The sequence below is a fragment of the Streptomyces gilvus genome (genome assembly GCF_022513565.1).
GTDB classification, from domain to species: domain Bacteria; phylum Actinomycetota; class Actinomycetes; order Streptomycetales; family Streptomycetaceae; genus Streptomyces; species Streptomyces gilvus.
On record NZ_JAKWBE010000014.1, the window covers coordinates 56,295 to 111,294 of the forward strand.

Below are 55,000 nucleotides of genomic sequence, written 5' to 3' on the forward strand. Positions count from 1 at the left end.
GCGCAGCAGCCCGCCTGAGCTGCCGTACACCTGTCCTCAAGCCCGCCTTCACCAGCCCGTCTGACGATGACTCCGCACAGGTGAGCGGGGCCGTCCAGCAGGCGGACGGACCGTACGGCCCCGCCCCCTCCTGCCGCTAGGGTGGCGGGGATCAAACCGGACGACGTGGTCCGGTCCCGGCCCACGTTTACACGGTGAGAAGGTCTTTCGGGCTATGCGTATTGGTGTCCTCACGTCCGGCGGCGACTGCCCCGGCCTGAACGCGGTCATCCGATCCGTCGTGCACCGTGCCGTGGCCGACCACGGCGACGAGGTCATCGGCTTCCGGGACGGCTGGAAGGGCCTCCTGGAGTGCGACTACCTGAAGCTCGACCTCGACGCGGTGGGCGGCATCCTGGCGCGCGGCGGCACGATCCTCGGCTCCTCCCGCGTCCAGCCCTCGCATCTGCGCGACGGCGTGGAGCGGGCGAAGGGGCATGTCGAGGAACTGGGCCTCGACGCGATCATCCCCATCGGCGGCGAGGGCACGCTCAAGGCCGCCCGGCTGATGTACGACAGCGGGCTGCCGATCGTCGGCGTGCCCAAGACCATCGACAACGACATCGCCGTCACGGACGTCACCTTCGGCTTCGACACGGCCGTGGGGGTGGCGACCGAGGCGCTGGACCGGCTCAAGACGACCGCCGAGTCCCACCAGCGGGTGCTGGTCGTGGAGGTCATGGGACGGCACACCGGCTGGATCGCGCTGCACTCCGGCATGGCGGCCGGCGCGCACGCCATCGTCGTGCCCGAGCGGCCCTTCGACATCGAGGAGCTGGCCAGGCGGGTCGGCGAGCGGTTCAAGGCGGGCAAGCGCTTCGCGATCGTCGTCGCGGCGGAGGGCGCCAAGCCCGAGGCCGGCACGATGGACTTCGACGAGGGCGGCAAGGACGTCTACGGCCACGAGCGTTTCGCCGGGATCGCCCGCCAGCTGTCCATCGAGCTGGAGGAGCGGTTGGGGAAGGAAGCCCGGCCGGTCATCCTGGGGCACGTCCAGCGGGGCGGCACGCCGACGGCGTACGACCGCGTGCTCGCCACCCGCTTCGGCTGGCACGCCGTGGAGGCGGTGCACCGCGGCGAGTTCGGCGCGATGACCGCGCTGCGCGGCACCGACATCGTGATGGTGCCGCTGGCGGAGGCGGTGGAGACCCTCAAGACGGTGCCCGCCGAGCGCTACGACGAGGCCGAGTGCGTTCTCTAGCGCCCCGTTCCCCAGCGCCCCACTGAGCCCGTACGGGCCCGAGCAGTCGCCCCCGGTCGCAAGCGCGGTCGGGGGCGGTTCTAGTCTGTGGGGGACACACATGCACAACCCCCACGAATCAGGAGCCGTCCGATGGATCACAGCGGGCACGGCATGACGATGGATCTGCCGCCGTTCACGCTGGGGCGGGGGCTCGAGTGGTCCGCCGATCCTTTCTTCCTCGTCGCCTGCCTGGCGGGACTCGCGCTGTACGGGTGGGGGGTCGTACGGCTGCGGCGGCGCGGGGACAAGTGGTCGCCGGGACGGACGGTGTCGTTCGTCCTCGGTGTGCTGACCGTCGGTCTGGTGATGTGCACCAGGCTGAACGACTACGGCATGGTCATGTTCAGCGTGCACATGGTGCAGCACATGATCATCAGCATGCTGTCGCCCATCCTGATCCTGCTCGGCGCCCCCGTCACCCTCGCCCTGCGCGCGCTGCCGACCGCCGGCAAGGGCCACAAGGGGCCGCGTGAGCTGCTGCTGATGCTGCTGCACAGCCGGTACATGCGGATCATCACGCACCCGGTGTTCACCATTCCGCTGTTCGTCGCGAGCCTGTACGGGCTGTACTTCACGCCGCTGTTCGACTTCCTGATGGGGTCGAAGGCGGGGCACGTCGCGATGATGGTGCACTTCCTGGCCGTGGGCGTCGTGTTCTTCTGGCCGATCATCGGCGTGGACCCCGGGCCGCAGCGGCCGGGCCACCTCATGCGGATGCTGGAACTGTTCGCCGGCATGCCGTTCCACGCGTTCTTCGGCATCGCGCTGATGATGGCGTCGACGCCGATGGTGGAGACGTTCAAGAACCCGCCCGCCTCCCTCGGCATCGACGCGCTCTCCGACCAGACCGCGGCCGGCGGCATCGCCTGGGCGTTCAGCGAGGTCCCCTCGGTGCTGGTACTCCTTGCCCTGCTGTTCCAGTGGTACAGCTCGGAGCAGCGGCAGGCCAAGCGCAAGGACCGGGCCGCCGACCGCGACGGCGACAAGGAACTCGAGGCCTACAACGCCTATCTGGCCTCATTGAACGCACGCGGCCAGTGAAAGGGTTCGCCGTTCGGCGCCTTTCAGTAGCATGATGCGCAGGGGGAAAACCGCCGGGGGGAGCGGTGATGACACTTCGCGCATTTATGCACAGGGCCGGGAAATCGGCGCTTCGCCGGACTGCCGTCCTGCTCGTATTCGTACTGGCGCTCAGTGGATGTGACCGAAGTACGCCGCTGACCCTTGTACGGGCGGTGGCCGCGGGAGTTCCGTCTCTCGCGCCGTTCTTCGACGAGAGCGGCGGCCTGGGGCACGACGAGGCGCTACGGCCGCGGGCCGTGCGCGGCAGCCTGCAGCAGGGGGACACGCCCGGGCTGTACGGAGGCACACGCCGGCCGACCATCTGTGACGTCCGGAAGCTCAAGGCGTTCCTCACGGCTCCCCGGAATCACCGGAAGGCGCAGGCGTGGGCGACGGCGCTGGGTATTTCCACGGACCGGATTCCGGGATATCTGGACCGGCTCACTCCTGTTCTCCTGCGTCACGACACACTCGTACGGAACCACGACTACAGGAAGGGAAAGGCTGTTCCCTTCGACTCCTTGCTGCAGGCGGGAATCGCCATTCTCGTCGATCAGCAGGGTGCGCCCGCCGTGAAATGTTCGTGCGGAAATCCGCTGCGCCCCTTCACGCATGACACGAATCGCATATCGGTCACGTTCGAGAACTGCAACCGGAAGTGGAAGGGGTTCACGCGTTCCTCCGTGGTGGCCGTACGGCCCGCGCCGAGGAAAATGGAGCGGCTCGCCCTGGTCGACGTCGGCGATCCGGACCGGGGCCTCGACCGGCCGGTCGGCACGACGGGGGCGCGCGACGAGACCTTCGATGCGGGCCGCCGTCGAGCGGTGCCGGATCTCACCGGGACGGCCTTCGGGCGGGCGAGCCGTGAGCTGGCCGCCAGAGGACTCGCGGTCGGGTACGCCGGCGAGGCGCTGCCCGCCGACGACGCCCGCGTCACGGCTTCCGATCCGCCGGCGGGGACCGAGCTGCGGTTCGGGCAGTACGTGACGCTGAGCACGGCCGGGGGAAGCTCGTCGGGGAGCACGTCCGTGGGACCGAGCACTCCCCAGGTGCCTCCACCGTCCGGCTCGTCGGGGTCGGACAGGCCCCATCCGTCAGCTCCGTCGCCTCCGTCGTCCGGATCGAGCAGCGGGCCCGGCTCGTCCTCCGCCCCACCGCCGCCGTCGAGCCCACCGCCCAGCTCCCAACCGCCGCCGTCGAGCGCACCGCCGTCGACGGCCGGCGCGGGGCGGACGACCAGCAAGCCGGCGACGACCAGCGCCGGGCCGCCGAGCAGCAAGCCCGCGACGACCCTCGCGCCGCCTCCGCCCAGCGCGCCGCCACCGCCGGGCAAACCGGTCACCACCAGCGCACCGCCGCCGCCCGGCAGACCGGTCACCAGCAGCGCACCGCCGCCCGCGACCGTCAGCGCCCCGGCGGCCAGTGGGCCGGCGAGTGGCCCGCCCGGCCCGAGTCGGCCCGGGTCCTCCGGGTCCGCCTCGGGCGCGATCACATAGCGCCTCCGCAGAACCCGGGAGTCACCGGATGCATTCAGGATCACCGACGTCGGGAGTGGGCCGGGTCATCGCCGGCCGTTATCTGCTGCTGAACCGGCTCGGCAGCGGCGGCATGGGCCATGTGTGGCTCGCCCACGACCGGAGACTGGCCTGCGAGGTCGCGCTCAAGGAGATCGTGTTCCGCGAGCCGGACCCCGTGGGCGAGGAGCGGGAGGCGCGGGTGGCCCGCGCCCGCTCGGAGGCCCGGCACGCGGCCGGACTGCGCGGCCACCCGCACGTGGTGACCGTGCACGACGTGCTGGAGCACGAGGGGCTGCCGTGGATCGTCATGGAGTACGTGACGGGTGCCCTCGACCTCAGGGAACTGGTCGAGACGCGCGGCCCGCTCGCCCCGGCGGAGTGCGCCCGGATCGGTCTCGCCGTGCTCGACGCGCTGACCGCCGGACACGAGCGGGGTGTGATGCACCGGGACGTGAAACCGGCGAACATCCTGCTGGCGCCGGACCGCGCCGGGGCGCCGTACGGCCGCGTCCTGCTGACGGACTACGGCATCTCGGTGCGGCCGGACGGCGGCGAGACGCGGTACACACTGGCGTCCGTGCTGGTGGGGACGTCGGGCTATCTGGCGCCCGAGCGGGCCAAGGGCGGTCCGCCGACCCCCGCGGCCGATCTGTTCTCGCTGGGCTGCACGCTCTACTACGGCGTCGAGGGCCGGGCTCCCTTCGAGCGGGCGTCGCATCTCGCCGAAGTGACCGCGGTGGTCATGGAGGAGCCGCGGCCCGCCGTGCGGGCCGGCGCGCTGGGGCCCGTCCTGCGGGGTCTGCTGGAGAAGGACCCGGGGCGGCGGGCGTCGGCGGCCGAGACGGAGGCGGCGCTGTCGGGGATCGTGACACCGCGGGCCGAGCCGCACGCCCGGACCCGGACCGACTTCGGCTCGCAGCCGCCGTGGGCCGGGGCCACCGCTCCCCCACCCGGCCCCGCCCCGGCCGGCTTCGGGCCGGTCGCCGCGCCGACGCCCGCGCACCGGCGCCGCGAACTGCCCCGCGCCCTGCGCGCCCTGCTCGCCGCCTTCCTGGGGCTGGTGCTGGCCCTGGGCGGTGTCTGGTACGCCACGGCCCACCAGACACGGGACGACGGCGGGAAGGCGGCCCCGTACGGCACTGCGGTCGGGCTCACCCGGCCGCTGAAGGACGGCGACTGCGTGCTCGCCGACTGGCCCGACGCGGTGCGCTTCCGGGGCACGCCCCGGCTGACGCTCGATCCCGGCTGCCGGGACCAGGCGCCGGACGGACAGGTGATGGCGTTCGTGCCGGCCGTCTCGGCGGACGAGGCGCGCACGCTGGGACCGGCGCGGTGCGAGGAGCGGACGCAGCAGATCCGGGGAGGGCTGGCCGACGTCCGTGCGGTCGCCGTCGTGCCGACCGGCGCCGGTTTCGAGGCGGCCGGGCGCCGGACCGCCTGTCTGGTGCTGGGCGCGCACGGGCCGGTCTACGGGCCGCTCGGGGCACACCGGAGGCCGGGCCTCGCCTTCGCGGACACGGCGACCATGCAGCGCCGGGACTGCCTCCTGACCCGCTCCAACCGGGACGCCCGGCTGGTCTCCTGCAAGGACCCGCACGACGAACAGGTGCTCGGCTTCACCCGGCTGGGCAGGGATGTCACCTACGCCGAGGCGCGTACGGAGTCGGACGCGGTGTGCGCGAAGGACGTGCCGCCGCGCGACTACGGCTTCGACCCGTCGGTGTACGCCTCGGGGTCCTGGACCAGTGAGGGGCCCTGGAAGTCGGGCACGCATTTCGTCGTGTGCACCGTCCGCAGGCAGAACGGGGGCACCATGGAGGGGGACGAATCCTGAGGAGGGTGTCGCGATGCCCGGTTCCACGGACGGTTCGACGAAGACGATGGGGGTGCTCACCGTCGGCGGTCTGGTCGTGGTGACCGCCTACACGGTGGCGCTCGGCAGCAACGGCTGGCTGTGGTTCGGCTGGGTCGTGCTGGGGCTGCTCACCCTCGGAATGATCGCCACCCGCAGCGGGACCTAGGCTCAGTCCCCGGAGAAGTCTCCCGAGAACTCCTGGGTGATCCGGCCCGCGGGGTGGACCCCCGGCTGGTACTTCGGCAGCCGGGCGGTGACCTTCATGCCCGCGCCGACGGCGGTCTCGATCACGAGGCCGTAGTCGTCGCCGTAGACCTGGCGGAGCCGGTCGTCGACGTTGGACAGCCCGATGCCGCCCGAGGGACTGACCTCGCCGGCGAGGATGCGGCGCAGCAGGTCCGGGTCCATGCCGACGCCGTCGTCCTCGATGACGACCAGCGCCTCGGCGCCGGCGTCCTGGGCGGTGATGCTGATGTGGCTCTTGTCCGCCTTGCCCTCCAGGCCGTGTTTGACGGCGTTCTCGACGAGCGGCTGCAGACACAGGAACGGCAGGGTGACCGGCAGGACTTCCGGGGCGATCTGCAGGGTGACGGAGAGTCGGTCACCGAAGCGGGCCCGTACCAGCGCCAAGTAGTGGTCGATGGCGTGGAGTTCGTCGGCGAGGGTGGTGAAGTCGCCGTGCCTGCGGAACGAGTAGCGGGTGAAGTCGGCGAACTCGAGGAGGAGTTCGCGGGCGCGCTCGGGGTCGGTGCGCACGAAGGACGCGATCACCGCTAGCGAGTTGAAGATGAAGTGCGGGGAGATCTGGGCCCGAAGTGCCTTGATCTCGGCCTCGATCAGGCGGGTTCGGGACTGGTCCAGGTCCGCCAGCTCCAGTTGGACGCTCACCCAGCGGGCGACCTCGCCGGCGGCCCGGACGAGGACGGCGGACTCGCGCGGGGCGCAGGCGACGAGCGCGCCGTGCACCCGGTCGTCGACGGTGAAGGGCGCCACGACCGCCCAGCGCACCGGGCAGTCCGGCGTCTCGCACCTCAGCCGGAAGGCCTCGCCGCGGCCGGTCTCCAGGACGCCGGAGAGGCGTTCCATGATCTCGCCGCGGTGGTGGGCGCCGACGCCGTCCCAGACCAGGACCCGCTCGCGGTCGGTCAGACACAGCGCGTCCGTGCCGAGCAGGGTGCGCAGCCTGCGGGCCGACTTGCGCGCCGTCTCCTCGGTCAGCCCGGCCCGCAGCGGCGGCGCGGCGAGCGAGGCGGTGTGCAGGGTCTGGAAGGTGGCGTGCTCGACCGGGGTGCCGAGATCGCCGAGGCTGTCGGGCCGCGCGGTACGCCGCCCGATCCAGAACCCGGCGGCCAGCAGCGGCAGAACTGCCACGCACAGACCGGCCAGGAAGCCGCTCACGTCTTCACCTCCGTGCGGAGTTCCTCCGGGAGATGGAACCGGGCCAGGATCGCCTCCGTGCCGGCCGGTACGCGGCTCGGGGTGGCCAGGGACACCAGGACCATGGTGAGGAAGCCCAGCGGGACCGACCAGAGTGCGGGCCAGGCCAGTAAAGCGTGTACGGGGCCCGTGCCGGGCACGTCCGCCATCGTCGCCGCCACCGCCACGAACGCCGAGCCGCCCCCGGTCAGCATTCCGGCCGCCGCGCCCGGCGGGGTGAGCCGTCGCCACCAGATGCCGAGCACCAGCAGCGGGCAGAAGGAGGAGGCGGACACCGCGAAGGCCAGCCCCACCGCGTCCGCCACCGGCAGCCCGGCCACCAGGACGCTGCCGGCCAGCGGCACGGCCATGGCGAGCACCGTGCCGAGCCGGAAGTGCCGTACCCCGCGCGAGGGCAGGACGTCCTGGGTGAGGACGCCCGCGACGGCCATGGTCAGCCCGGACGCCGTGGACAGGAACGCGGCGAAGGCCCCGCCCGCCACCAGCGCGCCGAGCAGATCGCCGCCGACGCCGCCGATCATGCGGTCCGGCAGCAGCAGTACGGCCGCGTCCGCGTCGCCGGTGAGGACGAGTTCGGGGGTGTAGAGCCGGCCGAGGGCGCCGTACAGGGGCGGCAGCAGGTAGAACGCGCCGATCAGCCCGAGGACGGCCACCGTGGTGCGGCGGGCGGCGACGCCGTGCGGGCTGGTGTAGAAGCGGACGACCACATGGGGCAGGCCCATGGTGCCGAGGAAGGTGGCGAGGATCAGTCCGTAGGTGGCGTACAGCGGCAGTTCCTGGCGGCCCGTGGCGAGGGAGGTGGAGATGCCGTCGGTGGTGCCGGGGTCGGCGCTCGGGACGGCGGTGCCCTTGGCGAAGCTCAGCCGTGTGCCCTTCGCGATGTGGTGGGTCCCGGCGGGGAGTCGGAGGCGCTGGTCGTCGTGGGCGCGGCCGTCGACGGTGCCGGTCACGGTGACCGTCAGGGGGCCGGCCAGCTTCAGGTCGAGGCTGTCGTCGACGCGTACGACGCGCTGTTCGCGGAAGGTCGCCGGTTCCTCGAAGGCGTGGCTGGGGGATCCGTCGCCCTGCCAGGCGACCGCCAGGAACAGCGCGGGGACGAGCAGCGCGGTGAGCTTCAGCCAGTACTGGAAGGCCTGTACGAAGGTGATGCTGCGCATACCGCCGGCGGCGACGGTGGCGACCACGACGACGGCCACGATCAGTCCGCCGAGCGAGTCGGGGGCTCCGGTGAGGACCGTCAACGTCAGTCCGGCGCCCTGGAGTTGGGGAAGCAGATACAGCCAGCCCACCCCGACGACGAACGCCCCCGCCAGCCGCCGCACGCCGGGCGAGCCGAGCCGCGCCTCGGCGAAGTCGGGCAGGGTGTAGGCGCCGGAGCGGCGCAGCGGGGCGGCGACGAACAGCAGCAGGACCAGGTAGCCGGCGGTGTAGCCGACCGGGTACCAGAGCATGTCGGGGCCCTGGACGAGGACCAGTCCCGCGATGCCCAGGAAGGAGGCGGCGGACAGGTACTCGCCGCTGATGGCGGCCGCGTTGAGGCGGGGGCCGACGGTGCGGGAGGCGACGTAGAAGTCGGAGGTGGTGCGGGAGATGCGCAGGCCGAAGGCGCCGACGAGGACGGTCGCCACGACGACGAGGGCGACGGCCGGGACGGCGTAGCTGGAGTTCATGGGGCTGCCGTTCAGCGGTCCTCGACGAGCCGCACGAAGTCCCGTTCGTTGCGTTCGGCGCGGCGGACGTACCAGAGGGCGAGCAGGACCAGCGGGGCGTACAGGCAGAAGCCGAGGACGGCCCATTCGAGGCGGTGGGCGTCCGGCATGGCTTCGAACAGCAGCGGCAGCGGGCCGATCAGCAGGCCGAGCACCGCGAACACCGCGAGGCCGGCGCGGAGTTGGGAGCGCATGAGGGAGCGGACGTAGGTGTGGCCGAGGGTGGTCTGCTCGTCGATCTCGGTGCGCGGGCGGTAGTAGCCGGAGGCATGGAGGTACCGCCCGCGCGAGCGAAGCCGAGCGTGGGGGAGGGTGCGCCGGGGCGGTCCGGTGACGACGACGCGCCGCTCGGCGGGATCCTGGTGGGGCATGCTCAGGGCCTCCTCATCAGCAGGTCCCGCAGCTCACGCGCGTGACGCCGACTGACCTGCAGCTCTTCGCCGCCGACCAGGACGCTCACCGTGCCCGCGTCCAGGCGGAGTTCGCCGACGTGGCGCAGGGCGACCAGATGGCGGCGGTGGATGCGGACGAAGCCGCGGGCGCGCCAGCGGTCCTCCAGCGTGGACAGCGGGATCCGTACGAGGTGGCTGCCCTTGTCGGTGTGCAGGCGGGCGTAGTCGCCCTGGGCCTCGACATGGGTGATGTCGTCGACCGCCACGAAGCGGGTGACGCCGCCGAGTTCGACCGGTATGTGGTCGGGGTCGGGCTCGTGGACGCGGATGCGCGGGGTGTTGCCGGTGAGTTCGGCGACCCGGCGTATCGCCTCGGCGAGGCGTTCCTTGCGCACGGGCTTGAGGACGTAGTCGACGGCCTCGAGGTCGAAGGCCTGCACCGCGAAGTCCTCGTGGGCGGTGACGAACACGATGTGCGGCGGCTCGGCGAACCCGCTGAGCAGCCGTGCCAGGTCCAGGCCGTCCAGGCCGGGCATCTGGATGTCGAGGAAGACCACGTCGATCGCCTCGGGCCCGCCCGGCCCCGACTCCAGCGCCCGGTTGATGCGGCGCAGCGCCTCGGTCGCGTCACCCGCGCCCTCGGCGCTGCCGATGCGGGGATCCGCGTTCAGCAGGTACAGCAGCTCCTCCAGCGAGGGGCGTTCGTCGTCGACGGCGAGGGCACGCAGCATGAACCCGGAGTGTAGGTGGAATCCCGACGCCTGGACATGTCCCGGGAAGTGGACGTTCGCGCTGGATACAGTGCCGACATGAACAGCGGTCCGGCCCCCTTCGACGACACCGACCGGAAGATCGTCACGGCCCTGATGGCGAACGCCAGGACGTCCTTCGCCGAGATCGGCGCGGCGGTCGGGCTGTCGTCCACGGCCGTGAAGCGGCGCGTGGACCGGCTGCGCGAGACGGGCGTGATCACCGGGTTCACCGCCACCGTCCAGCCCTCGGCGCTGGGCTGGACCACGGAGGCGTACGTCGAGGTCTACTGCGAGGGCGCGGCGCCGCCGCGGCGGCTGGCGGAGGTGGTCCGCAACCATCCGGAGATCACCGCGGCCATGACGGTGACCGGCGGCGCGGACGCCCTGCTGCATGTCCGGGCCCGGGACGTGGACCACTTCGAGGAGGTGCTGGAGCGCATCCGCACGGAGCCCTTCATCCGCAAGACGATCAGCGTGATGGTGCTGTCCCATCTCCTCCCGGAATCCCCCGAGGCCGGCGCCACGCAGCCCGCGCCCGAATAGACACCCGAACAACACCCGAATAAACATCCGAGTGCGCAGCAAGACTGCGTGATGTCGGTCGAAGACGCAGCATTCCTGCGCGGACACGCAATTCTCGTTGCTTGTCGCCCGTCTCCGTCACTTCCTACCTTGGTGTCAACCCTCAGTCGACACCCCAGGAAGCGGAGGAACCCCTCTGTGTCCGACTCCCGTGTGCCGCGCCGGCGGCGGTACCTCGTCTGCGAACCCAGACACTTCGCCGTGCAGTACGCGATCAACCCCTGGATGCACCCCGACGTCCGCGTCGACGTGGACCTGGCCCGGGCCCAGTGGCAGGCGCTGATCAGCGCCTACCGGACCCACGGCCACACCGTCGACTCCGTGGAGCCGGCCCCCGGCCTGCCGGACATGGTCTTCGCCGCGAACTCGGCGGTCGTCGTGGACGGCCGCGTCTTCGGCTCCCTCTTCCACGCGCCGCAGCGGCGCCCGGAGTCCACCTACTACGACACCTGGTTCAAGGCGGCCGGCTTCGCCGTCCACCGCCCCGAGTCCGTCTGCGAGGGCGAGGGCGACCTGGTGTGGACGGGCCGGTACATGCTGGCCGGCACCGGCTTCCGTACGACCCGCGAGGCGCACCGCGAGGTGCAGGAGTTCTTCGGCCACCCGGTGATCAGCCTGACGCTGGTGGACCCGCGCTTCTACCACCTGGACACGGCGCTGTTCGTGCTGGACGACTCCGCCGAGGGCAACAACGTGGCGTACTACCCGGAGGCGTTCTCGCCGGGCAGCCGCGAGGTGCTGGCGCGGCTGTACCCGAACGCCGTGCACGCCACCCTCGACGACGCGCTGCACTTCGGCCTCAACTCCGTCTCCGACGGCAGGAACGTCTTCATCGCGCCCCAGGCCGAGTCCCTGGCCGCCTCCCTCGCCGACCGCGGCTATGTCCCCGTGCCCGTCGACCTGTCCGAGTTCCGCAAGGCAGGCGGCGGCATCAAGTGCTGCACCCAGGAGATCCGTTCATGACCGCTCCCGTGACCACGCGTTCGTCCGCCGACCTCATCCGCGCCGAGGAACCGGTCCTGGCGCACAACTACCACCCCCTGCCCGTGGTCGTCGCCCGTGCCGAGGGCACCTGGGTCGAGGACGTCGAGGGCCGCCGCTACCTGGACATGCTGGCCGGCTATTCGGCCCTCAACTTCGGCCACCGCCACCCGGCGCTGATCGAGGCCGCACACCGCCAGCTGGACCGTCTGACCCTCACCTCGCGCGCCTTCCACAACGACAGGCTGGCCGAATTCGCCGAGCGGCTGGCCGAGTTGACCGGCCTGGACATGGTGCTGCCGATGAACACCGGCGCCGAGGCCGTCGAGTCCGGCATCAAGGTGGCCCGCAAGTGGGCGTACGAGGTCAAGGGCGTCCCCGCCGACCGGGCGACGATCGTGGTGGCCGCGGAGAACTTCCACGGCCGTACGACGACGATCGTCAGCTTCTCCACGGACGAGACGGCACGGGCGGGCTTCGGCCCCTTCACGCCCGGCTTCCGGATCGTGCCGTACAACGACCTGGCCGCGCTTGAGGCGGCGGTCGACGACACGACGGCCGCCGTGCTCCTGGAGCCCATCCAGGGCGAGGCGGGCGTGGTCATTCCGGACGACGGCTATCTCACCGGTGTGCGCGAGCTGACCCGGCGCAGGGGCTGCCTGTTCGTCGCGGACGAGATCCAGTCGGGCCTGGGCCGCACCGGCCGCACCCTCGCCGTGGAGCACGAGTCGGTCGTGCCGGACGTGCTGCTGCTGGGCAAGGCGCTGGGCGGCGGCATCGTGCCGGTGTCCGCGGTGGTCGCCCGCCGGGACGTGCTCGGCGTGCTGCGGCCGGGCGAACACGGCTCGACGTTCGGCGGCAACCCGCTCGCGGCGGCGGTCGGCACGGCCGTGGTCGAGCTGCTGGAGACCGGCGAGTTCCAGCGCCGGGCGGCCGAGCTGGGCGTGGTCCTTCGCGGCGGGCTGACCGGCCTCGTCGGCAAGGGCGTCACCGGCTTCCGGGCCCGGGGTCTGTGGGCGGGCGTCGACATCGACCCGGCCATCGGCACCGGCCGCGCGATCAGCGAACGCCTGCAGCGCGAGGGGGTCCTGGTCAAGGACACCCACGGCTCGACGATCCGGCTGGCGCCGCCGCTGACGATCACGGCGGAGGAGCTGACGGGCGCGCTCGGCGCCCTGGAGCGGGTGCTGGGTTCCTGACCCCGGTGGGGGCGGTCCGGCCGCCCCCGCCCTTTGCGCGTCCCTGATGCCCGAAGGGTGAAGATTGAGTCAAGAGGTGGTAGACCACTCTCAGCGACAGAGAGGTCGGCCGTGGGCACTCACGAGGAGCAGGACGTCGCCGGTCAGCGGTTCGACGTGGCCGATGCCGCGCCCCTGCTGATCGACGCGGACGGCGTGGTGCGCAGCTGGACCCGGGACGCCCAGCGGCTGCTGGCGTACTCGGCCGCCGAGGTGGTGGGCACCGGCGTCGGCGGTCTGCTGGCCACGGAGGACGCCGAGCGGATGCCCGAGCTGGCCGAGCGCTGCCGGCGTGACGGCGGGTGGGCCGGGCTGCTGACGGCCCGGCGCAAGGGCGGCGGGCCGGTGCGGGTGATGGTGCGCATCACCCCCGCGGTGGAACCCGGGGGCGCGGCCCGCTGGCTGGTCCTGATCTCCGACGTGGCCGCGGGGGCGCGCGGCTGGGACATGAGCCGTACGGTGCTCGAGCAGATGGTGACCGGCTCCCCCGTCGGCATAGCGATCGTCGACGTGAACCTGCGCTGCGTCTGGTCGAACGCGGCGCTGGAGCAGTTCGGCGGCGGTTCGGCCCGGGACCGGCTGGGCCGGCGACTGGCGGAGATCCAGCCGGGCATCGACTCCGAGGCCATCGAGGCGCAGATGCGGCGCGTGCTGGAGACCGGCCGGCCGGTGGTCGGGTACGAGCACGTCGGCCAGGTGCGCTCGGCGCCGCACCGGGAGACGGCGCACATGATGTCGTTCACCCGTCTCGAGGACGACGGCGGCCATCCGATGGGCGTCTACTACACGGTCGTCGACATCACCGACAAACACCGCGCCCGGCAGCGGCTCGCCCTGCTGGACCGGGCCGGCGAGCACATCGGCCGCACCCTGGACATCACAAGGACCGCCCAGGAGCTGGCCGACGTGGCCGTGCCGGAACTCGCCGACTACGTCTGCGTGGACCTGCTGGAGTGGGTGCTGCGCGGCGCGGAACGCGCTCCGGGGCCGCTCGGCGGCCAGCAGTGGGTGGCCTTGCGCAGGGCCGGTCAGCAGTCGGTGAACCCGGGCGTCCCGGAGGCCGTCGTCGCGATCGGGGAGGTCGCCAGCTACCTCGCCGGCTCGCCGCCGGTCCGCTCGCTGGCCACGGGCGTCTCCTGGCGCGAGGAACGGCTGGACCCGCTGGCCAGGGAGTGGGCCACCGACATACCGGGGGGCCGCGCGGCCACCTTCCTCGACCTGGGGCTGCACAGCGTGATGATCGTGCCGGTCCGGGCGCGGGGGGTCACCCTCGGCGTCACCAGCTTCTTCCGGCGGGGCCGGCAGGAGCCGTTCGACGAGGACGACCTGAGCCTGGCCGAGGACCTGGTGTCGCGGGCGGCCGTCTGCGTGGACAACGCCCGCCGCTACACCCGGGAGCGGGACGCGGCCCTGGTACTGCAGCGCAGCCTGCTGCCGCACCGGCTGCCCGAGCAGGACGCGGTGGAGGTGGCCGCCTGCTACCGACCGGCCGACGAACTGACCGGGCTCGGCGGCGACTGGTACGACCTCATCCAGCTCTCCGGCGCCCGGGTCGCCCTGGTCGTGGGCGAGGTGCCGGGCCACGGCATCGACGCCGCCGCCGCGATGGGGCGGCTGCGGACCGCCGTACGGACCCTGGCGGCACTGGACCTGCCGCCGGAGGAGGTCCTCGCGCACCTCGACGACCTGGTGGCGAGCACCGCGCGGGAGGAGGGGGGCGAGCCGGAGGCGGCCGGCCTCCAGGCCGTGGGCGCCGGGTGCGTGTACGTCGTCTACGACCCCGTCGACGGGCAGTGCACCATGGCCGCGGCGGGCCATCCCGCGCCCGCCGTCGTGCTGCCCGACGGCTCCGTCACGTTCGTGGACCTGCCGCAGGGATCGCCGCTCGGCGCGGCCGGGCCGCCCTTCGAGGCCGTCGAGCTGGCGCTGGCCGAGGGCAGTGTCCTCGCCCTGCACACCGACGGGCTGCTGGCCCGTGAGGAGCGCGACTGGGCGGTGGATCCCGACCGTGACCGGCTGCGTCTGGCGCTCGCCCGGCGTGCCGGCTCGCTCGACCTGACCTGCCGGGCCGTGGTCGACGCGCTGGTCCCCGTCCGGCCGCACGACGACGTGGCCCTGCTGATGGCGCACACCCGCCTGCTGGGCGCCGACCAGGTCGCCGACTGGGACCTGCCCGGCGACCCGGCGATCGTGGCCGACGCCCGCAAGGAGGCGGCCCGGCAGCTGGCCGAGTGGGGCCTGGACGACCTGGTCTTCACCACGGAACTCGTGGTGAGCGAGCTGGTCACCAACGCCATCCGGCACGCGGAGGGACCGATCCGGCTGCGGCTGATCCGCGAGCGCGCCCTGATCTGCGAGGTCTCCGACGGCGGGGCCACGGCCCCGCATCTGCGGCATCCGCGCACCACTGACGAGGGCGGCCGGGGACTGCTGCTGGTCTCCCAGTTCTCCCAGCGCTGGGGCACCCGCTTCGTGCCCGAGGGGAAGGTCATCTGGGCCGAGCAGCCCCTGCCGCAAACGCCACCGGACGTGTGAAAATAGCTCAAACCCGGCAGTGAGGCGGAAGCCATGAACCAGGCCGAGATCGACTATGCGGCGGTGTTCCAGTGCCTGCCGGGGATGGTCGCGCTGCTGACACCCGACCTGGTCTACGCCGACGCCAACGAGGAGTTCCTGCGCAACGCCGGGCGCACCCGTGAGCAGGTCGTCGGCCGCTATCTGTTCGATGTCTTCCCGGACAACCCCAACGACGAGGGCGCGAGCGGCATGCGCAACCTGGCCGCCTCGCTGCAGCGCGTGCTCGACGCCTGCGAGCGGGACACCATGGCGCTCCAGCGCTACGACGTCGAGGATCCCGAACACCCCGGGCAGTGGGAGGAGCGCTACTGGAGCCCGGTCAACGCTCCGGTGATCGGCCCCGACGGCAAGGTGGTGCTGGTGGTGCACCGGGTCGAGGAGGTCACCGAGCTGATCAAGGCCCGTGGCGGTCCGAGCGGCACCAGGGCCCGCGTCCTGGAGGCGGAGCTGTACACACGCGCCCGGGAACTGCAGGAGCTCAACGAACGGCTGCGCCAGGCACACGCCCGTGAGCGCGAGGTCGCCCTCGCCCTGCAGGAGGCGATGCTGCCCGCCCGCCGGCAGGTCGGCCACCACGCCGCCGCCGTGCGCTACCGGCCCGCGGTCGGCGCGCTGAACGTGTGCGGGGACTGGTACGACCTCGTCGATCTCGTCGGCGGCGACCGCATCGGTGTGGCGGTGGGCGACGTGGTCGGGCACGGGCTCGCGGCGGCCGGGGTGATGGGACAGCTGCGCAGCGCGCTGAGCGCCGCGTCCCGGGTGGCCGCCGGGCCCGGTGAGGCCCTGAACGTGCTGGGCCGGTACGCGCACGTGGTCGACGGCGCCGAATCGGCGACCGCCGTCACGACGTTCATCGACTTCGACACCCACACGATCGCCTACAGCAGCGCGGGCCATCCGCCGCCGGTGCTCGTCCACGCCGACGGCCGCGTGGAGTTCCTCGACCAGGCCACCGACCCCCCGCTGGACGCCCGCCCCGACCCGTTCCCCCGGCCGGAGGCCCGCACGAGCTACGAGCCCGGCGCCACCCTCGTCCTCTACACCGACGGCCTCGTCGAACGCAGACACGAGGACATCGACACCGGCCTGGCCCGCCTCGCCGACTCCCTCCGCAGCCACCGCGGGGAGGCCCCGGAACGCCTGGCGGACTCGGTCCTGCTGGAGCTGCTGCCGCCGGGGGGCGCGACGGACGACACGGCGCTGGTGATCGTGCGGCTGTGACGGACGCTCCAACTGGCGGGCGATCCGGGGACGTTGGGCGGACCGATCCTTGCCAATCACTCGGAGGCCCGGTTCCCGCACCTGGGGTCCGGATTCCGCGCGCCCGACCTGCGGTTCCGCCGGGACAGGACGGTGGCGTCGCACCGTGCGCGATTCCCCCGATTCCGGCCACCCCGGTCCCGAAGATCCCGAACGTGTCACGGACGTCCTCCACGGCCTGCCCCCGCGGCCCCCCGGCTCCTCTACACTGGCAGCCCCACAACACGCCGGTTGACCTGCCAGAACTCGGCGGCCGAGGCGATCCGCCGGAGTGAGGAGCGACCCCTTGTTCTACTACGTGCTCAAATACGTGTTGCTGGGACCTCTGCTGCGACTGGTCTTCCGGCCTCGCATAGAAGGACTCGAACACGTCCCGGGCTCGGGCCCGGCCATCGTCGCCGGCAACCACCTGTCCTTCTCGGACCACTTCCTGATGCCGGCCATACTCAAGCGCCGCATCACCTTCCTGGCGAAGAAGGAGTACTTCACCGGCCCCGGCATCAAGGGCCGGCTGACGGCGGCCTTCTTCCGCAGCGCGGGTCAGATCCCGGTCGACCGCACCGGCAAGGAGGCGGGCCAGGCGGCCATCCGCGAGGGCCTGGGAGTGCTGAGCAAGGGCGAGTTGCTCGGCATCTACCCGGAGGGCACCCGCTCGCACGACGGTCGCCTCTACAAGGGCAAGGTGGGCGTCGCGGCGATGGCTCTGAAGGCCCAGGTGCCCGTGATCCCCTGCGCGATGATCGGCACCTTCGAGGCCCAGCCGCCCGGCAAGGTCGTCCCCAACCTCCACCCCGTCGTCATCCGCTTCGGCAAGCCCCTGGACTTCTCCCGCTACGCCGGCATGGAGAACGAGAAGGCGATCCTGCGGGCCGTCACCGACGAGATCATGTACGCGATCCTGACGCTCTCCGAGCAGGAGTACGTCGACGAGTACGCGGCCGTCGTGAAGGCGCAGCAGGCCGAGGCCGACGGGGCTGTGGACAAGGAGCGCCGTTTCCCGCGCATGCCGCTGGGGTGAGACGGGCCGAGCACGGGTGAGGGGCGGCCGGAGTGTTCCGGCCGCCCCTCACGTCGTACGGCCGGTGGTTACGGCTTGGGCGTCGCGTGCGGGGTGCACGTGACGTCCGCGGCGTCCAGCTTGCCGCTCAGCAGGTAGGCGTCCACCCGCTGGTTGATGCAGGGGTTGACCAGGCCGGTCACACCGTGCGAGCCCGCGTCCTTCTCGGTGATCAGGCGGGAGCCCTTGAACCGCTGGTGCAGTTCGACGGCGCCGTCGTACGGGGTGGCGGCGTCCCGCGTGGACTGCACGATCATGACCTGCGGGAGATCCTTGTGGGTCTTGACGTTCACCGGGGTCTGCTGCTTGACCGGCCAGGTGGCGCACGGCAGGTTCAGCCAGGCGTTGGCCCAGGTCATGAACGGGTAGTTCTTGTTGAGCGCGGTGTTGTCGCGGTCCCACTTCTTCCAGCTGGTGGGCCACTTGGCGTCGGTGCACTCGACGGCCGTGTAGACGGCGTTGCCGTTCTCCGAGGAGATGTTGCCCGCGGTGTCGGACATGTCCGGGGCGGCCGCGTCGACGAGCGCCTGGGTGTCACCGGCGACGTACTTGCTGAACACCGTCGCGACCGGCACCCACGAGGAGTCGTAGTACGGGGCGTTCTGGAAGAAGGAGATCAGCTCGGCCGGGCCGACGACCCCGCCGATGGGGTTCTTCTTCGCGGTGGCGCGCAGCTGGAGCCACTTCGCCTGGACGGCGGCACGGGTGGTGCCGAGGTGGAAGGCGGCGTCGTTGGCGGCGACCCAGTCCTCCCAGTCCTTCCAGCGGCCCTCGAAGGCGACGTCCTGGTCCAGGTTGGCCTGGTACCAGATCTTCTCCCGCGAGGGGTTGACGACGCTGTCCACGACCATACGGCGCAGGTGGCCCGGGAAGAGCGTGCCGTAGACGGCGCCGATGTAGGTGCCGTAGGAGACGCCCAGGTAGTTGAGCTTCTTCTCGCCGAGCGCGGCGCGGATGACGTCCAGGTCGCGCACGGTGTTCGGCGTGGTCATCTGCGCCAGCATCGCCTTGCCGGTGCGCTCGGCGCAGCCCTTGGCGTACTCGGCGGCCAGCTTGCGCTGGGCCAGCTTGTCGGCCTCGCTGTCCGGCACCGGGTCGGCCTTGGGCGCCTTCACGAACTCCTGCGGGTCCTCGCAGGAGATGGGCGCGGAGTGGCCGACGCCGCGCGGGTCGAAACCCACGAAGTCGTACGCCTTGGCCACGTTGGCCCACACCGGGTTCTTGTTGGTGACGCGGGTCGGGAAGCGCAGTCCGGAGCCGCCGGGACCGCCGGGGTTGTAGACGAGCGCGCCCTGACGGTCCGCCTTCGTCCCGGTGTTGCCGATGCGGTCGACGGCGAGCTTGATCTGCTTGCCGTTCGGCTTGGCGTAGTCGAGCGGCACGCTGACCCAGCCGCACTGGATGGGCTTGACGAGCCCCCAGTCGGCGGGGCAGTCCTGCCAGTCGATGCCGGTCTTGGCGGCCCGCGCGGCGGCGACGGCGGCGCCCTTGGCCTCACGGTCCTGGCCCTGCTGGGCACTTGCGCTCGCGCTGGGTGCCACGACCGCGCCGGCTATGAGCGTCGCCGTGACGAGCGCTCCGGCCGAACCGAGCACCGTCGTCCGCCTGTTCGGTCTGATATCCCTCAAGTGAGGTCCTCCCCCTGCATCTATTCGATTGACAGGGGGATCCTCGCGGCTGTGAGCTGCCTGAGAACAGGGGTCGTTGACCTTCTTTACCATTCCGATAACCGGGGATGGGTGTCCCGCTCAGCGGATACTCAGGCCATCAGAGCCAGCGCCTCGTCCAGCACCCGCCGCAACCGCAGCGCGTCCCCGGCCACGGCACTCACCAGTACGGCGGGCCCGGCGAGCGGTGCCACGACGGCCCCCTCCCCCAGCACCCGCGCCGGTACCGGCCGCGACCCGAACTCCGGTCGTACGACGACCAGTTGCCCCACGGCCCGATGACCGCCCAGCACGGCCGGTCCGTCCCATCCTCCCAGCGCCCCGGGTCCGCAGGCGAGTTCCTGATCTAGCACCACCCGCCCCCCGACGCGCACTGTGAGACGGCTGGTCAACCGCCCGGGTTCCTCCCCCACCCGCCCGAGCACCTGCTCCTCCCGCAGCACGAGCCGCCCCCCGGCCCCGACCTCGACGTGTGTCGCGACCCGCAGATCGCTCCCGCCCGCGGAGATCAACTGCTCGGGCAGCCACTGGAGTTCGGCCCCGTCGGCCACCCTGAGCCAGACGTCGTACCGCGCCTCGCCCTTCGCCTGCCCCGGCAGGGCGATGGTGGCCGCGGCCGACCCGACGCGAAGCCGCGTGCCTTCCTCCACGTCCGCCTCCACGGTGAAGTGGTCTCCCCCGAGCGGTCCGCTCATCGCCCCGACGAGCATGACGCGCGCCTCGCCGCCACTCGCCCGGGTCCGCCGCAACGCCAGCGGCCCCTCCCCCTCCAGCACCGGCAAGGACGTACCGCCCCTGCCGTCCGACCGCGCGACGATCCGCGCGGTGGCCCGTACCCCGCTCACGCTCACGCCGACCACGCGGCGAACTGCCCCCGCACCCAGGCGGCGACGTCCCCGACGCCAGCCTCGTTTCTCAACGACTGGAACACCACCGGTAGTTCGGCCCGCTGCGCCTTGGCGTCCGCGGCCATCCGCTCCAGATCGGAGCCCACGTACGGCGCGAGGTCGGTCTTGTTGACGACGAGCAGGTCGGCGGTGGTGACACCCGGGCCGCCCTTGCGCGGGATGTCGTCCCCGCCCGCGACGTCGATCACGAAGATCTGCGCGTCCACGAGCCCCTTGGAAAACGTCGCCGTGAGGTTGTCCCCACCGGACTCGACCAGGATGAGATCGAGCGGACCCACCTCGTCCTCCAGGTCCTCCACGGCCTCCAGGTTGGCGGAGATGTCGTCCCGGATGGCGGTGTGCGGGCAGGCGCCGGTTTCCACGGCGGTGATCCGCTCGGGCGGCAGCACGGCCTCCCGGAGCAGGAACTCGGCGTCCTCGCGGGTGTAGATGTCGTTGGTGACGACGGCGAGGGACAGTTCGTCGCGCAGCGCGCGGCAGAGGGCGGCCACGGTGGCGGTCTTCCCGGATCCGACGGGCCCGCCGAGCCCGATCCGCAGGGCACGGCGCGACCCGTCGGGCCGGCGGGCGTCGGCGCTGACGGCGGAGGGACCGTCGTGGGAGTGGTCGAGGTGCATGGGTACGGCTCCAGGGGGCTGCGAGGAGAAACGGGTTACGAAGCGAATGCGGGGGTCACGACGCGAACAGGCGCACAGCCCAGGCCGCGTGCGTCTCGGCGCCGACTTCCAGCAGGGGCGCGGAGCTCGCGGGCAGGGCGTCGACCCCGTCGTCGGCCACCCGCCGAGCGGCCTCCACCGCCCGGTCGACGACCAGGTCGACCTCGGGCGCCAGTCGGGCGAGGACCCCGGTCGCGTCGAAGGGGTCCAGGCTCAGCAACCGCACCGTCGCGCTCGCCGGCCCGCTCACGCTCTCGTAGGCCGCGCAGTAGGCGGCGTCGACGGGCTCCAGTCCGGCCGCCCGGGCGGCGAGCCCCAGCACCACGGGCTGATGGGCGCCCTTCGGGAACTGCCGGGCGACCGCGTCGAGTTCGTCCGAGGGCCAGGTCGCCCGGGCGGCCCGCATCAGCTGCCGGCCCAGTCTGCGCGCGGCGACGCGCAGGGCGGGGGACGGCGTGCGCGCGTCGGCGGCCGCGTCCAACTCGCCGGGGGCCACGCCGAGTACGGCGGCTGCGGCCAGCGCGGCGGCGACCAGCCCCGCCGTGTGCAGGCGCCCCCGGCAGAAGTCCTCCAGACTCGCGGCGCCGGTCACCCGCCCCGCCTTCACGGCCGCCTCCGCCCCGCCGGAGTGCGCGTGCCCTCCGGCGGGGAACCGCCCGTCGGCCAGAACCAGTAGTGCGGCCCTGGACATCAGAACAGGAAGTAACGCTGGGCCATGGGCAGTTCGGCGGCCGGTGTCGCCTCGACGAGCTCGCCGTCGATGTGCACGGCGAAGCTGTCGGGATCGACCCGCACCCGCGGGCGCGCGTCGTTCTCGCGCATGTCCGCCTTGGTCACCCCGCGCGTCGACTCGATGGCGACGAACCGCTTGCCCAGTTGCAGCCGCTCCGGCAGGCCGTCCTCGATCGCCAACGGGGCCACGAAGTTGACGGAGTTGGCGGCCGGGGCCCGTCCGATCGCGCCGTACATCGGCCGCGGCAGGATGGGCTGCGGCGTCGGGATGGACGCGTTGGCGTCACCCATCTGCGCGTACGCGATCTGTCCGCCCTTGAGCACGAGATGCGGCTTCACCCCGAAGAACGCGGGCTCCCACAGCACCAGGTCGGCGAGCTTCCCGCTCTCCACGGAGCCGATCTCCCGGGCCAGTCCCTGGGCGAGCGCGGGGTTGATCGTGTACTTGGCGACATAGCGCCGTACCCGGTGGTTGTCCGCCCGCCCGTCGCCGGGCAGCGCGCCCCGGCGCCGCTTCATCACGTGCGCCGTCTGCCAGGTGCGCAGGACGACCTCGCCGACCCGGCCCATGGCCTGGGAGTCGGAGGAGATGATCGAGATGGCGCCCAGGTCGTGCAGGATGTCCTCGGCGCCGATGGTCGAGGGCCGGATCCGTGACTCGGCGAAGGCGAGGTCCTCCGGGACCGCCGGGTTGAGGTGGTGGCACACCATCAGCATGTCGAGGTGTTCCTCGGCGGTGTTGACGGTGTAGGGGCGGGTCGGATTCGTCGAACTCGGCAGGACGTGCGGCTCGGAGACCACGGTCATGATGTCCGGCGCGTGTCCGCCGCCCGCGCCCTCGGTGTGGTAGGCGTGGATGCCGCGGCCGTTGATCGCGGCGAGCGTGTCGCCGACGAACCCGGCCTCGTTGAGGGTGTCGGTGTGGATGGCGACCTGGATGCCGGTGCGGTCCGCCACCGTCAGCGAGGCGTCGATGACGGCCGGGGTCGAGCCCCAGTCCTCGTGCAGCTTCAGGCCCAGCGCGCCGCCCCGGATCTGCGACAGCATCGCCTCGTGCGAGACGGTGTTGCCCTTGCCGAGGAAGCCGATGTTGAGCGGGTACTGCTCCATCGCCTCCAGCATGCGCGCGAGATGCCACGGCCCGGGGGTGACCGTCGTCGCCTTCGAGCCCTCGGCCGGACCCGTGCCGCCGCCCACCAGCGTGGTGATGCCGGCGGACAGCGCCTCGTCGGCGATCTGCGGGCAGATGAAGTGGACGTGCGCGTCGACCGCGCCCGCCGTCAGGATCCGCCCGTTGCCCGCGATGACCTCGGTCTCCGGGCCGATGACCAGGTCCGGGTGGACCCCGTCCATGGTGTCGGGGTTGCCGGCCTTGCCGATCCCGGTGATCCGGCCGTCGCGGATGCCGACGTCGGCCTTGACGATGCCCCAGTGGTCGACGATCACCGCGCCGGTGATGACGGTGTCCGGTGTGCCCTGCGCGCGTGTGACACGGGACTGGCCCATGGACTCGCGGATGACCTTGCCGCCGCCGAACACGGCCTCGTCACCGGCGAGTCCGGGACCGCCGGAACGATCCTCCTCGATCTCGACGAGCAGATCGGTGTCGGCGAGCCGGATGCGGTCGCCGGTGGTGGGGCCGAACAGGTCCGCGTACGCGGCACGGGAGATCTCAGGCATCGAGGGCACCTCCGGTCTGCCCGCGCAGGCCGGGAACGATCCGGGCGCCGCTGATCGGGACGAGTTCGACGTCCACGGGGATGCCGGGTTCGAAGCGCACGGCCGTACCGGCGGCGATGTTCAGGCGCCTGCCGTGCGCGGCGGCGCGGTCGAATTCCAGGCCGGGGTTGGCCTCGGCGAAGTGGTAGTGGGAGCCGACCTGGACGGGGCGGTCGGCGGCGTTGAGGACGGTCAGACGGGTGACCTCGCGACCCTCGTTGTAGACGATCGGGTCCTCGGCGAAGAGGATCTCTCCGGGAATCACGGCGGCTCTCCCCGTCAGACGATCGGGTCGTGGACGGTGACGAGTTTGGTGCCGTCCGGGAAGGTGGCCTCGACCTGGACGTCGTGGATCATCTCGGGGATGCCCTCCATCACGTCGTCGCGGGTGAGGAGTTTGCGTCCGGAGGCCATGAGTTCGGCAACCGTGCGGCCGTCGCGGGCGCCTTCGAGGATGTGCGACGTGATGAGGGCGACCGCCTCGGGGTGGTTGAGCTTCAGCCCGCGGGCCCGGCGCTTCTCGGCCACGTCGGCCGCCACGTGGATGAGCAGCCTCTCTTGCTCGTGCGGGGTCAGTTGCACGTCCCACCTCACAGTCCTCGCTCCGGCCCGTGCGGGGCCCGGTCGCCGCAGCCACGAGCAAAGTCCCTGGTGGCGTGGATCGGCAGGCTAGTTGGGCCGCGTTTCAGGCACGTTAACCGAACTGTGATCCTCCATGCCCGTCAACGCCCGTAGACCCTCCCCCAGGATCTCGGTGGGCGCCGGGCCGAACAGGGCCTGCTGGGCGATGAAGCCCATCGCGGTGGCCATCATCGTGCGGGCCACGTGGTCGAGGGCCACGTCCGGACCCATCATCCCGGCCTCCTGGTAGGCGCCGACGATCCGGGACCAGGTCTCCTGGACGGCGCCGTAGCCCTCGCGCAGAACGGCGGCGAGGTCGTCGTTGCGCAGCGTCTCGGCCCACACCTGGAGGACCAGCCCCGGCAGGGCGGGCCGGCCGTCCACGGTGAGGTCCTCCTTGGCGGCCAGGACGCGACCGAGGACCGACGTCACGAGAAGGTCGGGCGGCGGGGGCGGGCTGCTGCGGGCGGCCTCCTCGAAGCCCCCGTGCACCTCGGCGAGCACCTCGCCGACGATCGCGGCGATGAGCTCCTCCTTGCCGCTGAAGTAGCGGTAGACGGCCCCGGCCGACAGGTCGGCCTCCTTCAGCACGTCCTGCATGGACGTGGCGTGGAACCCGTTGCGCGCGAAGCAGCGCGCGGCGCCGTCGAGAATCTGCCGGCGGCGGGCGTCGAGGTGTTCCTGGGATACGCGGGCCATGCGCCCCAACCTAAAACGAACATTCCTTCTTGACAAGGGACAGCGCCGGCGAGACGGTGGGAGCACATCAAAAACGAACGATCCTTCTTTTTGGTCATGGAGAGGACACCCCTCATGTCCGCTGTCCCCAGCAGGCCCAACGCCCGTCGGCTGATCGCGGCCGTCGTTCTCGTCCCGGCCCTCGCCGCCCTCGCCCTGTGGGCCTTCGCCTGGCCCGCCGCCCGTACCGCGCCCCACGACCTGCCGTTGGGAGTGGCCGGACCGCCTGCCGCGACGGCCCGCATCGAACGGCAACTGACGCAGCACAAGGGCGCGTTCGAGATCCACCACTACGCCGACGAGACCGCCGCCCGCCGCGCCGTCGAGGACCGGACCGTATACGGAGCGGTCGCGGTGACCGCCCACGGCCCGGAACTGCTGACCGCTTCGGCCGCGAGCCCGATGGTCGCGCAGCTGCTGCACCAGGCGGTGGCCCAACGGGCACTGGCCGGAACACAGGTCCGGACCGTCGACGTGGTCCCCGCCCCCGCGACGGACCCGCGTGGCGCTGTCCTCGGCTCCAGCGTGCTGCCCCTCGCCCTGGCCGGGATCGCGGCCGGCGCGGTGGTGACGCTGCTGGGGCTGCGCGGTACACGCGCCGTGACCGCGCTGGTCGGCGCCGCCGCCCTGGCGGGCGCGGTGGCAGCCGGTATCGCGCACAGCTGGCTCGGGGTGCTGACCGGCGACTGGTGGACGGAGGCCGGTGTGCTGGGTCTCGCGACCCTGGCCGTCAGCGCCGCGGTCGCCGGGCTCGCCGCCCTGCTCGGACAGGCCGGTCTGGGGCTGGGCGCGGGCGTGGTGATGCTGCTGGGCAACCCGTTCTCGGGCGCGGCCTCGGCGCCGCGGCTGCTGCCCGAGCCGGTGGGCACGATCGGTCAGTGGCTCCCGCCGGGCGCGAGCACGACCCTCCTGCGCTCGGTGTCGTACTTCGACGGCGCGGCGGCGACCGGTCCCGCGCTGACCCTGGCCTGGTGGGCCGCGCTGGGCCTGGGCGCCGTGCTGCTCGGCAGCGCGCTCAGGAAGCGCAGCACCTCCGCCGAGGCGGCCGCCGAGCGGAAACTCGCCCCCGTCGGCTGACCCCCCGTACCGAAGCGGCCGTGCGCCCCCGCAGTAGCGGACGGGGGCGGACGGCCTTTGTCATGCTGCGGCTCCCCTACGACGCGCCGGGCCCCCGATGGTGGGCCGCGATGCCGAAGCGCTGTTGTTCGCGGGGAGCGGACGTCACCTCGCGCACCGAGGAGACCGCGCTGATCACCTGCTCGTCGGCGGGCTGGTCGAGCGCGTCGAGCCGCTCCAGGTCGGCGGCGGAGACCAGGGCGACGAGGGGTTTGCCGTGCCGTGTCACGACGACGCGCTCGCCGCCGTACACCACCCGGTTGATCAGGTCGGCGAGTTCAGCCCTGGCTTGCGTCACCGGAATCTCGTAGGCCATACCCCCATCATAACGTCACGTACATCCTGTACATTTTTTACAGAGACAGCTCCGCGAGAGATCGTTCTGCCGCGAGGAGGGGTATGCCATGACCCGACCGTCCGCCCGTTACGTCCTGCCCGAGTTCACCGAACGCACGAGCTTCGGGCACAGGACGATGGATCCGTACTCGAAGCTGCTGGAGGAGCGCATCGTCTTCCTCGGGACGCCGATCGACGACACCTCGGCGAACGACGTGATGGCGCAGTTCATGCACCTCGAGTACCAGGACCCGGACCGGGACATCGCGCTGTACATCAACTCCCCGGGCGGCTCCTTCACCGCGATGTCCGCGATCTACGACACCATCCAGTACGTCGGCTGCGACGTGGAGACGGTCTGCCTGGGCCAGGCCGGTTCCTCCGCCGCCGTACTGCTGGCGGCCGGCACCCCGGGCAAGCGCGCCGCGCTGCCGGGCGCCCGGGTGGTGCTCCACCAGCCGGCGCTCTACGAACCGGTACAGGGACAGGCCAGCGATCTGGCCATCCAGGCCGAGGAGTTGACCCGGACGCGGGCCCGGCTGGAGGAGATGCTGGTGCGGCACACCGGGCGCAGCGCGGAGCAGGTGAGCGCGGACATCGAGCGGGACAAGATCCTCGACGCCCAGGGAGCCCTGGCGTACGGGCTGGTGGACCGGATCATCCCCAGCCGCAAGGACACCATCGCGCCGCCCAGCGGGAGGTGAGCGGCCGGTGCTCCCACCCGAACTCCCTCCGCTGCCCGCGCTCACCCGCGCCGAGGGCGAGCTGATCGACCGTTATCTCGACGTCGTCGACCTGCTGGGCCGGATCAACCCCGCGCACCACGGGGACACCTACCGCGGACTGCGCGCCGCCCAGGCGCTGGTGGCCAAGGCGGCCGAACTGCGCGACGCGCTCGCCCTGATGCACCAGCGCGGCGAGACGGAGCTGCACGCCGAGACGCTGGGGCGGGCGCTTCGGGTGCTGGACGGGGAGCGGCGCACGGCCCGGGTCACCGTGCCGCCGGACTCCGCCAGTTGACGTGCGCCCAGGAGCGCGGACGCCCCGCCGGATCACGGGGCGTCCGGACCGGCGTTGAAACGGACCAAATGGCGTACCCCCCTTTGGAGTAGACGCGGGTCCTTTTTCGCGACCCCTCAAGTTGCGCAACGCGCGTAGCCTCAGGGCGGAATGGGACATTCCATGCCTGGTCCGAGCCTCCTCGGGGTCGTCTACGCCGCCTCGAACACAGGGGTGTCCACCCGAACGGGTGAGTGGTGAGTAACAACACAAACCCCCGGTTCCATTGGGATTTTCGGACATCCGTGAGTCAAGATCCCTGTCTGACGACAAGCCCCCGCCACACCGGCGGGGCGGTCCGGGCGGACGCCGAGTCCTGCCGCCGCCCGGATGACCGGTCGACAGGAAGTGGATCGGCAGGAGTGGAGGACCCGAGCACGACGGGTCGCCGGGACGGTCACGCCATGACCGAACCCGAGCAGCCCTTGGGGTGAAGCCGCGTCAGCGGCCGGGCAACTTCGCCAGCCCGAATCCGACAGGTCATCCTTCACAGGCGGCTGACGAAGGGTTGCGCATGACTGCGCTCAATCGTGTCCCGTCGCTGATGGTCCGGGCCGGTACGGCCTCGGCTCTCACCCTGGCCGCCGTGGGCGGTACCGTCGTGATCCCGGGCGTCGCCTCCGACGCCGCGGCCGCGACGCCGGCGACCAAGGCGCTTCAGGTGGCGGCGTCCAAAAAGGGTTCCCCGTACAAGTGGGGGGCCACCGGGCCTCGCCGCTTCGACTGCTCCGGCCTCACGCTGTACTCGTACAAGGCGGCGGGCAAGAAGCTGCCCCGTACGGCGGCCCAGCAGTACAACAAGACCCACCACATCTCCGCGAAGAGCCGCAAGGCGGGAGACCTCGTGTTCTTCCACTCGGGGTCGAACGTCTACCACGTGGGCATCTACGCCGGGCAGGGCAAGATCTGGCACGCCCCCAAGACCGGGGACGTGGTGAGGCTGCAGAAGATCTGGACCAAGAGCGTCTGGTACGGCCGGGTCAGCTGACTCTCCCGTGGGGCGGCGGCGGACCTGACCCGCCGCCGCCCCACGGGCCTGCCGGGGGCCGGAATGGTTACCCGTACCCCATGGACCACCACCATCCGTCCGCACGCAACGAGACCCCGCTGGAGCGCGCCGACCGCAACTTCGTCGAGCTGCTGCAGGAGCTGCGCGTCACCCAGACGGGCGTGCAGATCCTCTTCGCCTTCCTGCTGAGCCTGGCCTTCACCCAGCGCTTCACCTCCCTCGACGCCTTCCAGCGCGCCACATACGTCACCACGCTGCTGCTGGCGGTCCTCGCCGCGGCGCTGTTCACCGCCCCGGCCGCGTTGCACCGCACGCTGTTCCAGAAGGGCGCGAAGCCGCTGATCGTGCAGGTCTCCTCGCGACTGGCGACCGCCGGCCTGGGGGTGCTCGTCCTCGCGTTCACCGGATCGGTGCTGCTGGTGGTGGACGTGACCACGGACCTCACCGGCGGGCTCGCGGCGGGCGCGGCGACCCTGGTGGTGTGCGTGGGGCTGTGGGGGCTGCTGCCGCGTCTGGTGCGCCGTGCCGCGCGCCTGCAGACCGGCTCACGGACCATGGAGCCAGGGACGGAGGACGCGGCCGAGCAGAGGGACGACCGGGAGATGGCTCACCGGCCGTAGAGACGGGCGGGAGGGACGGGCGGCAGGGACGGGCGGTGAGGACGACGGGCCGTGGAGGCGCCGCCGGAGGCTACGGCTCCTGCTGCCCCGCCGTGACGGGCTGCGCCGGTACGGTCCACGGGAGCTCGATGGAGACCGTCTTGCCGCCCTCCCTGGTGGGCCGGACCAGCAGTCTGCCGCCGCACTCGGCGGCCAGCCAGCGGATGATCACCATGCCCCGGCCGTTGTCCTGCTGAACGGCCGCCGGCAGCCGCTTGGGGAAGCGCGGATGGCTGTCGGTGACCCCGATGCACAGGTGTTCGTCACGGTCGAGCCGGATGTCGACCGTGAAGGTGGGGGACTGACCGAAGGTGTGCTGCACGGCGTTGGTGGCGAGTTCGGAGACGATCAGACGGATGGCGTCGGCGATCTCCGTGTCGGCCTCCAGCCCCCACTCCACCAGGGTCGTGACGACATAGCCGCGGGCCGCGGAGACCGAGGCCGGCTCGCTCGGCAGAGTGACGGATGCTTCCAGATGGTCTGCCATGACGACGACGTCCCTTTCCCACGGGACCGGAGTCCGACACGGAGCGGATGGTTCGAGTACGGTCCCGGACTGGTGCTTCTTCGCCAGACTGCCATTACCGCGCCGGTCACGGTGCCGATCCACCAAGATATGCATATATCTGTCGCTCAAAGCGGTGAACTCTGCGACGAGAGACCGTATTTGGGTGGCCCGGAAGGAGTAAGGAGTAGCGCATGCTGCACGGTCCCGCGGTGCGCCGTCGGAAGCTGGGCACCGAACTGCGTGCGTTGCGCACGGGCGCGGGGCTCACGAGCGGTGAGGCGGCCCGGCTGGTGGGCTGGCACCAGTCGAAGGTGAGCCGTATCGAGACCGGCTCCAGCGGGGTGAAACCGGCCGATGTGCGGTTACTCCTGGACGCGTACGGCGTCGCCGACTCCCAACTACGGGAGTTGCTCCTGGTGTTGGCGGGGCCCGACGAGGGCGCGGGGCGGCATCACTGGTGGCACGCCTACCGGGGGGTGCTCCCGCCTACCTACCGCGACTTCATCAGTCTGGAGTCCCAGGCGAGCGCGATGCGCACCCTGGAGACCTCGGTGGTGCCGGGGCTGTTGCAGACGCCCGAGTACGCACGGGCGGTGACCCGGGCCGTCGTCGGCGGTCCGGACGACGAACGGCTGGACGCGCTGGTGGAGGTGCGGCTGGCCCGGCAGGACGTGCTCAGGTCGGATCCGCCGCTGGAGCTGAGCGCGATCCTCGACGAGGCGGTGCTGCACCGCGAGATCGGCGGCCCGGACGTCATGGCCCGTCAGCGGCAGCGGCTGATGGAGGCGGCGCGGCTGCCCCAAGTGCGGCTCCAGGTACTGCCGTTCACGGCCGGGGCCCATGTGGGCATCACCGGGCCTTTCGTAATCTTTTCATTTTCGAGCACTTCTGATCTGGACGTGGTTGTTCTCGACCACTTGACGAGTAGCCTCTACCTCGAACGGAAAGAAGACCTCCAGGCCTATACGGAGGCCTTCAACTCCCTTCGCATCCACGCCCTTTCGCCCGAGGACTCGTTGGATTACCTCGCCGGTCTGGACGACGGCGCGTAAGGAGGCACCCATGACCGCACTGCCTCGGACCCTTCCCACCAGCACCGATCCCACCAGCACCGACCTGCACGGCGTGCGATGGCTGCGCAGCAGCTACAGCACGGGAGCGAACAACTGCGTCGAGACGGCGCTGCCGCACTCCGGCCCGGCGGCCGGGCTGCTCGCGGTGCGCGACTCCAAGGACCCGGCCGGACCCGCGCTGCTCTTCTCCCCCGAGAGCTGGGCGGAGTTCACCGCCGCGTTCCGGTCCTAGTCACCTAGTGAACAGTTTCTGATCGGTTTTGATCGGACGAGGCTCGGCCGTGTTCACGCCGACTCATGGTCGCGTTTCCCCGATCACCCGTACAGCGTGTTCCACCTGCGCCTCGGAGAGGTCCGCGCGGGCGGTGAGCCTGAGCCGGGAGATGCCGTCGGGCACGGAAGGAGGACGGAAACAGCCCACGGCGAGGCCTGCCGTACGGCAGTCGGCCGCCCACCGCACGGCCCCCTCCGGGGACGGCGCGCGCACCGAGACGACCGCGGCGTCGGGACGTACCGCCTGATGGCCCGCGGCGGTCAGCCGTGCGTGCAGGTCGGCGGCCACCTCACGGGCCCGTGCCGCCCGCTCCGGCTCACGGCGCAGCAGCCTCAGCGCCGCGAGGGCCGCGCCCGCCGCCGCGGGGGCGAGGCCCGTGTCGAAGATGAACGTCCGGGCCGCGTTGACCAGATGGTCGATGACCCGGGCCGGGCCGAGGACCGCTCCGCCCTGGCTGCCGAGCGACTTGGACAGCGTGACCGTGACCACCACGTCCTCGGCGCCCGCCAGGCCCGCCGCCTGCGCGGCGCCCCGGCCCCCGTCGCCCAGGACGCCGAGTCCGTGCGCGTCGTCGACCACCAGACCGGCACCGCGCTCCCGGCACGCGGCGGCGTACGCGGCCAGCGGGGCGGCGTCGCCGTCGACGGAGAACACCGTGTCGGACACGACGACCGCGGGGCCCTCGCCCGTCCGCAGCGCCTTGCGCACCGCCTCCGGGTCGGAGTGCGGCACGACCTGGGTGACACCCCGGGCCAGCCGGCAGCCGTCGATCAGCGAGGCGTGGTTGCCCGCGTCGGAGACGATCAGCGAGCCGTGCGGGGCCAGCGCGGTGACGGCGGCGAGGTTGGCCGCGTACCCGGAGGAGAAGACCAGCGCCGCCTCGAACCCGCAGAACTCGGCCAGCTCCCGCTCCAGTTCGGTGTGCAGTTCGGTGGTGCCGGTGACGAGCCGGGAGCCGGTCGCGCCGCCGCCCCAGGTCCGGGCCGCCGCTGCCGCGCCCTCGGCGACCTCGGGGTGCCGGGCGAGGCCCAGGTAGTCGTTGCTCGCGAGGTCCAGCAGCGGCGAGTCGGCCGGGCGGGGCCGCAGGGTCCGTACGAGTCCGGCGCGGCGGCGCAGCTCCGCCTGCTCGTCGATCCAGCCGAACGCCATGGCTCCTCCGGGGATTTTGTAGGCAGTGGACAGACACTAGTCGCACGGGCCGCACCCCATGGTGTGGCAATCCACACACGGCGAAGTGCGGCTCTTGTTCACTCTCTCCTTGGCCCGGGACGGGTCGGTAGGACAGGATCGGCTCTCATGGACCTGCTGAACACGCTGGTGGACAAGGGGCTTCGGCGCGAGCTGCCGACCCGCGAGGAAGCTCTGGCCGTCCTCGCCACTTCCGACGACGACCTGCTCGACGTGGTGGCCGCGGCCGGAAAGGTGCGCCGGCACTGGTTCGGCCGCCGGGTGAAACTGAACTACCTCGTCAACCTCAAGTCCGGCTTGTGTCCCGAGGACTGCTCCTACTGCTCGCAGCGCCTCGGGTCCGACACGGGGATCCTCAAGTACACCTGGCTCAAGCCCGAGCAGGCCTCCCAGGCCGCGGCTGCGGGCCTCGCCGGCGGCGCCAAGCGGGTGTGCCTGGTGGCCTCCGGGCGCGGTCCGACCGACCGGGACATCGACCGGGTCGCGGGCACCATCAAGGCGATCAAGGACCAGAACGAGGGCGTCGAGGTGTGCGCCTGCCTCGGTCTGCTCTCCGACGGCCAGGCCGAGCGGCTGCGCGAGGCGGGCGCGGACGCCTACAACCACAACCTCAACACGTCGGAGTCGACGTACGGGGACATCACGACCACCCACACCTACGCCGACCGCGTGGACACCGTGACCAAGGCGCACGCGGCCGGGCTGTCGGCCTGCTCGGGTCTGATCGCGGGCATGGGCGAGAGCGACGAGGACCTGGTCGACGTCGTGTTCTCGCTGCGCGAGCTGGACCCGGACTCCGTTCCGGTGAACTTCCTGATCCCGGTCGAGGGCACCCCGCTGGCCAAGGAGTGGCACCTCACCCCGCAGCGCTGTCTGCGCATCCTGGCGATGGTGCGGTTCGTCTGCCCGGACATCGAGGTGCGCATCGCGGGCGGCCGCGAGGTCCATCTGCGCACCCAGCAGCCGCTCGCCCTGCACCTGGCGAACTCGATCTTCCTCGGCGACTACCTGACCACCGAGGGTCAGGCCGGCCAGGCCGACCTGGAGATGATCGCGGACGCCGGGTTCGAGGTGGAGGGCACCGACCAGGTGACCCTGCCGGAGCACCGGGTGACGGCCGGCGGCGGCTGCGGCTCGCACGAGAGCGCGGGCTGCGGGTCCCACGACGGCGCCGGGTGCGGCTCGCACGAGGCCGGCGGGGTGTGCGGTACGGCCGCGGTCGCGGCGGAGCCCCGCACCGACCTGGTCGCCGTGCGCCGCCGGGGTGCCGGAACGGACCTCGCGCCCAATGCCTGACCTGCCCGTCCCCGAGCTGCTGGAGCTGGACCGGCGGCACGTCTGGCATCCCTACGGGCCGATGCCCGGCCGGGCCGAACCGCTCGTCGTGGAGTCGGCGAGCGGGGTGCGGCTGCGGCTGGCGGACGGCTCGGGCGAGCTGGTCGACGGCATGTCGTCCTGGTGGTCGGCGATCCACGGCTACAACCACCCGGTGCTCAACGAGGCCGCGCGCGAGCAGCTCGGCCGGATGAGCCATGTGATGTTCGGCGGGCTCACCCACGAGCCCGCCGTACGCCTGGCGAAGCTTCTGGTCGACATGTCTCCTGACGGTCTGGAGCATGTCTTCCTCGCCGACTCCGGCTCGGTGTCGGTCGAGGTCGCGGTCAAGATGTGCCTGCAGTACTGGCGTTCCCTCGGCCGGCCCGCGAAGCGGCGGCTGCTGACCTGGCGCGGCGGCTACCACGGCGACACCTGGCAGCCGATGTCGGTGTGCGATCCCGAGGGCGGGATGCACGAGCTGTGGACCGGGGTACTGCCCCGCCAGGTGTTCGTCGACCCGCCTCCGGCCGAGTACGAGGAGGCGTACGCCGACCTGCTGCGCTCCGCGATCGCCGAGCACGCCGGCGAACTCGCCGCCGTCGTCGTCGAGCCGGTGGTTCAGGGCGCGGGCGGGATGCGGTTCCACTCCCCCGCCTATCTGCGGGTGCTGCGCGAGGCGTGCGACGCGCACGACGTGCTGCTGGTCTTCGACGAGATCGCCACCGGCTTCGGCCGGACGGGCGCCCTGTTCGCCGCCGAGCACGCGGCCGTCACACCGGACGTCATGTGCGTCGGCAAGGCACTGACCGGCGGCTACCTGACCATGGCGGCGACCCTGTGCACCCCGAGGGTCGCCGACGGCATCTCGCGGGGCGAGGTCCCGGTGCTCGCCCACGGCCCGACCTTCATGGGCAACCCGCTGGCCGCCTCCGTGGCCTGCGCCTCGATCGGGCTGCTGCTCGGCCAGGACTGGCTCGGCGAGGTCAAGCGCATCGAGGTAGGGCTCCGGGAGGGGCTGGAACCGGCGCGTGAGCTTCCGGGTGTGCGGGACGTACGGGTCCTGGGCGCCATCGGGGTCGTGCAGCTGGACCACGCCGTCGACATGAAGGCCGCCACGGAGGCGGCCGTGCGCGAGGGCGTGTGGCTGCGGCCCTTCCGCGACCTGGTCTACACGATGCCGCCGTACGTCACCGGGGACGCGGACGTGGCACGGATCGCGCGCGCGGTGTGCGCGGCGGCGCGGGAGGGTTGAGATGCCGGTACTGGTGATCACGGGCACGGGGACCGAGGTCGGCAAGACGATCACGACGGCCGCGGTCGCCGCCGCCGCGGTCGCCGCCGGCCGCTCGGTGGCGGTGCTGAAGGCCGCGCAGACGGGGGTACGGCCGGACGAGCGCGGGGACGCCGACGAGGTGGCGCGGCTCGCGGGAGCCGTGACGGCGACCGAACTCGCCCGCTATCCCGAGCCGTTGGCGCCGGCGACGGCCGCGCGGCGGGCCGGGATGACTCCGGTGCGTCCGCAGGACGTCGCCGAGGCCGCCGCCAAGCTGGCCGCCGAGCACGATCTGGTGCTCGTGGAGGGCGCCGGCGGGCTGCTCGTGCGGTTCGACGAGGCGGGCGGGACCCTGGCGGACGCGGCGCACCTGCTGCGGGCGCCGGTGCTGGTGGTGGCGACGGCCGGTCTCGGCACCCTCAACACCACGGAACTGACGGCGCGTGAACTGCGGCGGCGGAGCGTGGAGTTGCTGGGCGTCGTCATCGGCGGCTGGCCGGACTCCCCCGATCTGGCGATGCGGTGCAACATCACCGACCTGCCGGACGTCGCCGGAGCCCCGCTGCTGGGCGCCCTTCCCATGGGCGCCGGCTCCCTCGCCCCGGCCGACTTCCGCACCAAGGCACCGGGCTGGCTGGCGTCCCGCCTGGACGGCACCTGGGACGCGGAGGCGTTCCGCACGCGGGAGGCGCCGTAAGGGGGCGCGGGTCGCCCCGGCCGGTCTCGCATGACCCGCCGCGGGGGTGCACGGGGCCCGTTCGGGGGACAATCCCCATAAGGCCCGTCCTGCGGAGGAGGTCCTCATGCCGCTACGGTCCCCCGGCTCCGGCTCCGTGAAGGCGGCCCGGGCTCCCGTGCACCACCCGCTGTTCGCCCGTTACTACGCCCGGGTCAGCGTCTCGGCCGAGACCCGGATGGGGATGGGCGCGATCCGTGACCGGCTGCTGGCGGGGCTGTCGGGCCGCGTCGTCGAAATCGGCGCGGGCAACGGGCTCAACTTCGCGCACTATCCGAGCACCGTCTCGGAGGTGGTCGCCCTCGAACCGGAGCGCGGTCTGCGGCAGTTGGCGGTCGAGAACGCCCTGCGCGCCGAGGTGCCGGTCGACGTCGTGCCGGCCGCCGCGGAGGCGCTGCCGGTCAAGAGCGAGGCCTTCGACGCGGCGGTGGTGTCACTGGTGCTGTGCAGCGTGCGGGACGTGCCGCGGGCGCTGGCCGAGGTACGGCGGGTGCTGCGGCCCGGCGGAGTCGTGCGGTTCTTCGAGCACGGCCGGGGCGGCGGTCCGGCGATGACCCTCACCCAGCGGCTCCTGGACCGCACGCTGTGGCCGCCGCTCAACGGCGGCTGTCACCTCGCCCGCGACCCGGTCGCCGCCCTGCGTGCCGCCGGGTTCGAACTCGGCCCCTACCGGCGGCTGTTGATGCCGGAGTCCGGACCGACCCTGCCCACCTCGTACTGCGTGCTGGGCACGGCCTGGCGGCCCCCGGCCGAGGAAGCGGCCGCGGACGCAGACGCGTGATCAGACCGTCCACTGGCGCAGTTCGGCGGCGATGTCGTACACCGTCGCCTCGCCGCTCTTGACCAGGCGGGCCAGTTCTCGGACCTGGACGGGCGAGGTGGCCACCTTCAGGCCGCTGGCGACGAGATAGGCGTAGGCGACGGCCGAGGCGAACAGGGCGTTGGAACGCTCCAGCGCCGGTACGTGGATGAGGAGTTGGAGCAGGGAGGCGGCGCGCGCGTGCGGGCTGTCGTAGACGGGCACGTCGAATATCTCCGCCTCGTGGCGGGCGACGGCCGCGACGAGGGCGCCCCAGTCGGTGACCTGGGGGTCCCCCGGGGTGTTCTGTTCGGCGAGCATGAGAAGCCAGGCGAGGTCGATTCTGAGGTTGCTCAAGGGATCAGCGGCGACCTTCGCGCGTGCCCTCGTTCTCCGCGCCGAACTCGTCCGCGAAGACCGACTCGTACTGCTTCATGAAGTCGGCCGCGGCCTCGACGAAGGTGTGCCCCACTTCGCCGGTGTCCTGTCTGACCAGTTCCTCTATGTAGCGGTTGACGCTCATCCCGCGGGCCAGGGCGCGCTCGCGGGCGGCGCGGGCGGTGCCCTCGTCCACTCTCACGTTCAGTTGCGTCTTCGCCATACCTCGAAGCTAGCGCCGAGGTGCTAGCACGGCAAGAGGCACGTGCCCTCCGGCCCAGGGTGGAGGATGCCCCTTACACCGGTATCGGGGGCCCGACCTGGGGTGGAGACCGGTCCGACCGCAAGGGGGATACCAGGTGTGGGCGGGATCACACTACGCTCGGGCGGGACGCGGGAATCGGCACGTCCTGAGGAGGAGACGGCCTTGTCCACATCTGCTGCGGAGCACGCCCCCGGTCACGCACCGGCCGACGGGATCGCGGCCCGCGCCCGCGGGCTGACCAAGGCCTACGGCTCGGGCGAGACGACGGTGCTGGCCCTGGACTCGGTGGACGTGGACATCGCGCGCGGCCGCTTCACCGCCGTCATGGGCCCCTCGGGCTCCGGCAAGTCCACGCTGATGCACTGCCTCGCGGGCCTGGACACGGTCTCGGCGGGTCAGGTCTGGCTCGGTGACACCGAGATCACGGGGCTCAAGGAGCGCGAGCTGACGCGGCTGCGGCGGGACCGGATCGGGTTCATGTTCCAGTCGTTCAACCTCATTCCGACGCTCAACGCGGCCGAGAACATCACCCTGCCCATGGACATCGCCGGCAAGAAGCCGGACGAGAAGTGGCTGGACCAGGTCATCGACACCCTCGGCCTGCGGGACCGTCTCAAGCACCGGCCCTCGCAGCTGTCCGGCGGCCAGCAGCAGCGCGTGGCCTGCGCGCGGGCGCTGGCCTCGCGGCCCGAGCTGATCTTCGCCGACGAGCCGACCGGCAACCTGGACTCGCGGGCCGGCCTGGAGGTGCTCGCCTTCCTGCGCCAGGCCGTCGACGAGCTGGGGCAGACGGTCGTCATGGTCACCCATGACCCGGGGGCCGCCGCCCACTCCGACCTGGTGCTCTTCCTCGGCGACGGACGCATCGTGGACGAGATGGAGCGGCCCACGGCGGAGGCCGTACTGGAGCGGATGAAGCGGTTCGACGTCATCCGTGGTCAGTTCGGCGACAAGGACGAGGGCGCGGACGAGGACACGGACGGACGGGAGTAGGCCGGTGCTCAGGGCGACGCTGCGGAGCTTCCTCGCGCACAAGGGCCGGCTGCTGCTCTCGGCGCTCGCGATCATCCTGTCCGTGGCGTTCGTCGCGGGCAGCCTGATCTTCTCGGACACGGTGACCCGCACGTTCGACCGGCTCTTCCACTCCACCGCCGCCGACGTCACCGTCTCGCCGAAGGAGGACCTGAAGTCCTCCGTGCCGACCGGCGAGACCCGGACCGTGCCCGCCGAGCTGGCACGGCGGCTGGCACGGGTCGACGGGGTCAGGTCGACCCACGCGGAGGTGGGCGTCCAGAACGTCACGATCGTCGACCGGCACGACAAGTCGGTGGGACCCACCACCGGCGCGCCCACCATCGCCACGGACTGGTACCTGACCGACCGCAGCCCCGTGCGGCTGACCTCCGGTCACGCGCCGCACGGTGGGGGTGAGGCGCTGCTCGACGCGGACACCGCCGACAAGCGGCACGTGCGGATCGGCGACCCGCTCACCGTGATGGCCCAGCCCGGCACCTTCCGCGTCCGCGTCGTCGGGATCGCCACCTTCACCACCACCAACCCGGGCGCCGCCCTGGTCTTCCTCGACCCCCAGGTGGCCGCCGTCAAGCTGCTCGGCTCCCCCGACCGGGCCACGAGCATCTCCGTGTTCGCCGCGAAGGGCGTGACCGACCCCCGGCTCAAGCAGCGCGTCAGCGCCGTGACCGGCACCAGCGACTACGACGTGCGAACGGCAGGTGAGCAGGCCAAGTCCTCGGCGGCGCAGCTGGGGGGCTTCCTCGACGTCATCAAGTACGTGATGCTCGGCTTCGCGGGCATCGCGGTCCTGGTCGGCATCTTCCTGATCGTCAACACCTTCTCCATGCTGATCGCCCAGCGCACCCGTGAACTGGGCCTGCTGCGCGCCCTGGGCGCTGACCGCCGGCAGGTGCGCCGCTCCGTGCTCACCGAGGCGGTGCTGCTGGGTCTGGTCGGCTCGACGCTGGGCCTGGCGGCCGGGATCGGGCTCGCCGCCGGGCTGATCAAGCTGATGGGCACCTTCGGCATGAACCTCACGACGGCCGAGATGGTCGTCGGCTGGGCGACACCGGTCGCCGCGTACGTCGTCGGGGTCGGCGTCACCTTCGTCGCGGCCTACCTCCCGGCCCGGCGCGCCGCCGGTGTGTCGCCGATGGCGGCGCTGGCGGACGCCGAAGTGGCGGGCCTCGGACGTCCCCTCAAGGTCCGCGCCGTGGCCGGGTCCGTCGTCGGGGTCCTCGGGGTCGCCGCGCTGGCGGGCTGCGCCGCGTCCTCGAAGACCGCCCAGGCGGCCTCCCTGCTGGGGCTCGGCGTGGTCCTGACGCTCATCGCGACGGTGATCGCCGGACCGCTCCTGGTCCGGCCGATGATCCGGGTGCTGGGCGGGGCCTTCCCCGCGCTGTTCGGCTCGGTCGGCCGGATGAGCCAGCGCAACGCCCTGCGCAACCCCCGCCGCACCGGCGCCACCGCGGCCGCGCTCATGGTGGGTCTGGCCCTGGTGGGCGGGATGTCGGTGGCCAGCGCCTCGATGTCCCGGTCCTTCGACCGGCAGATCGACAAGACGCTCGGCGCCGACTTCATGGTGCAGAACAGCAACTTCATGCCGTTCAACCAGGAGATCACCGACAGGGTACGGGCGACGGACGGCGTCCGTCTCGTCGTCAGGGAGCGCTTCACGGCCGTCGCGGTACGGCTGCCGGACGGCAAGCGGGTCGAGACGACGGCCGCGGGCTTCGACCCGAGACTCGACGACGTCGCGCACATCACCTACACCCGGGGGGACACGGCGTCCGCGCTGGCGGACGGCGGCATCGCCATGGACGCCAGTTTCGCCGACGACCACCACGTACGGCTGGGCAGCGTGCTGCCCGTCGAGTTCCCCGGCCGGCAGACCACCCGGGTCCGCGTCGGCGCCCTGACCAACCAGGATGGCTCCAGCGGGTTCGGCACCCAGGGCGGCCTGTACTTCGGCATCGCCACCGTGGAGAAGTACGTGCCGGGCGGGCAGGACAGCGTGCTCTACGTCGACAAGGCCGCCGGCACCAGCGCCGACCAGCTGCGCAAGAACCTGGAGACCACGCTCAAGCCGTATCCGCAGGTCCAGGTCCGCGACCAGGCCGACTACAAGAAGCTGATCCACGACCAGATCGCCGTGCTGCTCTACCTGGTGTACGCGCTGCTCGGGCTGGCGATCATCATCGCGGTGCTCGGCGTGGTCAACACCCTCGCGCTGTCGGTGGTGGAGCGCACCCGGGAGATCGGCCTGTTGCGGGCCATCGGGCTCGCCCGGCGGCAGTTGCGGCGGATGATCCGGCTGGAGTCGGTGGTGATCGCGGTGTTCGGCGCGGTGCTCGGGCTCGCGCTGGGTCTGGTGTGGGGCGTGTGCACCCAGCAGGTGCTGGCGCTGCAGGGCATGAAGGCGCTGGCGATCCCCTGGGGCACGATCGTCGCGGTGGTGATCGGCTCGGCGGTGGTGGGTGTCGTGGCGGCCCTGCTGCCCGCCTTGCGTGCGTCGCGGATGAACGTGCTGGCGGCCATCGCCCATGACTGACGGAATCGCGGTGAGCGCCCAAGTCCCCTGACGACGAGGAGAGTTCGTGCCGCGTCCGTTCCGCTTCGGCATCAGCCTGATCGACCTCGCACCCGCCGGCCAGTGGCGCGCCAAGTGCCGCCGGGCTGAGGAGCTCGGTTACGACGTGATCCTCGTCCCCGACCATCTGGGCATGGTGGCGCCCTTCCCTGCGCTGGTCGCGGCCGCGGCGGTGACCGAGCGGCCCCGGCTGGGCACGTTCGTGCTCAACGCGGGCTTCTGGAACCCGACGTTGCTCGCCCGCGAGGTGAGCACGACCCAGGCCCTCACCGGCGGACGGCTCGAACTCGGGCTCGGCACCGGGTACGTCCGGGCGGAACACGAGCAGGCGGGTCTGCCCTGGGGTTCGCCGCGCGAGCGCGTGGACCGTCTGCGGCGCACCGTCGAGGAGCTGGAGCGGCTGCTCGCCGCCGAGGAACCCCGGGTGCCGCTGATGATCGGCGGGAACGGCGACCGGATGCTGCGGCTCACCGCCGAGCACGCGGACATCGCGGCCTTCACGGGGGCGCGTCTGGTGCCGGGCAGCACGACGGGGCGGCTGGAGCCCTTCACGGCGGCGGAGGTCGAGTGGAGCGTGGCCCGCTATCTGCGGCTGGCCGAGGGACGTGACAGCCCGGCCGAGCTGAATCTGCTCGTGCAGATGGTGGTCGTCACCGACGACCGGGAAGCCGCGGTCCGCCCCGTCGTGGAGCGGGTGCCCGACACGAGTGTGGAAGAGGCGCTGGAGCTGCCGGTCCTGCTGGTGGGCACCATGGACGAGATCGTCGCCCAGGTGCTGGAGCAGCGGGAGCGGTACGGCTTCTCGTATCTGACGGTCCTGGAGCCGTACATGGAGGCGTTCGCCCCGGTCATGGACCGGCTGCGCGGGCGCTGAGCGTCCGGATGCTGGAATTCCGTGTCCCGGCCGGCCGCCGGTGCTGGGATCGCCGTATGACTGAACTGCGCACACGAGCCGCGACGCCCGACGACCTCGACACCGTCCTCGCCTTCTGGAAGACGGCCGCGGAGGGCACCAGCATCAGCGACGACCGGGACGGTGTGGAGCGGCTGGTGGGCCGTGACCCCGAGGCGCTGATCCTGGCCGAGCAGGACGGCGAACTGGTCGGCACGGTCATCGCGGGCTTCGACGGCTGGCGCTGCCATCTGTACCGGCTGGCGGTGCATCCGGGGCGGCGACGGCAGGGAATCGGCTCGGCACTGCTGGCGGCGGCCGAGGAGCGTTTCGTACAGCTCGGCGGGCGGCGCGGGGACGCGATGGTGCTGGTCCGCAACGAGACGGCGCACCACGCCTGGCGCGCGGCCGGGTACGAGCCCCAGGAACAGTGGCGGCGCTGGGTGAAGCCCCTCGCCGACTGAACCACTTTGCTCATCCTTTACCATGGGTGGACCCTTCGGTCCCCGCGTCGGGGACCACCCGGTCCCGCATGAAAGGTGTGAGCGTCCGCCCATGGGCGAGCCCCCCAGTAGCACGCGCCGTGTCCGACATCGCGCGATCCTCCCCGCCCTGCCCGACGATGGGACGGAGGTGACCCGATGACCGAAGTGCTCCTGCTGCTCGTGGCGATCCTGCTCTCGCTCGCCTGCGGCGCCTTCGTCGCGGCCGAGTTCTCCCTGACCACGGTCGAGCGGGGCGAGCTGGAGCGGGCCGCGGAGCGCGGCGAGCGGGGCGCCTCGGGCGCCCTGAAGGCCGTACGGAACCTGACGTTCCAGCTCTCCGGCGCCCAGCTCGGCATCACCGTCACCAACCTGGTCGTCGGCATGCTCGCCGAACCGTCCATCGCCAAGCTGATCGCGGGCCCGATCCAGGCGCTGGGCCTGTCGCGCTCCGCGGCCGAATCGATCGCCCTGGTGCTCGGTACGGCCCTGTCGACCGTCTTCCTGATGGTCGTCGGCGAGCTGGTGCCGAAGAACTGGGCCATCTCCTCGCCCCTGGCCATGGCCAAGCGGGTGGGCAACGCGCAGCGCTGGTTCAGCGCGGCCTTCCGGCCCTTCATCACCCACCTCAACAACACGGCCAACCGCGTGGTGCGCCGCTTCGGCCTGGAGCCCGCCGAGGAACTGGCCTCGGCGCGCAGCCCCCAGGAGCTGGCCGCGCTGGCCCGGCACTCCGCGCGGGCGGGGGCCCTGGAGGCGGACACCGCGGAGCTGTTCGTACGGACCCTGAACCTCGCCGACCTGACGGCGGAGAACGTGATGACCCCGCGCGTGCAGGTCATCGCCCTGGACGCCCAGGCCACCTGCGAGGACGTGGCCAACGCGACCCGCGCGACCGGTCTGTCCCGCTTCCCCGTCCACCGCGGCGGCCTCGACTCCGTCGTCGGCACCGCGCACATCAAGGACGTGCTGGCCATACCCGCCGACCGTCGGCTGCGCGTACCCGTCTCCGAGATCATGCGCGAGCCGCTGCTCGTCCCGGAGACGCTCACCGTCGACCGGCTGCTCGACCGGCTGTCCGGCAAACGGACCATGGCCGTCGTGATCGACGAGTACGGCGGCACCGCCGGCGTGGCCACCCTGGAGGACATCGTCGAGGAGGTCGTCGGCGAGGTGCGCGACGAGCACGACCCGCACGAGACACCCGACCTCGCCCCGGCGGGCAGCGACGACGACGGCCGCGCCCTGTACTCGGCCGACGGCTCCGCCCGTGTCGACCAGCTCGCCCGCGTCGGACTCCGGGCGCCCGAGGGGCCGTACGAGACGCTGGCCGGCCTGGTCGCGACCGAGCTCGGCCGCATCCCGGCCACCGGCGACACCGTCGACGTCGCCGGATGGCGGCTGGACGTGGTGGACGCCTCGGGGCGCCGGGCCGCGCGGGTGCTGATGCACGCGCCGTTCGACGACAGCGCAGAGCGAACCGTCGAGGAGGGTGGGAAGTGACCGCCGTACAGCTGCTGATCGGCCTTCTGACGCTCGTCGTCAACGCCTTCTTCGTCGGCGCCGAGTTCGCGCTGATCTCGGTGCGCCGCAGCCAGATCGAACCGCGCGCCGAGGAGGGCGACCGGCGGGCCAGGAGCGTGCTGTGGGGTCTGGAGCACGTCTCCGCGCTGCTGGCGGCGGCCCAGCTCGGCATCACGCTGTGCACCCTGGTCCTCGGTGTCGTCGCCGAGCCGGCCATCGCGCATCTGCTGGAGCCGGTGTTCCACGCCGTGGGCGTGTCGAAGAGCGCGGGGCACGTGGTGTCCTTCGTGATCGCGCTGACCCTGGCGACCTATCTGCACATGCTGCTCGGCGAGATGGTGCCGAAGAACGTCGCGCTCGCCGAGCCGGTGCGCAGCGCGCTGCTGCTCGGGCCGCCGCTGGTCGCCCTGTCCCGGGCCCTGCGCCCGGTGATCTTCGCGGTCAACGCCTTCGCCAACACGCTGCTGAGGCTGCTGCGGGTGGAGGCCAGGGACGAGGTCGCGGCGACCTTCTCGGACGCCGAGCTGGCCCGGATCGTGCGGGACTCCGGCGAGGCGGGCCTGATCGACGACCGTGCGCTGGAGCGGCTGAGCGACGCCCTGGAGCTGGGCCGGCGTCCGGTGCGCGATGTCGTCCTGCCGCTGGAACGCGTCGTCTACGCGCGCGTGGGCGTCACTCCGGAGGCGTTGGAGCGGCTGTCGGCCGAGTCGGGCTTCTCGCGCTTCCCGGTCGTCGACGAGGGCCGCCGGATCACCGGCTATCTGCATGTGAAGGACGCCCTGGACGCCCCCGGACGGGACGTGCCGTTCCGGGTGCGGGACATGCGGCCCATCGCACGCGTGCGGGCGGCCACCCCGCTGGACGACGTCCTCACGGCGATGCGCGGCGGCCGCACCCATCTCGCCGCCGTGCTCGGTGAGGACGGGCGGCTGGAGGGGCTGGTGACCATGGAGGACGTGCTGCGGGAGCTGTTCGGACAGCCCGCCTGACCCACGGGCACCGGGAGGCCGACCGACCGGCGGGTATGGCAAGCGGGATACCATCTCATCCGCCATGCAGAAGAACCCCACGCACACCAGCCTCGTCGCGGTCGGCGACTCCTTCACCGAGGGCATGTCGGACCTCCTCCCGGACGGCTCCTACCGGGGCTGGGCCGATCTCCTGGCCGGCCGGATGGCCGCCGTGACCCCCGGTTTCCGGTACGCCAACCTCGCCGTGCGCGGCAAGCTGATCGGGCAGATCGTCGAGGAGCAGGTCGACGTGGCGGCGGCCATGCGGCCCGATGTGATCACCCTGGTCGGCGGGCTCAACGACACCCTGCGGCCCAAGTGCGACATGGGCCGCGTGCGAGGGCTGCTGACGGAGGCGGTGGAGCGGCTGGCGCCGTCCTGCGAGCAGCTGGTGCTGATGCGCAGCCCCGGCCGGCAGGGCCCGGTCCTGGAGCGGTTCCGGCCGCGCATGGAGGAGCTGTTCGCCACCGTCGACGAGCTGGCCGCACGGCACGGCGCCCTGGTCGTCGACCTGTACGGGGCGCCCTCGCTGGGCGATCCGCGGCTGTGGGACGTGGACCGGCTGCACCTGACGGCGGAGGGACACCGCAGGGTCGCCGAGGCGGTGTGGCAGGCGCTCGGCTACGACCCCGAGGACACCGAGTGGCGCACCCCGATGCCGGCCACCGTGCCGCCCGGCTGGCTCGCCCGGCGCATCGCGGACGCGCGGTTCGCCCGGCAGCACCTGATGCCGTGGATCGGCCGCCGTCTGACGGGCCGCTCCTCGGGCGACGGCCGCCCCGCCAAACGACCGGACCTGCGGCCCTACGACGGCCCGGTGGCGTGACCCTCATGGCGACGCGGGTGATCAACCTCAGGGGCCGCATCCACGACTTCGGCCCCCGGCTGGAACTCGCCCCCGAGGACGTCGTCTACGTCGGCCGCCGCTGGACCCTGGGCGGCTGGGACCTGCCCCGGCACCGGCTGTACAACCCGTTCGCGTACGACACCCCCAGCCGCCGCCGGGACGGCACCCGCGCGGAGGTCATGGCGATGTACCGGGCGTATCTGCTGGAGCGTCCCGAGCTGCTGGAGCTGGTGCCGGAGCTGCGCGGGCGCACGCTGGCCTGCTGGTGCGCGCCCGAGCCGTGCCACGCGGAGGTGCTGGCGGAACTCGCGGACTCGGCCGGTGATATGTGACATAGCACTGGGATTCTCAGTGCTATGTCACATACCACCGGCCCTCGTAGCATCCGACGAACCGGGCCGCGGCGCTGGCCTGCACGAATCGCCAGTAGAATCCATCCACGTGACTTCCGCTCCCGCCAAGCCCCGCATCCCGAACGTCCTCGCCGGACGGTACGCCTCCGCCGAGCTCGCCACGCTCTGGTCGCCCGAGCAGAAGGTGAGGCTGGAGCGGCAGCTCTGGCTCGCCGTGCTGCGGGCCCAGAAGGACCTCGGCATCGAGGTGCCGGACGCGGCGATCGCCGACTACGAGCGCGTGCTCGACACCGTCGACCTGGCCTCCATCGCCGAGCGCGAGAAGGTCACGCGGCACGACGTGAAGGCGCGGATCGAGGAGTTCAACGACCTCGCCGGGCACGAGCACGTGCACAAGGGCATGACCTCCCGCGACCTCACGGAGAACGTGGAGCAGCTGCAGATCCGGCTGTCGCTGGAGCTGATGCGCGACCGCACGGTGGCCGTCCTCGCCCGTCTGGGCAAGCTGGCGGGCGAGTACGGCGAGCTGGTCATGGCCGGCCGCTCGCACAACGTCGCCGCGCAGGCCACCACGCTGGGCAAGCGGTTCGCGACGGCCGCCGACGAACTGCTCGTGGCGTACGGCCGGGTCGAGGAGCTGCTGGGCCGCTACCCGCTGCGCGGCATCAAGGGCCCGGTCGGCACGGCACAGGACATGCTGGACCTGCTGGGCGGCGACGCGGCCAAGCTCGCCGAGCTGGAGAACCGGATCGCCGGACACCTCGGCTTCTCGCAGGCCTTCACCTCGGTCGGCCAGGTCTACCCGCGCTCACTGGACTACGAGGTCGTCACCGCCCTCGTCCAGCTGGCCGCCGCCCCCTCCTCGCTGGCCAGGACGATCCGGCTGATGGCCGGGCACGAGCTGGTGACGGAGGGCTTCAAGCCGGGCCAGGTCGGCTCCTCCGCGATGCCGCACAAGATGAACACGCGGTCCTGCGAGCGCGTCAACGGCCTCATGGTCATCCTGCGCGGCTACGCCTCCATGACCGGCGAGCTGGCGGGCGACCAGTGGAACGAGGGCGACGTCTCCTGCTCGGTGGTGCGCCGGGTGGCCCTCCCGGACGCGTTCTTCGCTCTGGACGGTCTGCTGGAGACGTTCCTGACGGTGCTGGACGAGTTCGGCGCGTTCCCCGCGGTGGTGGCGCGCGAGCTGGACCGCTACCTTCCCTTCCTCGCCACCACCAAGGTCCTCATGGGCGCGGTGCGTGCCGGTGTCGGCCGCGAGGTCGCGCACGAGGCCATCAAGGAGAACGCCGTCGCCTCCGCGCTGGCGATGCGCGAGCAGGGCGCCGAGCGCAACGAACTGCTCGACAAGCTCGCCGCCGACGAGCGCATCCCCCTCGACCGCGCCCAGCTGGACGCGCTGATGGCCGACAAGCTGTCCTTCACCGGCGCCGCGGCCGCCCAGGTCGCCGCGGTCGTCGGCCGCGTCGAGGAGATCGTCAAGCAGCACCCGGAGGCCGCGGGCTACACGCCGGGGGCGATCCTCTGACCCGCTTCACCCAGGAGGAACTGGAGGCCGCGCGCGACCGTCTCGTCCCGGACGTGGTCGCGGACGGCCTTCATGTCCTGTTCTGCGGCATCAACCCCGGCCTGATGACGGCGGCGACGGGCCACCACTTCGCCCGCCCCGGCAACCGCTTCTGGCCGGTGCTGCACCTGTCGGGTTTCACACCCCGGCTGCTGAAGCCCGCTGAGCAGGGGGAGTTGCTGTCGTACGGGCTCGGCATCACCAATGTCGTGGCGCGGGCGACGGCGCGGGCGGACGAGCTGAGCGCGGAGGAGTACCGGGAGGGCGGGCGGCAGTTGGCGCTGAAGGTGGCGCGGCTGAGGCCCCGCTGGCTGGCGGTGGTGGGGGTGACGGCGTACCGCGCGGCCTTCGACGACCGCAAGGCCCGGGTGGGGCCGCAGGACCGGGTGATCGGGGACACGCGCGTGTGGGTGCTGCCGAATCCGAGCGGGCTGAACGCGCATTGGACGGCGCAGACGATGGCCGAGGAGTTCGCGAGGGTCCGGGCGGCTGCGGAGGGGTAGCCCGTCAGGGCGCTTCGACGTCGGTGACCGCGGCGAGCAGTCGAGCGGAGTCGGCATCCTCCCGGTCGGAGACGGTCAGGGTGATCCAGCGCCCCGTCCCGCCGGCCGACCAGGTGCGCAGGTCGTCCGCCAGCACGCCGAGCTTCGCCCACGGCTGGGCTATCTCCTCGCCGCGTACGAGGCGTTCCCTGAGTGTCGTGGCCCCCCAACGCTTGTTGCTGCCCAGCCGTTCGTCCAGCCGCTCTGTCATCGCCACCTCGTAGGCGTACAGGTCCTCCGGGCTCGGCCAGGTGACCGGCCCTAACGGGACCAGGAAGTATCCGGGCCCGCCGCACCCCACCTCCGTACTGCCGTGTTCCGTGGGGAAGTCCCGGACACACAGCAGGTCGAGCACGGCGAGGTCCCTCACGATGTCCATGTGATCCAGTATTGCCGCCCCCACTGACAATTGGTGAGGCGTCAGGCGTCCCGGCGCCGCACGCTCCACGCGCCCGCAACCAGCGCGGCTCCCGCCCACGACGCCGTCACCGCGAGCCCGCCCCACGGCCCGAGGAGACCGGCCCCCTCGGCGTGGAGCACCACCTGGCCCGCCCGGTCCGGCAGAACGTCCGCCACCGTGCCGGACACGTCCCCGACCACGAACGAGACGATGAGCAGGAACGGGATCAGGACGCTCAGTGTCGCGACACCGCTGCGCAGTACGGCGGTCAGGCCGGCCGCCAGCAGCGCCATCAGCGTCAGATAGACCGCGCAGCCGACGACTCCGCGCACCTCGTCGCTCCACGTCAGCCCGTCCGCCTCCGCCCCCAGCGCCGCCTCCCCGACCACCAGGCTCACCCCACCGGTGACCAGCCCCATCCCCAGCACGGGTACGGCGACGGCGACCGCCTTGGCCGCGAACCACCGCCCCCGCCACGGCACCGCGGCCAGCGTTGCGTGCAGCGCGCCGCCCCGGAACTCGGCCGCCACCGCCGTCGTGCCGAACGCGATCGCCGCGATCTGCCCGAGGTTGACGCCGAAGAACACCGAGAACAGCGGGTCGAAGTCGGCCCCGTCGCTGTCGGTCGAGGCGAGGGCGGAGAAGAGGGCGGTGGCCGGCAGGACGGCGCACAGAGCGGCGACGAGCGACCGGAGCGTACGGATCTTGAGCCACTCCGAGTGGAGCAGGGGCGTGAAGTGCATGGTCAGGCCTCCTGCATGAGTGCGGTGAACTCGGCTTCGGTTCCGGTCAGGTCCAGATAGGCCTGCTCCAAGGTGCCCTCCTCCGCCGCCAGTTCGAGGATTGGGACGCCGGCCGCGGAGAGGAGGCGGCCGATGTCGTCCACGCGCGCGTGCTCCACCGTCCAGTGCCCCTCCCCGTGCTCGACGGCCTCGTGGCCGCGGCGTGCGAGAGCGGTCGTGAGTGCCGTGGCGTCGGTCGTGCGGACCCGCACCCGGGGCCGCACGCGCGTGTCGATGAACTCCCGCATGGGGGTGTCCGCGAGCAGTCGTCCGCGCCCGAGCACCACGAGGTGGTCGGCGAAGGACGCGGTCTCGTTCATCAGATGGCTGGAGACCAGGACGGTGCGGCCCTCCGCCGCGAGCCGGCGCAGCAACGCGCGGATCCAGACGATGCCTTCGGGGTCGAGGCCGTTGGCGGGCTCGTCGAGCAGGACCACGGCCGGGTCGCCGAGCAGGGCGGCCGCAATGCCGAGTCGCTGCCGCATGCCGAGCGAGTACGTGCGCACCCGGCGGCCGGCGACCGGCGCGAGCCCCGTCTCCTCCAGCACCTCGTCGGCCCGCCGCCCCGGAATGCGATTGCTGGCCGCCAGGACCCTCAGATGGTCGCGTCCGGTGCGGGAGCCGTGCGCGGCCCGCGCGTCGAGCAGGGCGCCGACGTGGCGCAGGGGTTCGACGAGTTCCCTGTAGCGGCGGCCGCCGATGGTGGCGGCGCCCGACGTGGGGTGGTCGAGACCGAGCACCAGGCGCATGGTGGTGGACTTTCCGGCGCCGTTGGGACCGAGGAAGCCGGTGACCCGGCCGGGGCGGACACGGAAGGTGAGGTGGTCGACGGCGCGCCGGGGGCCGTGGTCCTTGGTGAGGTCGTGGACGTCGATGCTGGTCATGGCAGTAGCGTGGCCGTCGGGACCGGGCGGCCTCCTCCCCCGCCGGTGTCGTTCGTCTCCCCCGCCCGGGGGAGGTCCGGTGTCGGTGGCGGCTGGCACGATGACGAAATGGCCCGCTTTCTGCGCCCGTTGCTCCGGGGGACGACGTACACACGCCTGCTGCACCTGTGGGTGCCGATGCTGGTCGTCAGCGTGTGGCTGTATGTCGACATGTCGAGATGGTGGGTGCCGGCGGCCGTGCTGGTCCCGGTCGGTCTGGTTCCGGCGGTGCGCGTCGGCGAAGGGGTGCAGGCGCGGCTGCTGCTGACGCCCGGTGAGCAGGATCCCGGCATCACGGTGGCCCCGGCGAGGACGTGGCGGGACCGGCTGCGCACGGTGCTGTGGCTGGAGGTGCGGATGGCGCTGGGAGCGTCGGTGGCGTTCGCCTGCGTCTGGCTGCCGATCCTCAGTCACCAGCTGGTCGAGACGGCCCGCGGACGCGTCCCCGACGACGTCCCGGTCCTCGGCCAGACCCAACCCCACTGGGCGTACGCCCTGTTGGCGCCCCTGCCGCTCATCGCCCTGTACGGGGTCGTCGTCGGCCTGGGCGAGATCGTCACCGCCGTCGCCCGCCGGCTCCTCGGCCCGTCCGCGGCCGAGCGCCTGGAAGCCCTGGAGGCGCGCACCGAGCAGCTCCTGGAGCGCAACCGCATCGCACGCGAACTGCACGACTCCATCGGGCACGCCCTCACGGTGGCGGTGGTCCAGGCGGGCGCGGCCCGCGCCGCGGGCGACCCGGAGTTCACCGGCCGGGCGCTCGTCGCCATCGAGGACACCGGGCGCGCCGCGCTGGAGGACCTGGAGCGGGTGCTCGGGGTGCTGCGGGAGGCGGAGCGGCCGGTGAGCAGCCGGCCCACGCTGGCCGAGGCGGACCGGCTGCTGGAGTCCGCGCGCGGGTCCGGCGCCAAGGTCGACGTCGAGGTCTGCGGACCGCTGGAGTCGATACCGGGCCCCGTCTCCCGCGAGGGGTACCGCATCCTCCAGGAGTCCCTGACCAACGTGCTGCGGCACGCGGGCGCGGTCCCCGTACGCGTGCGCGTGGACGTCACGGACGGGACGCTCGTCCTGGAGGTCCGCAACCCGCTGCCCGCCGGTGTGTCCGGTCCGGGTCGGGGCAGCGGGCTGCGCGGGATACGCGAGCGGGCGGCGCTGCTCGGCGGCCGTGCGCGCACCGGGCCCGACGAGGGCGACTGGCAGGTACGGGTGGAGCTGCCGCTGAGTTGATCTACGCTGACCGCATGCCGGTGACCGTTCTCCTCGTCGACGACGAACCCCTCGTCCGCGCCGGTCTGCGGGCCGTGCTGGAGGCGCAGCCCGACATCGAGGTGGTGGGAGAGGCGGCCGACGGCGCGGCGGTGATCCCGCTGGTACGGCGGCTGCGGCCCGACGTGGTCGCGATGGACGTGCGGATGCCGCTGATGGACGGGATCGAGGCCACGCGCGCGGTACTGCGCACGATCGACGACCCGCCGAAGATCCTGGTCGTGACGACCTTCGAGAACGACGAGTACGTGTACGAGGCGCTGCGCGCCGGAGCCGACGGGTTCCTGCTGAAACGGGCGCGGCCGACCGAGATCGTGCACGCGGTGCGGCTGGTCGCGGAGGGCGAGTCGCTGCTGTTCCCGGCTTCCGTACGGCAGTTGGCCGCGACCCACGGTGACGCCGGCGGGAACCGGGAGGCGCGGGCGGTGCTGGAGCGGGCGCGGCTGACCGAGCGGGAGGCGGAGGTGCTGCGGCTGATGACCCGGGGGCTGTCGAACGCGGAGATCGCCGCCCGGCTGGTCGTCGGCACGGAGACGGTGAAGTCGCATGTCAGCGCCGTCCTGGCGAAGTTGGGGGCGCGGGACCGCACCCAGGCCGTGATCGCCGCGTACGAGTCGGGGTTCGTGGCGCCGGGCTGACGGGGCTCATGGGACACCGGCACTCGCCGGGTTCCGCCGTGACGAGTACGATCCGGCCAACACGCGCACGAGCTGGGAGGACGGACCGTGGGGCGGCTGACCGGCGGGGATCCCTCGCTGCTGCGAAGGATCAACTCCGCGGTGGTGCTGCACGCGCTGCGCGCCACGGACTGCGCGACGCTCACCGAGATCACCCGGGTGACGGGATTGTCCCGGCCGACGGTCGAGGGCGTCGTGGAAGGGCTGATCGAGGCGGGGTACGTGGTCGAGAAGGCCGCGGACGAGAGCGTGGTCCGCCGGCAGGGGCGGCCCGCGCGCAGGTTCCGTTTCCGGGCCGAGGCGGGACATCTGCTGGGCCTGGACATCGGCTCTCACCGCGTGGCGGCGCTCCTCGCCGACCTCGACGGGCGGGTGCTGGGCGCGGTCGCGAAGGACGTCGACGAGTCGGCGCCGGCCGACGAGCGTCTGGAGCGGCTGCGGACCGCGGTCGCCGAACTGCTGCGGCGGGCGGGTGTGCCGCGCAGCTCGCTGCGGGCGGTGGGGGTCGCCTCACCGGGGATCGTCGAGGGCGACGGCACGGTACGGCTGTGTGCCGCGCTGCCCGAGTGGACGGGGCTGCACCTCGGGGAGCGGCTGAGCCGGTCCTTCAAGTGTCCGGTGCTGGTGGAGAACGACGCGAACGCGGCGGCGGTCGCCGAGCACTGGAAGGGGGCGGCCGCCGAGTCCGACGACGTGGTGTTCGTGCTGGCAGGGCTGAGCCCGGGGGCCGGTTCGCTGATCGGGGGGCAGTTGCACCGGGGGTTCGGCGGGGCGGCCGGGGAGATCGGCGCGCTGCATCTGCTGGGCCGTGAGGCCACTCCGGAGACGCTGCTGTCCACGACCGACGAGCCCCTCCACCCGCTCGACGAGCAGGCCGTCGCCGAGGTCTTCGCGCAGGCCCGGGAGGGCGACCAGCGGGCCCGTGCCGCCGTCGAACGCTTCATCCAGCGCCTCGTCCACGACGTCGCCGCCCTGGTCCTCGCCCTCGACCCGGAGCTCGTCGTCATCGGCGGCTGGGCGGCCGGCCTCGACGGTGTCCTGGACCCCCTGCGCCGCGAACTGGCCCGCTACTGCCTTCGCCCCCCGAAGGTGACCCTCTCCCTCCTGGGCGAGGCCGCGGTGGCGACGGGGGCCCTCCGCCTGGCCCTCGACCACGTGGATGAACAGCTCTTCGCGGTGGAGGGCACGGCAACGGCCCGCCGAGGCCCCGGCCCGGGCAAGGCCCTGGGCCCGTGACCGCACTGCGGATGCCCTCAGCTGCTGGGCTGCTGCGGCAGGGTGCGCCACAGCGGGAGCACCAGCACCGCCAGCAGCAGGCATCCCGACAGCAGCAGTAACACCCGGAGGCGCCCCAGCCGCCGGGCCATCCGACGCCCACAGGGACGCCGCCCCGGCCTGCTGCCGCTCAGGGCGGCGCCGACCCGCAAGCACCGAGCATGGGCGGGCGCCCACCGGCCTCCGAGCGACGATCCCGAGCCCAGACCCCGCCCCGCACGCGCCCAGCCCCCAGCAGAAAAAACGCCGCGCGCCCCGGCCGAGTTGCGGGGCGCACGGTGTTTGTCGGTCGGCTGCGGTCAGGACGCCTGGCGTTCGGGACCCTGGTGGATCTCCACGTTGCCCGAGTCGCCGAACGTCAGCCTGCAGGTGTCGGCGCGGTACGTGGCGACGGAGTACGCGGCGATGCGGCCCTCGGCGAGGTAGCGGGTGGTGACGACCAGGACGGGCGCCCCCGGCAGCCGGTCCAGCTCCTTCGCGTCGTCCGCGCGCGCGGAGCCCAGCTCCACCGCGTTCTCCTGCCCCTCCAGCTCCAGCCGCTGCAGCTCACGCAGCACCGCACGCGCGCGTGCCGGACCGGACGGGGCGTCTATGGCGGAGAGCTCAGGCACCGAGGAGGCCGGGACGTACAGCAGCTCGGCGGCGACGGGCTGGCCGTGCGAGACCCGGGACCGGCGCACCGTGTGCACGGCCTCCTCCGGCCCCGTCTCCAGCGCGGCGGCGACGGCGGAAGGCGCGGCGGCCAGGGCGCAGTCGACGGCCTGCCAGACGTCACCGGCGGCCCCCGGCCAGGCGTGCTGCTCGGTACCGACCGCGACCCCCACGCGCGGCGGAGCGACAGTCGTACCCACACCGCGGCGGCGCTGCAGCCTGCCCTCCAGTTCGAGCTGCTCAAGAGCCTGCCGGAGCGTCGCGCGCGCGACGCCGAAGCGGGCGGCCAGGTCGCGCTCGTTCGGCAGGATCTCACCGACCGTGAACTCGGAGTCCAGTGCCTCACTGAGCACGGTCTTGAGATGCCAGTATTTCGGTTCAGGCACCGATTCCAGCTGCGTGGTCCCCACCCTGTCCTCCGCAATCGCCGTGGTCCGGCGGCGTTTTAGCGCCCTTGTTTATTAAAGGTTGTTGCACTTCTCTGCGACCATAGGGCGGCCCAAACCCTTGGTCAAGACCAATCCTCGATCCCACAGGGGCCAGATAGAGAGCGGTTACCTACGGGAGGAGCAGCGACCGCAGTTTGTCGGGGTTGCGCATGATGTACACCGCCTTGACACGGCCTTCGAAGACGTCCAGCTGGAAGACGCTGTCGGGCTTGCCGGCGGACAGCGCCACGATGGCGGGACCGCCGTTGAGCTCCATGATGCGGAACGACGGGTCCGGTACGCCCTTCGCCGCGGCGCCGACGAGGAAGCGGCCCACCTTGTCCGCGCTCTCCAGCACCCGCAGCGGCGCCCGCGCCTTCCCGCCACTGTCGCCCACCAGCCGTACGTCGGGCGCGAGCAGCTCCATGAGCCCGTCCAGGTCACCCTCCCCGGCGGCGGCGAGGAACCGCTCGGTGAGCTCCCGGCGCCGCTCGGGATCGACCTCGTAGCGGGGCCGCCGTTCCTCCACGTGCTTGCGGGCCCGCCCGGCGAGCTGCCGTACCGCCGGTTCGCCGCGGTCGAGCATGGCCGCGATGTCGGCGTAGGGATAGCCGAAGGCCTCCCTGAGGACGAAGACGGCGCGCTCCAGCGGGGACAGCGACTCCAGGACGACCAGGACGGCCAGGGAGACGGAGTCGGCGAGCACGGCCCGCTCGGCGGTGTCCGGGACGGTGGCCCCGAAGTCGGTCGCGTACGGCTCGGGCAGCCACGGGCCGACGTACGTCTCACCCCGCGCCTTGACCTGGCGGAGCCGGTCGATGGCCAGGCGGGTGGTGACCCGCACCAGGTACGCGCGCGGCTCGCGCACCGCACCGCGGTCCGCGCCGGACCAGCGCAGCCATGCCTCCTGGACCACGTCCTCCGCGTCGGCCACCCGGCCGAGCATGCGGTAGGCGACGCCCAGCAGGACGGGCCGGTGCTCTTCGAAGACATCGGTCTCGGTGTCGGTCGTCACGGCTCCATCCCATGCGACGGATGCGGGCAT

The 55,000-nt window shown here is 72.2% G+C and carries 59 protein-coding genes (1 of these 59 running past the window's edge); 36 read left to right on the forward strand and 23 right to left on the reverse strand.

Annotated elements, in window-relative coordinates; genetic code table 11:
- The 6 genes from MKW14_RS22085 to MKW14_RS22115 all read left to right on the forward strand — a co-directional run.
- Window positions 1–18: the end of a type 1 glutamine amidotransferase gene (locus tag MKW14_RS22085; RefSeq protein ID WP_240864803.1), read on the forward strand. The gene continues 711 nt to the left of window position 1, outside the view; only the last 18 of its 729 coding nucleotides appear in the window; its start codon lies beyond the left edge, outside the window; it ends in the stop codon at window positions 16–18.
- A 196-nt stretch (window positions 19–214) separates the two neighbouring features.
- The gene (locus MKW14_RS22090) at window positions 215–1,240 is read left to right on the forward strand and encodes a 6-phosphofructokinase (RefSeq protein ID WP_240864804.1); all 1,026 of its coding nucleotides are present in this window, start codon (window positions 215–217) and stop codon (window positions 1,238–1,240) included.
- A 132-nt stretch (window positions 1,241–1,372) separates the two neighbouring features.
- Window positions 1,373–2,323 carry a cytochrome c oxidase assembly protein gene (locus MKW14_RS22095; RefSeq protein ID WP_240864805.1) on the forward strand — a complete coding sequence of 317 codons (951 nt, stop codon included), beginning with the start codon at window positions 1,373–1,375 and terminating at the stop codon, window positions 2,321–2,323.
- Window positions 2,324–2,409: 86 nt separating this feature from the next.
- On the forward strand, window positions 2,410–3,840 hold the full coding sequence (locus MKW14_RS41315) for a DUF6777 domain-containing protein (RefSeq protein ID WP_308314619.1): 1,431 nt from the start codon (window positions 2,410–2,412) through the stop codon (window positions 3,838–3,840).
- A 28-nt stretch (window positions 3,841–3,868) separates the two neighbouring features.
- Window positions 3,869–5,695 (forward strand): serine/threonine-protein kinase, encoded by a 1,827-nt coding sequence (locus MKW14_RS22110; protein WP_240864806.1) that lies wholly within the window; start codon window positions 3,869–3,871, stop codon window positions 5,693–5,695.
- Between the two features lie 13 nt (window positions 5,696–5,708).
- Window positions 5,709–5,882 carry a hypothetical protein gene (locus MKW14_RS22115; RefSeq protein ID WP_133047619.1) on the forward strand — a complete coding sequence of 58 codons (174 nt, stop codon included), beginning with the start codon at window positions 5,709–5,711 and terminating at the stop codon, window positions 5,880–5,882.
- A gap of 2 nt (window positions 5,883–5,884) precedes the next feature.
- On the opposite strand, the gene MKW14_RS22120 is transcribed toward MKW14_RS22115, so the two are convergent.
- From MKW14_RS22120 to MKW14_RS22135, 4 genes are read right to left on the reverse strand one after another with little or no spacing between them, the layout of a single operon-like run.
- The gene (locus MKW14_RS22120; protein ID WP_240864807.1) at window positions 5,885–7,114 is read right to left on the reverse strand and encodes a sensor histidine kinase; all 1,230 of its coding nucleotides are present in this window, start codon (window positions 7,112–7,114) and stop codon (window positions 5,885–5,887) included.
- Window positions 7,111–8,823 carry a sodium/solute symporter gene (locus MKW14_RS22125; RefSeq protein WP_240864808.1) on the reverse strand — a complete coding sequence of 571 codons (1,713 nt, stop codon included), beginning with the start codon at window positions 8,821–8,823 and terminating at the stop codon, window positions 7,111–7,113. The genes MKW14_RS22120 and MKW14_RS22125 overlap by 4 nt, the downstream gene beginning before the upstream one ends.
- An 11-nt stretch (window positions 8,824–8,834) precedes the next feature.
- The gene (locus MKW14_RS22130) at window positions 8,835–9,233 is read right to left on the reverse strand and encodes a hypothetical protein (RefSeq protein WP_240864809.1); all 399 of its coding nucleotides are present in this window, start codon (window positions 9,231–9,233) and stop codon (window positions 8,835–8,837) included.
- Between the two features lie 2 nt (window positions 9,234–9,235).
- Entirely contained in the window at window positions 9,236–9,985 is a 750-nt protein-coding gene (locus tag MKW14_RS22135) for a LytR/AlgR family response regulator transcription factor (RefSeq protein ID WP_240864810.1), read from the reverse strand.
- 78 nt (window positions 9,986–10,063) lie between these two features.
- On the opposite strand from MKW14_RS22135, the gene MKW14_RS22140 reads away from it, so the two are divergent.
- The 6 genes from MKW14_RS22140 (at window position 10,064) to MKW14_RS22165 (ending at window position 17,662) form a co-directional block, all read left to right on the forward strand.
- A complete protein-coding gene (locus MKW14_RS22140) occupies window positions 10,064–10,549 on the forward strand; it encodes an Lrp/AsnC family transcriptional regulator (protein ID WP_240864811.1) in 486 nt (161 codons plus the stop codon).
- Between the two features lie 177 nt (window positions 10,550–10,726).
- Window positions 10,727–11,551, forward strand: coding sequence for a dimethylargininase (gene ddaH / locus MKW14_RS22145; protein ID WP_240864812.1), 825 nt, complete (start codon window positions 10,727–10,729; stop codon window positions 11,549–11,551).
- Complete coding sequence (rocD, locus tag MKW14_RS22150; protein WP_240864813.1) at window positions 11,548–12,768, forward strand: ornithine--oxo-acid transaminase; 1,221 nt, start codon at window positions 11,548–11,550, stop codon at window positions 12,766–12,768. The genes ddaH and rocD overlap by 4 nt, the downstream gene beginning before the upstream one ends.
- A 111-nt stretch (window positions 12,769–12,879) precedes the next feature.
- Complete coding sequence (locus MKW14_RS22155) at window positions 12,880–15,342, forward strand: SpoIIE family protein phosphatase (protein ID WP_240864814.1); 2,463 nt, start codon at window positions 12,880–12,882, stop codon at window positions 15,340–15,342.
- A gap of 33 nt (window positions 15,343–15,375) precedes the next feature.
- Window positions 15,376–16,605 (forward strand): PP2C family protein-serine/threonine phosphatase, encoded by a 1,230-nt coding sequence (locus MKW14_RS22160; protein WP_240864815.1) that lies wholly within the window; start codon window positions 15,376–15,378, stop codon window positions 16,603–16,605.
- Window positions 16,606–16,930: 325 nt separating this feature from the next.
- Window positions 16,931–17,662 carry a lysophospholipid acyltransferase family protein gene (locus tag MKW14_RS22165; protein WP_240864816.1) on the forward strand — a complete coding sequence of 244 codons (732 nt, stop codon included), beginning with the start codon at window positions 16,931–16,933 and terminating at the stop codon, window positions 17,660–17,662.
- A 68-nt stretch (window positions 17,663–17,730) separates the two neighbouring features.
- Here the strand turns inward: MKW14_RS22165 and MKW14_RS22170 are convergent, their stop codons facing one another.
- From MKW14_RS22170 to MKW14_RS22205, 8 genes are all read right to left on the reverse strand, one after another.
- The gene (locus MKW14_RS22170) at window positions 17,731–19,329 is read right to left on the reverse strand and encodes an alpha/beta hydrolase (protein ID WP_240864817.1); all 1,599 of its coding nucleotides are present in this window, start codon (window positions 19,327–19,329) and stop codon (window positions 17,731–17,733) included.
- A 131-nt stretch (window positions 19,330–19,460) separates the two neighbouring features.
- A complete protein-coding gene (locus tag MKW14_RS22175; protein ID WP_240864818.1) occupies window positions 19,461–20,219 on the reverse strand; it encodes an urease accessory protein UreD in 759 nt (252 codons plus the stop codon).
- Entirely contained in the window at window positions 20,216–20,893 is a 678-nt protein-coding gene (gene ureG, locus MKW14_RS22180; protein WP_240864819.1) for an urease accessory protein UreG, read from the reverse strand. The genes MKW14_RS22175 and ureG overlap by 4 nt, the downstream gene beginning before the upstream one ends.
- A 55-nt stretch (window positions 20,894–20,948) precedes the next feature.
- Entirely contained in the window at window positions 20,949–21,623 is a 675-nt protein-coding gene (locus MKW14_RS22185) for an urease accessory protein UreF (RefSeq protein WP_240864820.1), read from the reverse strand.
- Window positions 21,623–23,344, reverse strand: a complete 1,722-nt coding sequence (locus tag MKW14_RS22190) for an urease subunit alpha (protein WP_240864821.1) — start codon at window positions 23,342–23,344, stop codon at window positions 21,623–21,625. Before MKW14_RS22190 ends, MKW14_RS22185 begins: the two co-directional genes overlap by 1 nt.
- Complete coding sequence (locus tag MKW14_RS22195; protein WP_133047602.1) at window positions 23,337–23,648, reverse strand: urease subunit beta; 312 nt, start codon at window positions 23,646–23,648, stop codon at window positions 23,337–23,339. Before MKW14_RS22195 ends, MKW14_RS22190 begins: the two co-directional genes overlap by 8 nt.
- Before the next feature lie 14 nt (window positions 23,649–23,662).
- Window positions 23,663–23,965, reverse strand: a complete 303-nt coding sequence (locus MKW14_RS22200; RefSeq protein WP_010355509.1) for an urease subunit gamma — start codon at window positions 23,963–23,965, stop codon at window positions 23,663–23,665.
- 87 nt (window positions 23,966–24,052) lie between these two features.
- Complete coding sequence (locus MKW14_RS22205) at window positions 24,053–24,703, reverse strand: TetR/AcrR family transcriptional regulator (RefSeq protein ID WP_240864822.1); 651 nt, start codon at window positions 24,701–24,703, stop codon at window positions 24,053–24,055.
- 114 nt (window positions 24,704–24,817) lie between these two features.
- Between MKW14_RS22205 and MKW14_RS22210 the strand changes: the two genes are divergently transcribed.
- Complete coding sequence (locus MKW14_RS22210) at window positions 24,818–25,819, forward strand: ABC transporter permease (RefSeq protein ID WP_240864823.1); 1,002 nt, start codon at window positions 24,818–24,820, stop codon at window positions 25,817–25,819.
- Window positions 25,820–25,895: 76 nt separating this feature from the next.
- Here the strand turns inward: MKW14_RS22210 and MKW14_RS22215 are convergent, their stop codons facing one another.
- Window positions 25,896–26,174: a type II toxin-antitoxin system Phd/YefM family antitoxin gene (locus MKW14_RS22215; protein ID WP_133047599.1), complete on the reverse strand. Its 279-nt coding sequence runs from the start codon at window positions 26,172–26,174 to the stop codon at window positions 25,896–25,898.
- An 88-nt stretch (window positions 26,175–26,262) separates the two neighbouring features.
- Here MKW14_RS22215 and MKW14_RS22220 point away from each other — a divergent pair, with 88 nt between their 5' ends.
- The 4 genes from MKW14_RS22220 (at window position 26,263) to MKW14_RS22235 (ending at window position 28,882) form a co-directional block, all read left to right on the forward strand.
- A complete protein-coding gene (locus tag MKW14_RS22220; RefSeq protein ID WP_240864824.1) occupies window positions 26,263–26,898 on the forward strand; it encodes an ATP-dependent Clp protease proteolytic subunit in 636 nt (211 codons plus the stop codon).
- Window positions 26,899–26,905: 7 nt separating this feature from the next.
- Window positions 26,906–27,214 (forward strand): hypothetical protein, encoded by a 309-nt coding sequence (locus MKW14_RS22225; RefSeq protein WP_240864825.1) that lies wholly within the window; start codon window positions 26,906–26,908, stop codon window positions 27,212–27,214.
- Window positions 27,215–27,767: 553 nt separating this feature from the next.
- Entirely contained in the window at window positions 27,768–28,241 is a 474-nt protein-coding gene (locus tag MKW14_RS22230) for a C40 family peptidase (RefSeq protein WP_240864827.1), read from the forward strand.
- A gap of 80 nt (window positions 28,242–28,321) precedes the next feature.
- A complete protein-coding gene (locus tag MKW14_RS22235; protein ID WP_240864828.1) occupies window positions 28,322–28,882 on the forward strand; it encodes a DUF6328 family protein in 561 nt (186 codons plus the stop codon).
- 70 nt (window positions 28,883–28,952) lie between these two features.
- Here MKW14_RS22235 and MKW14_RS22240 read toward each other — a convergent pair whose 3' ends face one another.
- Window positions 28,953–29,408 carry an ATP-binding protein gene (locus tag MKW14_RS22240; RefSeq protein WP_240864830.1) on the reverse strand — a complete coding sequence of 152 codons (456 nt, stop codon included), beginning with the start codon at window positions 29,406–29,408 and terminating at the stop codon, window positions 28,953–28,955.
- Window positions 29,409–29,620: 212 nt separating this feature from the next.
- On the opposite strand from MKW14_RS22240, the gene MKW14_RS22245 reads away from it, so the two are divergent.
- A complete protein-coding gene (locus MKW14_RS22245; RefSeq protein WP_240864831.1) occupies window positions 29,621–30,481 on the forward strand; it encodes a helix-turn-helix domain-containing protein in 861 nt (286 codons plus the stop codon).
- Between the two features lie 10 nt (window positions 30,482–30,491).
- A complete protein-coding gene (locus MKW14_RS22250) occupies window positions 30,492–30,734 on the forward strand; it encodes a DUF397 domain-containing protein (protein WP_240864832.1) in 243 nt (80 codons plus the stop codon).
- A gap of 63 nt (window positions 30,735–30,797) precedes the next feature.
- Here MKW14_RS22250 and MKW14_RS22255 read toward each other — a convergent pair whose 3' ends face one another.
- Complete coding sequence (locus tag MKW14_RS22255; protein ID WP_240864833.1) at window positions 30,798–31,925, reverse strand: 8-amino-7-oxononanoate synthase; 1,128 nt, start codon at window positions 31,923–31,925, stop codon at window positions 30,798–30,800.
- Between the two features lie 147 nt (window positions 31,926–32,072).
- On the opposite strand from MKW14_RS22255, the gene bioB reads away from it, so the two are divergent.
- The 4 genes from bioB to MKW14_RS22275 all read left to right on the forward strand — a co-directional run bounded on the left by bioB (window position 32,073) and on the right by MKW14_RS22275 (window position 36,071).
- Window positions 32,073–33,260: a biotin synthase BioB gene (gene bioB / locus MKW14_RS22260; RefSeq protein ID WP_240864834.1), complete on the forward strand. Its 1,188-nt coding sequence runs from the start codon at window positions 32,073–32,075 to the stop codon at window positions 33,258–33,260.
- A complete protein-coding gene (locus MKW14_RS22265) occupies window positions 33,253–34,533 on the forward strand; it encodes an adenosylmethionine--8-amino-7-oxononanoate transaminase (protein WP_240864835.1) in 1,281 nt (426 codons plus the stop codon). Before bioB ends, MKW14_RS22265 begins: the two co-directional genes overlap by 8 nt.
- A 1-nt stretch (window position 34,534) precedes the next feature.
- On the forward strand, window positions 34,535–35,251 hold the full coding sequence (gene bioD / locus MKW14_RS22270; protein WP_240864836.1) for a dethiobiotin synthase: 717 nt from the start codon (window positions 34,535–34,537) through the stop codon (window positions 35,249–35,251).
- Between the two features lie 106 nt (window positions 35,252–35,357).
- Complete coding sequence (locus tag MKW14_RS22275; protein ID WP_240864838.1) at window positions 35,358–36,071, forward strand: class I SAM-dependent methyltransferase; 714 nt, start codon at window positions 35,358–35,360, stop codon at window positions 36,069–36,071.
- Here the strand turns inward: MKW14_RS22275 and MKW14_RS22280 are convergent, their stop codons facing one another.
- Window positions 36,072–36,446: a fic family toxin-antitoxin system, toxin component gene (locus MKW14_RS22280; protein ID WP_133047586.1), complete on the reverse strand. Its 375-nt coding sequence runs from the start codon at window positions 36,444–36,446 to the stop codon at window positions 36,072–36,074.
- A gap of 4 nt (window positions 36,447–36,450) precedes the next feature.
- Window positions 36,451–36,690 (reverse strand): toxin-antitoxin system HicB family antitoxin, encoded by a 240-nt coding sequence (locus MKW14_RS22285; RefSeq protein WP_240864839.1) that lies wholly within the window; start codon window positions 36,688–36,690, stop codon window positions 36,451–36,453.
- A 204-nt stretch (window positions 36,691–36,894) separates the two neighbouring features.
- Here MKW14_RS22285 and MKW14_RS22290 point away from each other — a divergent pair, with 204 nt between their 5' ends.
- The 10 genes from MKW14_RS22290 (at window position 36,895) to mug (ending at window position 47,517) form a co-directional block, all read left to right on the forward strand.
- A complete protein-coding gene (locus MKW14_RS22290; RefSeq protein WP_240864840.1) occupies window positions 36,895–37,725 on the forward strand; it encodes an ABC transporter ATP-binding protein in 831 nt (276 codons plus the stop codon).
- A 4-nt stretch (window positions 37,726–37,729) separates the two neighbouring features.
- Window positions 37,730–40,297, forward strand: a complete 2,568-nt coding sequence (locus tag MKW14_RS22295; protein ID WP_240864841.1) for an ABC transporter permease — start codon at window positions 37,730–37,732, stop codon at window positions 40,295–40,297.
- Window positions 40,298–40,343: 46 nt separating this feature from the next.
- Entirely contained in the window at window positions 40,344–41,210 is an 867-nt protein-coding gene (locus tag MKW14_RS22300; protein WP_240864842.1) for an LLM class F420-dependent oxidoreductase, read from the forward strand.
- A 56-nt stretch (window positions 41,211–41,266) separates the two neighbouring features.
- Window positions 41,267–41,692 carry a GNAT family N-acetyltransferase gene (locus tag MKW14_RS22305; protein WP_240864843.1) on the forward strand — a complete coding sequence of 142 codons (426 nt, stop codon included), beginning with the start codon at window positions 41,267–41,269 and terminating at the stop codon, window positions 41,690–41,692.
- A 177-nt stretch (window positions 41,693–41,869) separates the two neighbouring features.
- Window positions 41,870–43,213: a hemolysin family protein gene (locus tag MKW14_RS22310; protein WP_240864844.1), complete on the forward strand. Its 1,344-nt coding sequence runs from the start codon at window positions 41,870–41,872 to the stop codon at window positions 43,211–43,213.
- Window positions 43,210–44,223, forward strand: a complete 1,014-nt coding sequence (locus MKW14_RS22315; RefSeq protein ID WP_240864845.1) for a hemolysin family protein — start codon at window positions 43,210–43,212, stop codon at window positions 44,221–44,223. Before MKW14_RS22310 ends, MKW14_RS22315 begins: the two co-directional genes overlap by 4 nt.
- Window positions 44,224–44,287: 64 nt before the next feature.
- Window positions 44,288–45,070: an SGNH/GDSL hydrolase family protein gene (locus tag MKW14_RS22320; RefSeq protein WP_240864847.1), complete on the forward strand. Its 783-nt coding sequence runs from the start codon at window positions 44,288–44,290 to the stop codon at window positions 45,068–45,070.
- 5 nt (window positions 45,071–45,075) lie between these two features.
- Entirely contained in the window at window positions 45,076–45,423 is a 348-nt protein-coding gene (locus MKW14_RS22325; protein WP_240864848.1) for a DUF4326 domain-containing protein, read from the forward strand.
- A gap of 109 nt (window positions 45,424–45,532) precedes the next feature.
- Window positions 45,533–46,975 (forward strand): adenylosuccinate lyase, encoded by a 1,443-nt coding sequence (purB, locus tag MKW14_RS22330; RefSeq protein ID WP_240864850.1) that lies wholly within the window; start codon window positions 45,533–45,535, stop codon window positions 46,973–46,975.
- Entirely contained in the window at window positions 46,972–47,517 is a 546-nt protein-coding gene (gene mug, locus MKW14_RS22335) for a G/U mismatch-specific DNA glycosylase (RefSeq protein ID WP_240864996.1), read from the forward strand. Before purB ends, mug begins: the two co-directional genes overlap by 4 nt.
- 4 nt (window positions 47,518–47,521) lie before the next feature.
- Here the strand turns inward: mug and MKW14_RS22340 are convergent, their stop codons facing one another.
- Genes MKW14_RS22340 through MKW14_RS22350 form a run of 3 tightly spaced genes read right to left on the reverse strand, consistent with a single transcriptional unit; the run spans window position 47,522 to window position 49,622 of the window.
- On the reverse strand, window positions 47,522–47,935 hold the full coding sequence (locus MKW14_RS22340; protein WP_240864852.1) for a hypothetical protein: 414 nt from the start codon (window positions 47,933–47,935) through the stop codon (window positions 47,522–47,524).
- A 41-nt stretch (window positions 47,936–47,976) separates the two neighbouring features.
- Entirely contained in the window at window positions 47,977–48,699 is a 723-nt protein-coding gene (locus MKW14_RS22345; RefSeq protein WP_240864854.1) for an ABC transporter permease, read from the reverse strand.
- A gap of 2 nt (window positions 48,700–48,701) precedes the next feature.
- Window positions 48,702–49,622 carry an ABC transporter ATP-binding protein gene (locus tag MKW14_RS22350; protein WP_240864856.1) on the reverse strand — a complete coding sequence of 307 codons (921 nt, stop codon included), beginning with the start codon at window positions 49,620–49,622 and terminating at the stop codon, window positions 48,702–48,704.
- 108 nt (window positions 49,623–49,730) lie between these two features.
- Between MKW14_RS22350 and MKW14_RS22355 the strand changes: the two genes are divergently transcribed.
- The 3 genes from MKW14_RS22355 to MKW14_RS22365 all read left to right on the forward strand — a co-directional run bounded on the left by MKW14_RS22355 (window position 49,731) and on the right by MKW14_RS22365 (window position 52,837).
- Window positions 49,731–50,885: a sensor histidine kinase gene (locus MKW14_RS22355; protein WP_240864857.1), complete on the forward strand. Its 1,155-nt coding sequence runs from the start codon at window positions 49,731–49,733 to the stop codon at window positions 50,883–50,885.
- A 14-nt stretch (window positions 50,886–50,899) separates the two neighbouring features.
- Window positions 50,900–51,562, forward strand: a complete 663-nt coding sequence (locus MKW14_RS22360; protein ID WP_240864859.1) for a response regulator transcription factor — start codon at window positions 50,900–50,902, stop codon at window positions 51,560–51,562.
- An 87-nt stretch (window positions 51,563–51,649) separates the two neighbouring features.
- Window positions 51,650–52,837 carry an ROK family transcriptional regulator gene (locus tag MKW14_RS22365; RefSeq protein WP_240864861.1) on the forward strand — a complete coding sequence of 396 codons (1,188 nt, stop codon included), beginning with the start codon at window positions 51,650–51,652 and terminating at the stop codon, window positions 52,835–52,837.
- 17 nt (window positions 52,838–52,854) lie between these two features.
- Here the strand turns inward: MKW14_RS22365 and MKW14_RS22370 are convergent, their stop codons facing one another.
- From MKW14_RS22370 to MKW14_RS22380, 3 genes are all read right to left on the reverse strand, one after another.
- A complete protein-coding gene (locus MKW14_RS22370) occupies window positions 52,855–53,028 on the reverse strand; it encodes a hypothetical protein (protein WP_240864862.1) in 174 nt (57 codons plus the stop codon).
- Between the two features lie 147 nt (window positions 53,029–53,175).
- On the reverse strand, window positions 53,176–53,937 hold the full coding sequence (locus tag MKW14_RS22375; RefSeq protein ID WP_240864864.1) for a GntR family transcriptional regulator: 762 nt from the start codon (window positions 53,935–53,937) through the stop codon (window positions 53,176–53,178).
- Window positions 53,938–54,085: 148 nt separating this feature from the next.
- Window positions 54,086–54,970, reverse strand: a complete 885-nt coding sequence (locus MKW14_RS22380) for an RNA polymerase sigma-70 factor (protein ID WP_240864866.1) — start codon at window positions 54,968–54,970, stop codon at window positions 54,086–54,088.
- Window positions 54,971–55,000: the final 30 nt, after the last annotated feature.

What these genes read in the sequence shown, in the direction of transcription:
- MKW14_RS22220 (WP_240864824.1), top strand. Translation starts at nt 26,263, where the DNA reads ATGACCCGACCGTCCGCCCGTTACGTCCTGCCCGAGTTCACCGAACGC.
- ureG (WP_240864819.1), bottom strand. Translation starts at nt 20,893, where the DNA reads ATGCACCTCGACCACTCCCACGACGGTCCCTCCGCCGTCAGCGCCGAC.
- bioD (WP_240864836.1), top strand. Translation starts at nt 34,535, where the DNA reads ATGCCGGTACTGGTGATCACGGGCACGGGGACCGAGGTCGGCAAGACG.
- MKW14_RS22125 (WP_240864808.1), bottom strand. Translation starts at nt 8,823, where the DNA reads ATGAACTCCAGCTACGCCGTCCCGGCCGTCGCCCTCGTCGTCGTGGCG.
- MKW14_RS41315 (WP_308314619.1), top strand. Translation starts at nt 2,410, where the DNA reads ATGCACAGGGCCGGGAAATCGGCGCTTCGCCGGACTGCCGTCCTGCTC.
- MKW14_RS22185 (WP_240864820.1), bottom strand. Translation starts at nt 21,623, where the DNA reads ATGTCCAGGGCCGCACTACTGGTTCTGGCCGACGGGCGGTTCCCCGCC.
- MKW14_RS22210 (WP_240864823.1), top strand. Translation starts at nt 24,818, where the DNA reads ATGTCCGCTGTCCCCAGCAGGCCCAACGCCCGTCGGCTGATCGCGGCC.
- MKW14_RS22275 (WP_240864838.1), top strand. Translation starts at nt 35,358, where the DNA reads ATGCCGCTACGGTCCCCCGGCTCCGGCTCCGTGAAGGCGGCCCGGGCT.
- MKW14_RS22095 (WP_240864805.1), top strand. Translation starts at nt 1,373, where the DNA reads ATGGATCACAGCGGGCACGGCATGACGATGGATCTGCCGCCGTTCACG.
- MKW14_RS22235 (WP_240864828.1), top strand. Translation starts at nt 28,322, where the DNA reads ATGGACCACCACCATCCGTCCGCACGCAACGAGACCCCGCTGGAGCGC.
- MKW14_RS22350 (WP_240864856.1), bottom strand. Translation starts at nt 49,622, where the DNA reads ATGACCAGCATCGACGTCCACGACCTCACCAAGGACCACGGCCCCCGG.
- MKW14_RS22255 (WP_240864833.1), bottom strand. Translation starts at nt 31,925, where the DNA reads ATGGCGTTCGGCTGGATCGACGAGCAGGCGGAGCTGCGCCGCCGCGCC.
- MKW14_RS22140 (WP_240864811.1), top strand. Translation starts at nt 10,064, where the DNA reads ATGAACAGCGGTCCGGCCCCCTTCGACGACACCGACCGGAAGATCGTC.
- MKW14_RS22325 (WP_240864848.1), top strand. Translation starts at nt 45,076, where the DNA reads ATGGCGACGCGGGTGATCAACCTCAGGGGCCGCATCCACGACTTCGGC.
- MKW14_RS22345 (WP_240864854.1), bottom strand. Translation starts at nt 48,699, where the DNA reads ATGCACTTCACGCCCCTGCTCCACTCGGAGTGGCTCAAGATCCGTACG.
- MKW14_RS22320 (WP_240864847.1), top strand. Translation starts at nt 44,288, where the DNA reads ATGCAGAAGAACCCCACGCACACCAGCCTCGTCGCGGTCGGCGACTCC.
- MKW14_RS22230 (WP_240864827.1), top strand. Translation starts at nt 27,768, where the DNA reads ATGACTGCGCTCAATCGTGTCCCGTCGCTGATGGTCCGGGCCGGTACG.
- MKW14_RS22190 (WP_240864821.1), bottom strand. Translation starts at nt 23,344, where the DNA reads ATGCCTGAGATCTCCCGTGCCGCGTACGCGGACCTGTTCGGCCCCACC.
- MKW14_RS22305 (WP_240864843.1), top strand. Translation starts at nt 41,267, where the DNA reads ATGACTGAACTGCGCACACGAGCCGCGACGCCCGACGACCTCGACACC.
- MKW14_RS22340 (WP_240864852.1), bottom strand. Translation starts at nt 47,935, where the DNA reads ATGGACATCGTGAGGGACCTCGCCGTGCTCGACCTGCTGTGTGTCCGG.
- rocD (WP_240864813.1), top strand. Translation starts at nt 11,548, where the DNA reads ATGACCGCTCCCGTGACCACGCGTTCGTCCGCCGACCTCATCCGCGCC.
- bioB (WP_240864834.1), top strand. Translation starts at nt 32,073, where the DNA reads ATGGACCTGCTGAACACGCTGGTGGACAAGGGGCTTCGGCGCGAGCTG.
- MKW14_RS22265 (WP_240864835.1), top strand. Translation starts at nt 33,253, where the DNA reads ATGCCTGACCTGCCCGTCCCCGAGCTGCTGGAGCTGGACCGGCGGCAC.
- MKW14_RS22215 (WP_133047599.1), bottom strand. Translation starts at nt 26,174, where the DNA reads ATGGCCTACGAGATTCCGGTGACGCAAGCCAGGGCTGAACTCGCCGAC.
- MKW14_RS22245 (WP_240864831.1), top strand. Translation starts at nt 29,621, where the DNA reads ATGCTGCACGGTCCCGCGGTGCGCCGTCGGAAGCTGGGCACCGAACTG.
- MKW14_RS22205 (WP_240864822.1), bottom strand. Translation starts at nt 24,703, where the DNA reads ATGGCCCGCGTATCCCAGGAACACCTCGACGCCCGCCGCCGGCAGATT.
- MKW14_RS22090 (WP_240864804.1), top strand. Translation starts at nt 215, where the DNA reads ATGCGTATTGGTGTCCTCACGTCCGGCGGCGACTGCCCCGGCCTGAAC.
- MKW14_RS22360 (WP_240864859.1), top strand. Translation starts at nt 50,900, where the DNA reads ATGCCGGTGACCGTTCTCCTCGTCGACGACGAACCCCTCGTCCGCGCC.
- MKW14_RS22240 (WP_240864830.1), bottom strand. Translation starts at nt 29,408, where the DNA reads ATGGCAGACCATCTGGAAGCATCCGTCACTCTGCCGAGCGAGCCGGCC.
- MKW14_RS22130 (WP_240864809.1), bottom strand. Translation starts at nt 9,233, where the DNA reads ATGCCCCACCAGGATCCCGCCGAGCGGCGCGTCGTCGTCACCGGACCG.
- MKW14_RS22160 (WP_240864815.1), top strand. Translation starts at nt 15,376, where the DNA reads ATGAACCAGGCCGAGATCGACTATGCGGCGGTGTTCCAGTGCCTGCCG.
- MKW14_RS22135 (WP_240864810.1), bottom strand. Translation starts at nt 9,985, where the DNA reads ATGCTGCGTGCCCTCGCCGTCGACGACGAACGCCCCTCGCTGGAGGAG.
- MKW14_RS22115 (WP_133047619.1), top strand. Translation starts at nt 5,709, where the DNA reads ATGCCCGGTTCCACGGACGGTTCGACGAAGACGATGGGGGTGCTCACC.
- MKW14_RS22250 (WP_240864832.1), top strand. Translation starts at nt 30,492, where the DNA reads ATGACCGCACTGCCTCGGACCCTTCCCACCAGCACCGATCCCACCAGC.
- MKW14_RS22110 (WP_240864806.1), top strand. Translation starts at nt 3,869, where the DNA reads ATGCATTCAGGATCACCGACGTCGGGAGTGGGCCGGGTCATCGCCGGC.
- MKW14_RS22355 (WP_240864857.1), top strand. Translation starts at nt 49,731, where the DNA reads ATGGCCCGCTTTCTGCGCCCGTTGCTCCGGGGGACGACGTACACACGC.
- MKW14_RS22310 (WP_240864844.1), top strand. Translation starts at nt 41,870, where the DNA reads ATGACCGAAGTGCTCCTGCTGCTCGTGGCGATCCTGCTCTCGCTCGCC.
- MKW14_RS22285 (WP_240864839.1), bottom strand. Translation starts at nt 36,690, where the DNA reads ATGGCGAAGACGCAACTGAACGTGAGAGTGGACGAGGGCACCGCCCGC.